Raw genomic sequence first — 57,671 nt, forward strand, 5'->3', positions numbered from 1 at the left:
GCTGCTACAAAGGGTGTCGCGGCTGAAATTGTTTAACTGACTGGCATTAGCCCGCGCACCTTCTTTTTTCTCTCTTATCTGGACTTCAAGACTTTCGGATTGGAGTTGCCCCAGATCGTGTACAGGTCCGCCAACAACGCGCCGTTGATGGTCTCAAGCTCCGCCTGGGTAATCTCTTCATCGCCTTGCTTGCCGTACAGCACGACCTCATCTCCCGCCTGCACGCCCTTGATACCACTGACGTCAACCATCAGGGTGTTCATGGTGACCTTGCCGATCACCGGCGCGCGTTGGCCGTGAATCAGCACTGAAGCCTTGTTGGAGAATGCTCGTCGATAACCGTCGGAGTAGCCGGCCGGGATGTTGGCAATCAGCGAGTCTTTGCTCAGGGTAAAGGTGCGGTCGTAGCTGATCGTACTGCCCGCCGGGTAGGCGTTGACCGCCGCGACCCGCGATTTGAACTGCATCACCCGTTGAAATTCATTATGGCCACCCACCGGGTAGCCATAGAGCGCAGCCCCCGGTCGAACCATGTCCAGCCAACCTTCCGGCACCTCAAGGGTGGTGAAGGTATTGGCGCAGTGCAGGGTGATCCGGCTGCGGTCCAGTTTGGCGTGTTCAATCAGCCATCCGGACTGCTCCTTGAATTTGGCCAGCCCCTGAAGGACATCCTCCCGTTCTTCGACCGGGAAGTGGGTCATGATTCCGACGATATTCAGATGATCCAGCCGGGTCAGATCCACCGCCTGTTGTTTTCCTTCAGCCGTGCTCATTTCCAGACCGTTACGGCTCATGCCCGCCGAATTCAGCGCCAGGTGAACCGGCAGCTTCACACCCTTGCGGGTGGCCAGCTCATTGAGCTGACGTGCAACCTCCAGGTTGCCGATCAGTTCTTCGATGTTGTAGCGCAGCGCATTCTCGACTTCTTCAACGGTAGCGCTGCGCAAACGCATCAGGCGTCCCTTGAAGCCTTTTTCTCGTGCAACACGCGCCTCCTCGTTGCTCGCCACGCCGATACAGGTGATGCCCATCCGGATGGCGGAAGGGATCAATAATCCAATGCCATTCCCATAAGCGTCGGCTTTCATCACGGCACACATCTGGCTTTTACCCGCCAGCCGTTGCTGAAGTTTGGTGATGTTTCCTTCGAAGGCGGCCTGATCAATCTCCAGCCAGGTATTGGCCTGGCCTGATTGATTGTCGGCGCGAGAATGTTCAGGTGTGGGATCGAGTAAAGGGGCGGCATTGACCACCGGCATCATTGCCGTCAAGGCCAGGGCGAGCGTCAGCGTACTGAGCATGAAACGTGGCATATCGAGTCTTCCATAGTGGATGAGGAATGGCCCCATACCGGCGTGGATTTGGCATCAGCCAGGTCCATCAGGCATTGAGCGAACAGCCATGGAATTTTTATGCAAAGGCGTCGTTTGTTTATGTGGTGTTCTGCCGCTCGCACAGCGGATGACGCTGTAAAAATTGATTAAACGACCGAGGGTTTATTTCATTTGCTCAGTGATTTTCGTTTGAAGGGTATCGGTGTTAAGCGTCAATTTTGAGCGTGAGCGGAATCGGCTGCGCAGGTAAATCTTTCAACATTCTGAGTCGAGCGCCAATGGGATAACAGCCGAGACGGCGGCGGGGGAGGAAGGAGAATGACCGTACTCACTTCCTTTTCTTGAAAGGCTCCCATGCAAACGACTAATACCGTGTTGATGATTCGACCTTCGCGCTTTTCCTTTAACGTTGATACCGCCGCGAACAATCGTTTTCAGAAGTGCTCATTACCGCCGGATCAGGCGCAAGCTCAGGCCCTCGAAGAGTTTGATGGCTATGTAGCGGCATTACGCGAACAAGGGGTCGAAGTGCTGGTGTCACAGGACAGTTCGTCCCCCCATACACCTGATTCGATTTTCCCTAACAACTGGTGGAGCAGCCATGCCGATGGCTCGCTGGTGCTGTATCCGATGCAGGGACAGAACCGTCGCCTGGAGCGTGACAAGGGTGTCCTGGAAGCGTTACTGCAGGACTATTCGATTGAACACGTGCTCGACCTTACCGAGTTGGAGCAGCAGGATTTTTTCCTGGAGGGCACCGGCAGTATGGTGCTCGATCGCGTTCAGCGTATCTGTTATGCAGGTTATTCGGCTCGCACTCATGTCGATGCACTGCGCAAGTTTGTCGAGAATCTCGGGTACCGTTTATGTGCCTTTAGTGCCGTTGACCGCGAAGGCGTTGCGATCTATCACACCAACGTGATGATGAGCGTCGGGACTGGACTCGCAGTGGTCTGCCTGGAGACTGTCAGCAATCTTCAGGAGCGCGCCGAACTTGAAACTCAGCTGCGAGCCAGTGGCAAGGAAATTCTGGCACTGACCTGGGAACAGCTTGAGTCGTTTGCGGGAAACATGCTGGAAGTTCACAACCAAAAAGGCGAGCCCATCCTGGTGATGTCGCGCACGGCCTGGTGCTCATTGACTACTGAGCAGCGCCAACTCATTGAGCAACATGCCAAGCCCTTGCCGGTGAACATCGATACGATCGAATTGATTGGCGGCGGCAGCGCCCGCTGTATGCTGGCCGAAGTGCATTTGCCAAAGCAAAAGAAGCTCGCGCTGTTGACCCGGACTGCAGATCAACCATGAGTAATAGCCTGAAGTTCAGCCACAAGATCCTGCTGGCCGCCTCTCTGATTGTCATTGCCGCATTCGGGTTATTCACGGTCTACAACGACTATCTGCAGCGCAACGCTATTCGTAAGGACCTGGACAGTTATCTGCACCAAATGGGTGGGATCACCGCGAGCAATATTGCCAACTGGCTTTACGGCAGGGTGTTGTTGATGGAGAACCTTTCACAGTCGGTGGCGATCAATCCGTCTGCGGAAAACATTACGCTTCTGCTGAAGCAACAAGCCCTGGCGTCGACCTTTATCGCCACCTACGTGGGAGATAAAGACGGTAAGTTCATCACCTATCCAGACGCCAGGATGCCGGAAGGCTACGACCCTCGTGCTCGCCCCTGGTACAAGGATGCGATCAACAGCAGCGGCCCGACCGTCACCGAGCCTTACATCGATGCCACGACCGGCAACCTGGTGATCACCGTCGTCAACGCGATCAGCAAGGCCGGGCAGACTCAGGGCGTCGCTGGCGGTGACCTGGGCCTGCAGGCCATTGCCGACAGTATCAATGCCCTGGATTTCAACGGCATGGGTTATGCCTTTCTTGTCAGCGCCGACGGCAAGATTCTGGTCCACCCGGACAAAACGCTGGTGATGAAGACGCTCACAGATGTCTATCCGCAAAATACCCCGCGCATCAGTGGAGATATCAGTGAAGTTCGCGTTGATGGCAAAACCCGCATCGTCACGTTTGCACCGATCAAAGGCTTGCCGTCACTGAACTGGTACATCGGTTTGTCCATTGACAAGGATAAGGCGTATTCGATGCTCAGCGAGTTTCGAACTTCAGCCCTGATCGCTACGGGCTTCGCCGTGCTGATTATTGTCGCGTTACTCAGTCTGCTGATCCGGCTCCTGATGCAACCATTGCAAGTGATGACCCGGGCGATGCAGGACATTGCCGAAGGAGAGGGCGATCTGACCAAACGACTGAGCATCCACACGCAAGACGAATTCGGCATGCTCGGCACGGCGTTCAACCGCTTTGTCGAACGGGTTCATGGTTCGATCCGCGAGGTGTCCTCGGCCACAGAACAGGTCAACGAAGTGGCCCAGCGGGTGGTCAGCGCTTCCAATTCGTCGATGCTCAACTCTGACGAGCAGTCCAGTCGGAGTAACAGCGTGGCGGCCGCCATCAACCAGCTCGGTGCCGCCGCCGAGGAAATTGCCTGCAACGCCGCCCAAGCCTCGCACCAAGCCAGCGATGCCCGTGGCCTGGCCGAAGAGGGTCAACAGGTCGTTGAAAGAACCATCCAGGCAATGAACACGTTATCCGGGATGCTCGGCACCTCAAGCGATAATATCGAGAGCCTCAACAGTAAAACAGTGAACATCGGGCAGATCCTGGAGGTGATCACCAGCATCTCCCAGCAAACCAACCTGCTGGCGCTCAACGCTGCCATTGAAGCTGCCCGTGCCGGTGAGGCAGGGCGCGGTTTTGCGGTGGTTGCCGATGAAGTGCGCAACCTGGCCCATCGCACCCAGGAATCGGCGCAACAGGTACAGACGATGATCGAAGAGCTGCAAGTCGGCGCCCGCGAGTCGGTCAGCACCATGAGTCAGAGTCAGCGTCACAGCCTGGAAAGCGTGGAGATCGCCAACCTGGCCGGCGAGCGCTTGAGTAGTGTGACCCTGCGAATCGGAGAGATCGATGGCATGAACCAATCGGTTGCCACGGCCACGGAAGAACAAACCGCCGTAGTCGAATCGATCAATAGGGACATTAGAGAAATCAACACCCTGAATCAGGATGGCGTGGAAAACCTTCATGCAACCCTGCGAGCCTGTTCCGATCTGGAACAGCAGGCGGCTCGCTTGAAACAGTTGGTGGGCAGTTTTCGGATCTGAACTATCAGCGCCGTAACGAAAGCTGGTGTGGTGCAAGAAAGGCACCGTGGAAATAATCACGCATGGCCGCAGGCTGCAACAGTTTGAGGTGCGTCATTTGAAGCGGGTGCTTCAGATCCATTGTTCAGGGTTTCACCTGGCGGCCGAATAGGCCGCCAGGTGAACACGTTGAAGTGCGAGTGGTATTAAGCACGAAGCCTTGCATCGGCTGTTACTGAAGGCTGCAGCAGCGAGAACAGGTTCTTGGGATCCTGCAGCTCTGGCACCAACTGAATGTCGCTGCCAATGTTGAGCGTTTTTGCAACATCCAGCACATAGCGCAAGGCGGAATAGTCCTCGATGGCGAAGCCGACCGAGTCGAACAAGGTGACTTCCTCGGCATGCTGGCGACCTTGAGTCTGACCAGTGATGACTTTCCAGAATTCGATAACCGGAGAGTCGGCGGGCATCTGCTGAATTTCGCCTTCAATGCGGCTTTGCGGTTCGTACTCAACCATGACCCGCGCACGTTCCACGATATCCCGGTGCAGTTCGGTCTTGCCGGGACAGTCGCCGCCCACTGCGTTGAGGTGCATCCCGGGCTCGATCATCTCAGGCGTTAAAATGGTTGCGTAAGCCTTGTCGGCCGTGACCGTGGTCACGATATCGGCACCACGTACCGCTTGCGCGACGCTATTGGCAACGGTCACCTGTAAGGCTGGGTAGGCCCGCAGGTTGGCTACCAGCTTCGCCGTTGCCGCTGGATCGATGTCGTAGAGACTGATTTCAGTAATGCCGAGCAAAGTATGGAATGCCAGGGCCTGGAATTCGCTCTGTGAGCCGTTGCCGATGAGTGCCATTCGGCGACTGTCCGGTCGGGCGAGGTAGCGGGCCGCGAGCGCAGAGGTGGCAGCGGTGCGAATGGCGGTCGTCAGCGTCATTTCACTCAGTAAAACAGGCTTGCCGGTATCGACGTCTCCCAGTGCACCAAACGCCATGACCGTCAGCATGCCATTGTGGGTGTTCTTTGGATGTCCATTGACATACTTGAAGGCGTAGAGCGAGGCATCAGACACGGGCATCAGCTCGATGACACCCTCCGACGAGTGGTTCGCCAGACGCGCGCATTTTTCGAAATCCGGCCAGCGTACGTAGTCTTGACGGATGTACTCGGCCATTTCGATCAGGCAACTGGGTAAGCCTTTTTCCAGGACGAGACGGCTCAGATCATTGACGTCAATGTAACGGGTCATAATGGGTTCCTTTGGGCGTTTTTTTTGTGTGCCGGTCTGGACGACCTTTCGCTTTGGCGGCTGAGACTCAGGAGGCGGTCCATGTGTTTGCAACGGACCTATTGTCGAGGCAATGGCGAGAAGATTTCGGCCAATACTGTCCCTGGGCGCAGCGAGAGAAGTCGAAAAACAGAGGGCGCACAGCGGAATCGGTCGAGTGACACTTATCACTCGCACCTCGCTCGCGCGGCTCAAGCGCGATGTGCTTCACGACGCATCGTTATGCAGATGAAGTCGAAGTCCAAAAGACAATCACACTTCCTGTGCCGCTCTCTTCAAGTGGAGAAACAGTGACTTACGGCAGACGACAGAATCGGCTGTGAAACCCATTCGTTCAGCACAGGCACGCTGTTTGAACATGGGGTTACGACACCCGCAACCTCCCGGCAATTGGCATTCTGGCGGTCCGTTTCAAGCGTTTGTTGATCGCCGCTTGAGATGGAGTGCAACTCCGACGACTGGCTGCTTCCAGTCGATAACAACAACAAAAACGGCTGCGGTGAAGGCCGCATCGACTCTCTGCCCCTGTCAAAAAGTGTGGTCCGACGCAGGCGCCGGATCGCGATAAATCCAAATAATCCGGGACTCAAGAACATGAACATCAAATGGCTGACTTTGCCGGCACTCGCATTGCTTTGCTGCACCACGGGCGCCAGTGCCAAGGAATGGAAGGAGCTGCGATTTGGCGTCAACCCAAGCTACCCACCCTTTGAATCCACCACGGCCGATGGCGGGGTTCAGGGCTTCGGCGTGGATCTGGGCAATGCAATATGTGCCGAACTGAAGCTGACCTGCGTGTGGGTCAGCAATGATTTCGACGGGCTGATTCCGGGGCTCAAGGCCGGCAAGTTCGATGCCATCGAATCTTCGATGACCGTTACCGACGCGCGTAAAAAACAGATCGACTTTACCGATCGCCTGTACGCCGGACCGACCGCCATCGTTACCCGAAAAGACTCCGGACTGCTGCCTACCGCCGAGTCGCTGCGCGGCAAAACCATCGGTTACATGCAGGGCACGATTCAGGAAACCTACGCCAAGGCCAAACTGGCGCCGGGCGGGGTGAAACTGCGGGCCTACCAGAATCAGGATCAGGTCTATGCCGACCTGGTATTTGGCCGTCTCGATGCGTCGATCCAGGACAAGCTGCAAGCGCAGATGAGTTTCCTGACCTCGCCACAAGGGGCGGACTTCCACAACAGTGAAGGCATCAGCGACCCGTTGGTGCCTTCAGAAATCGCCATTGGTGTGCGCAAGGACAACGATGAGCTCAAAGGCATGCTCAATGCCGCCATCAAGGCCCTGCACGACAAGGGCATCTACGCGCAGATCCAGCAGAAACACTTCGGTGACCTGGACCTCTACAACAACTGATCCTCGCGCTCCGGTCGCTGTGTTGCAGCGACCGGGCCGCATCAAGACAGGTGACTGGCGTGAACTCCTTCCTGAATATTCCGGGGCTCGATCTTTCGGCCCTGCAAGGCTATGGCCCTTTGTTGCTGCATGGCACCTGGGTCACTCTCAAACTGTCGGCGCTCGCGCTTGTGGTGAGCATGGCGCTGGGGCTGCTCGGCGCGGCGGCCAAGCTGTCGCCGATGAAGCTGTTGAATCTGCCGGCGACCTTTTACACGACGCTGATCCGTGGCGTGCCCGACCTGGTGTTGATGCTGCTGATTTTCTACAGTCTGCAAGGCTGGCTCAGCGCCCTGACCGAGTCCATGGGCTGGCCCTACATGGAAATCGACCCATTCGTGGCCGGCATCATCACCCTGGGTTTTATCTATGGTGCGTATTTCACCGAGACCTTTCGCGGGGCGATTCTCAGTGTGCCACGCGGTCAACAGGAAGCCGCGGCGTGTTTCGGCCTGAACCGTTGGCAGCGCTTTCGTTTCGTGGTGTTCCCGCAAATGATGCGTTTCGCCCTGCCAAGCCTTGGCAACAACTGGCTGGTGCTGCTCAAGGCCACGGCGCTGGTATCGATCATCGGTTTGTCGGACCTGGTCAAAGTCGCGCAGGAGGCCGGCAAAAGCACGTTCAATATGCTTGATTTTCTGCTGTTGGCCGCAGCGCTTTACCTGCTGATCACCAGCGCTTCGAACTATGTCTTGCGCGTGCTGGAACGGCGCTACAACCAGGGTGTACGGGGGATGGCGCGATGATCGAGTTGATTGCCGAATACTGGAAACCCTTTTTGTTCAGCGATGGCGAGACCCTCACCGGGCTGGCAATGACCCTGTGGTTGCTGGTGGCGAGTATTGCCATGGGCTTTTTCCTGTCGTTGCCCCTGGCGATCTTGCGCGTCTCGCGCTGGGGCGTTTTGCGTTGGCCGGTTCAGCTGTTTACCTACATTTTTCGCGGCACGCCGTTGTATATCCAGTTGCTGATTTGCTATAGCGGGATCTACGGCATTGCAGTGGTCCGTTCGCAGCCATTGCTCGAAGCGTTTTTCCGCGATGCCATGAATTGCACCTTGCTGGCGTTCACCCTCAACACCTGCGCCTACACCGTGGAAATCTTTGCCGGAGCGATCCGCAGCATTCCCTACGGTGAAATCGAAGCGGCACATGCCTATGGCCTCAGTGGCTGGCGCCTGTATCTGCAACTGATCCTGCCTTCGGCGCTGCGCCGTGCGCTGCCGTACTACAGCAACGAAGTGATCCTGATGTTGCACGCGACTTCGGTGGCGTTCACCGCAACGATTCCGGACATCCTGAAAATTGCCAGGGACGCCAACGCCGCGACATTCATGACCTTTCAGGCTTTCGGTATTGCCGGTCTGCTGTACCTCGTGCTGTCGTTCGGGCTGGTCGGTGCGTTCCGCCTGGCTGAGAAACGCTGGTTGAGCTTCCTCGGTCCGACCCACTGACTTCCATTCTTTATCCAGAGCGGCGCCGACAGGTGTGCCGCTCCAGGAGTATTCGCATGTACAAACTCACCGTTGAAAATCTGTATAAACGTTTTGGTGACAACGAAGTACTCAAGGGCGTCTCGTTAAACGCGCGGGCAGGGGACGTGGTGAGCATGATCGGCGCCAGCGGTTCGGGTAAAAGCACCATGCTGCGCTGCATCAACTTTCTGGAGCGGGCGGACGAAGGCGCCATTGCTCTGGATGGCGAGCGAGTCCTCACCCGCCAGGGTGTCGGTGGCATGCGTGTCGCCAACCCGAAGCAGTTGCAGCGCTTGCGCACGCGACTGGCGATGGTGTTCCAGCATTTCAACCTGTGGAGTCACCTGACCGTGCTGGAGAACATCGTGCTGGCGCCGTGTCGCGTCCTGGGCATGAGTCGCAAGGCAGCGGAGGAGAGCGCACGGGCGTATCTGGACAAAGTCGGCTTGCCGCAACGGGTGGCCGATCAGTACCCGGCGTTTCTGTCGGGCGGGCAGCAACAACGGGTGGCGATTGCCCGGGCCCTGGCGGTGGAACCGGAAATCCTGTTGTTCGACGAGCCAACCTCGGCGCTCGATCCGGAACTGGTGGGTGAAGTACTGAAGGTGATTCAGGCACTGGCCGAAGAGGGCCGAACCATGTTGATGGTGACCCACGAAATGGGCTTTGCCCGGCAGGTCTCAAGCCAGGTGCTGTTCTTGCATCAGGGGCGGGTCGAGGAGCAGGGTGATGCTACGATACTCGACCGGCCAAACAGTGAACGTTTGCAGCAATTTCTATCGGGTCGTTTGAAGTGAGGCAAGGCGTACATGGCGGATATCCGCGATCTGTCGATCGTGCTTGATCGTATCGATCAGGCAATCATTGAAGTGTTGCGCCACGAAGGGCGCATCACTTATCAAAAGCTGTCCGAGCGCGTGCACCTGACCCCCAGGCCTTGCCTGGAACGAGTGCGCAAACTGGAACAGCTTGGGGTCATTCGCGGCTATGGTGCGATTCTCGATGAGAAGAAACTGACGCCGGGCTTGTCGCTGCTGGTGCTGGTGGCGTTGTCGAACCAGAGCGGACGCGCGGCGCAAAAGGCCTTCGAAGCCAAAGTCCGCGCCTGCCCACAGGTGCTGGAATGTCGCCTGATCAGTGGCGCGTTCGACTACAGCCTGCGCATGCGCTGCCGTGACATGGAACATTACCGGGTGTTGACCGAAGTCTGGTTTGACGACCCGGATTTGCACATCGACAAACTGGTCAGCCACCCGGAACTGGCGATGGTCAAGACCACCATGGAATAGGTACCGAACTAAGTACAACCTGTGGGAGCAGGCTTGCTCCGGGCGGCGTTCCGACGAAAGCGGTGTGTCATTCAACATCAATGTCGACTGACACACCGCTTTCGCGAGCGAGCCCGCTTCCACATTTGATTTGTGTTGTTCACCGAATCGGCTGAAGGGGTCAGTATCTTCAGCCGTTTTGATCACCGAAAAAGCCGTTATCAACCGGGTTTTTCCCTCTTTGAAACAGACAATGAGCCTCTCTCGCCCCTCATTGAGTCTGTGCCCATGCAAACCACCAATACGGTTTTAATGATTCGTCCGACACGTTTCTCCTTCAATCAGGACACGGCGGCGAACAACCGCTTCCAGCGTCCGGCAACAGTCGCTGAAGACGTACAACTCAAAGCTCTTGCCGAGTTCGATGGCTATGTCGACGTGTTGCGTCGGCACGGCGTCGAAGTCCTGGTGCATAACGATCGCGAAGCACCGCATACCCCGGATTCGATCTTCCCCAACAACTGGTGGAGCAGCCACCCGGATGGCACCCTGGTGCTGTATCCGATGCAGGGCCACAATCGACGTCTGGAGCGGGACAAGGGTGTACTCGACGGGTTGCTGGGCGAATACCGGGTCGAACAGGTGCTGGATCTGTCCAGCCTTGAAGAGCAGGAGGTTTTCCTGGAAGGCACCGGCAGCATGGTCCTGGATCGGCAACAGCGGATCTGCTACGCAGGGTATTCCACACGCACCCACGCCCGGGCACTGGATCAGTTGGTCACCCAATTGGGCTACGAACTGTGCGCGTTCAACGCGGTGGATCGTCAAGGCGTGGCGATTTATCACACCAATGTGATGATGAGCGTGGGCACGCACCTGGCCGTGGTGTGCCTGTCATCGGTTGCTGATCCCAACGAACGCCAGGCATTGCGTACGCGCCTGGAAGACAGCGGCAAGCAGGTGATCACTCTGGATTGGGCGCAATTGGAGTCTTTCGCCGGCAACATGCTGGAGGTGCACAGCGCCGCGGGCGAGCCGCTGCTGGTGATGTCGCGCACCGCCTGGCAATCACTGGACGCCGATCAGCGTCGCTTGATCGAAACTCACACCACGCCGTTGCCGGTGAACATCGACACCATCGAGCGCATCGGTGGCGGCAGCGCGCGCTGCATGCTGGCCGAGGTGTTCCTGCCCAGGCAATTGTCCACCCGGCAACAGGTGCGATGATCGCCCGCCCGGCAACGACTGCCGGGCGAGATGGTAAGGCGCGTTAGACGGGGAACCGGCGGGGCCAGCCGGACTCGGTGCAAGCGAGGCCGCCGTGGTCCACGAAAGCTGGAGCGTTGGCCGCTGCGGCTCGAACCGTGGCGACCTCTGCTGAGGCCGCCATTTTTCAGCTGAATTGATCAGTTACCGTTTGGCAACGACAGGTTGATGCCTTCCTTCTTCAGGGCATCACGCACATATTGGAATTTCTGGTACTGCGACAGCTCCATCGGTCCGTCATAGCCCATGCTTTGCAGTTTGCGAGGCGGGTAATCGACGTAGGTTTTCATCAGTTTCATGATCGCTGCCGAGATCGGCACCATTGTCCAGGTGCGCTCGGTAAAGTTGTTCATGAAAAGGTCATAGCGCTCTTGCGGGTCTTGCCACAAGTCAAAGACCTGCGGCACGGTGGCCACATATTTTTGTGCGCCTTTCCATCCCAGGTTTGAGTCTACGGCGAGGCCGCCCGTCTGGGCGCCATCATCGCCCCGCAGGTTGAATACAGCTTTGTAGTTCCCTACACGGGCCGCACCCGGGGACAATTCATTCTCGGTAAAGTAGAACCACTCCTTGCGCGGTGAAGGGGCGCTACCGGTGAGTACTGGCGTCATATCGTAGCTGTCGAAGATGATCGGCTGACCTTCACGGTCTTTCTCGGGCAGCTTCACGCCAGCCACAGAGGCGAACGTTGCCATCAAGTCCAGGCCACCGAGAATCTCGTGGTTTTTCGTGTCCGGCTTGATCTTGTCTGGCCAGACGGCAATGGCCGGTACCCGGTTACCGCCCTCACGCACCGTGCCCTTGGTGCCGCGGAACGGGGTATAGCCGGCGTCCGGATAAACGTCCTGCCAGGCCCCGTTGTCAGTGGTGTAAACCACCAACGTGTTCTTATCCAGCCCCAGCGCCTTGAGCTTGTCCATGATGCGGCCGATGTGGGTATCGAGTTCGACGATGGAGTCGGCGTATTTGGATTTGGACATGGACTTATGAATGAACTCCGGAGCCGGCATATTCGGCTGGTGGACTTTCATGAAGTTGACGTTGATGAAAAACGGCTTGTCGGATTTGGCCGCCGTGTCGAGAAACTCAAGGGCAGCTTTTTCGACATAGTTATCAAAGAACGGAATGCCGACCACGCCGGGTTTACCATCCACGACGGGCGTGTCCACGTACTGGCCATTGACCTTGAACTCTTCAACCGGTTTTTCGCCGGCCTTGCCGGACAACGCGCCTTTGGTCACCTTCTGGAACATCGCGCGGGTTTCCGGATCCATGTCGGGGAACCACGTTGGGTCCGCGTAGGTATAGGCATTGAGGTGATACAGGCCGACGTACTTCATCACGTCATAACCCTGGGCATTGGGCAGCGCATAGTCGGCTTCGCCCAAATGCCATTTGCCGGTGAAGTAGGTGTCATAGCCGCCGGTCTTCAACACGGATGCCAGCGTCCATTCGGCGGCTGGCAAACCACCGCCCTGGCCTTGAAACGCCACGGTGGTCATACCGCTGCGATTGGGGATGCGCCCGGTTTGCATGGCCGCCCGGCCAGGCGTACAGCTCGGCTGTGCATAGAAGGAGTAGAAAGTGACACCTTCTGCCGCCAATTCATCGATCTTGGGCGTTGGCATGCCGCGCCCGATCCCACCGCCGTACGGCCCCAGATCGCCGTAGCCAGTGTCATCGGAAACGATGAACAGGATATTGGTTTTTTCTGTTTGAGCGGCGTGGGCAAGCCCGTTCAATGACAACAGTGCAGCAAACACGACAGACAACTTGAAACGATCCGATAGCTTATCCATGGCAGCAACCTCGTTGTTTCATAATGTTGGCCGGTGATGAGTGCACAACTGCATTGACCCACGTGCTTTGACCACCTAGCAATTAGCCCAAGTACTGCATACAGACCACGATTTCTGTTGTTGCATGACCCAGTAAGGAGTAAGGCGCACGAAGGAGTCTAGTGCGGCTTTTACAGCTCAGCGGGGTATTTGCTCATACGTTAAATTCACCGGCAGCTGTGTTTCACTCGAATGCAAATACCTTCTTCCAATCCTTTTTCATGCTGATGACCGTCCAGCCATCTCGCTTTGCCTGGTCATAAAGGGGTTGCGTGAAGGTGCCTACCTTGGTCTCCGGCAATGCTTGAGCCGGGCCATAGGCGTATTCGCGCTCGGCGTCGTCGTGCAGCACCAGCATCACCAGTCGCGCGCCTTGGCCGGCCTTGGTGTACTCCAGCATCTGCTTGTCACCGGTGGAGTTGCCAAAGGCCGCGTTTGGCTGACGGCCCGTCATCAGGTAAATGTTCTCTGGCTTGCCGGCATCGTTGTCGTTGAGCACTACTTTGGGTTGTTTGATCAACTGCGGTTTACCGTTCTTGTCGTAGACATACTCGGTTGCGCCAGCACTCCCGACGACTTGTTCCGCAGGCACGCCATAGATCTCCTCGGAATAGGCGCGAACGAAGTCCTGACCACCCCCGGTGACAATGTAGGTCTTGTAGCCATTGTCACGCAGGTACTGCATGACTTCTTTCATTGGCTGATACGTCAGTTCGGTGAAAGGACGCTTCCAGCGAGGGTCGCGGGCTTCGGCCAGCCAGGCACGAACTTGCTGCTTGAACTCATCCGTAGGCATGCCGCTGAGGGTCACCATGGCGATTTTCAGGTAGTCATCGAGGGTCAGTTTTGCCATGGCGGCGCGGTCGCCCGACAGTACCGTCTTGAAGGGTTCGGCGCTGGCCAACTCCGGTTTCGCCTTGACCACCGCAGGAACGCGGCTCAGGCAATAAAACAGTTGGCTATACGCAGGATGCTCGACCCATAGCGTGCCGTCCTGGTCGAAGGTCGCGATGCGTTCGGCTGGCGAAACGAACTGGCTACCCCCTTCCTGGGTGGTCGCCTTGACGAACTCCACGATGGCTTGCTTGGCCGGCCCGTCATTCCAGGATGCCAAAGGGTCAGCCGCGAACACCGCCGTCGAAGCGATCAGGCTCAGCCCGAGTACGGCGAGGGGCGCGCCATAGCGGCATTCAACGTGCGAGCAAAGGCGCGTCCTAGTGACTGCGGAGTTCCAGGTACGCTGCACCAGAATCATGAGATTCATGAAGTTCACCTACGGTGGATGGATTAATCATTGGCGGTTACACGGCTGCTCACTCTGGAAAGGACTACAGCAGTTAGTTGGGAATCCAGTGTAGTGGGTTTGGGAATAGTTGCTGTTTCTGCACTCGGATCGAGACATTGCTCAATGCAGGAGCGGCACGGGGTGGGGCATGTCTGAGAAGTACATTCGCGAAAGGTGCAACATGAGCTAATCAGCTATACACAATATTCCACCCGGCACTTCTTCAACCGATCGAGGTTGTCAATGAATTACACCATCCCACTGACAGTGCTACTGGTCACAGTAAGTCTCTCGGGCTGCACCCGTTCATCCACCCAGTCGGTGACACTTCCCCTGAAAGCCACCCAGCAGAATGCCGGCCAGATCGCCAATACGACGCTGACTGCCGTGGACAACGAAAGCAATTTCAACTTCTACATCTCTGGCGTCCCGACAGGTACCACCATGCCGTTGCGCATTTACACGTTCGTCAACAGAGGCAACTGCCAACAGCCAGGCCCGGTTGTTTACGAGATGAATGACAGGATTACCACTCAGCGTACTGCTCAAGCAGGTTGGACGTTTGAGCGCGTTGCCCCGGTCTCTGTGTCGGATCTGTTGTCCGGTAAATATTCCGTTGTCGTGCGCACGACACCTGAGGATGGCAGCGTCGATCTTTTTTGCGGGGATATCGCACAAGCGGCTCGGTGAACGTTTTCGTTGATCGGTAAGCCAAGCGTCGCCAACGTGATTGCCGCGTACGCAAGTGCCGTTGATGTTCAGCGGCACTTGCTCGGGCTTATGCAAGCAGCTGTCGCTTCAGAACCTTACCCACCGAACTGCGGGGCAAGGTGTCAATCATCTGCACCGACTTCACGCACTTGAAACCAGCCAGACGCAGGCGGCATGCCTCGATGATCGCGGCCTCACTGGTAGCGCCTGGCGACGCGGCAACGACGAAGGCTACTGGCACCTCGCCCCATCGCTCATCAGGGTGGCCGACGACGGCGACCTCGGCGACACCTGGCAACGAGGCAATAACCGCCTCCAGTTCTGCCGGGTAGATGTTCTCGCCACCGCTGATGATCATGTCCTTCAGGCGATCCACCACGTGGAGAAATCCATGCTCGTCGATACGGCCGATGTCACCGGTTCTGTACCAACCTTGGTGAATAGCTGCCTGGGAGGCTTGCGGATTACGCCAGTAGCCGGAAAACATCATCGGCCCACGACACCAGACTTCGCCGTCCAGGCCGGGAGCTAGTGGCTCCAGGCTGGACGGATCGACGATTCTGACCTCACCAAACATCAGCACCTTGCCGTGGGAGTGGGCATGGGCGAGGCCCATTTCCTGGGTCCAAAAGGTCACCGCGCCACAAAACTCGGTAATGCCGTACACCTGCTGCACCTTCACGCCGATGGCCAGACAGTCTTCGATCAGCCTGTAGGGAACTGCCGAGGCGCCGCAGGTCACGGAAACCAGGCTGCTGCTATCAACTTCCTGTTTTTTTGCCAGGGCCAACAATGCCTGAAGCATCACCGGCACAGTCATCAAGCTGGTGATGCGCTCGCGGGCGATCACCTCCCAGACCTGTGTCGGGTCGAAGTCAGGCAGCAGCACCGTGGTGCAACCTTTGAACACGTTGGTCAGCATGGGTGAAAGACCGCCGATATGGAACATCGGGGCGATCAGTAGAAAACGGTGGTCCTGATTCCATTCCAGCGTGGCGCTGTTGCTTTGCGCGGTCCAGATCAACGCTGCGTGGGAGAGCAGCGCACCCTTGGGTTTTCCGGTAGTGCCCGAGGTGTACATGATCACTGCCGGAGCATCGCCGCCGCGGCCCAGCAACAGCGGCGCGTCCAGGCCGGTATCGGCAGTGATGCGCTCGTAGGAGCCTGGCGCTTGTTCGGTACCCTTGTTGATCAGGATCAGACCTGGACGGTCAGCTACCAATTGGCAGACGGTGGACGCGAACACGTCCTCGAACAGCAGCGCTGCCGGTTCGCTGTCGGCCAGGATATGGCTCAGCTCGGACGCCTGAAGGCGCCAGTTGAGTACCACCAATGTGGCGCCGGCCTTCGCTACGGCAAACAGCGCGCAGGCGAGAAATTCGCTGTTCTTTGAATAGACCGCTACGCGATCGTCTTCGGCTACGCCCTGTGCAACCAGGTAATTGGCCAGGCGATTACAGCGTGCGTCGAGCTGGGCGAAGGTCCATCTTCCCGCGGGTGAAACCAGTGCTTCTCGGACTGGCGTCAAGTCGGCGCGCTGTGCCAGCAACCGTCCTAAATGTACGCTCATGGCGTTCTCCTTTTTTATTGTTATGGCTAGGGGGCCAATTCAGAGACGGGGCATGGCGCGCTCGATCAAGGTGCTCAGCGGTGCATTGGAATCGAGGCTGCCAAAGGCGAATCCACACTCGCTGCCCAGGCGTGCCCGGCAGAAGATGTCGGCAATCTCGTTATTGCCTGACTTGAGCAGCAGCCCGGCCTGTATTGCCAGCGCGGTGCGCTCCACCACCAGACGGCTTCGGGCCTCGAGGTTGCCAATGTCCTGGAGTGCGTTGTGCAGCCACTGCAGGTGGCTGTCATACAGCGGGTGCAGGCCTGCGGCGCTCTGCAGTTCGGCAAACAAGGCCTCACTTATCGCCGGGTCTTTGTGCAACGAGCGCAGCACATCCAGGCATTGCACGTTACCGCTGCCTTCCCAGATGGAATTCAAAGGTGCCTGACGATACAGGCGCGGCAGGATGTTTTCTTCGACAAAGCCAATCCCGCCCAGACATTCCTGGGCCTCGTTGACGAACGCCGGGGTGCGTTTGCAAATCCAGTACTTGCCGATGGCCGTGGCGATACGAGCGAAGGCCGCTTCCTGCGGATCGTTCGGCGAGGCATCCACGGCGCGGGCGATGCGCATCGTGAAGGCCACGGCAGCTTCACTTTCCAGTGCCAGATCGGCCAGCACGTTACGCATCAGCGGTTGTTCGATCAGTACATGGCCGAAGGCATGTCGTTGGCTGACGTGGTTCAGCGCCTGAACCAGGGCCTGGCGCATCAATGCCGAAGAAGCGATCACGCAGTCCAGTCGGGTCAGAGCGACCATCTCCAGAATGGTCGCCACCCCGCGACCTTCAGCGCCGACCAGATAGGCAGTGGCGCCCTGGAACTCCACTTCGGAGGAGGCATTGCTCCAGTCGCCCAACTTGTCTTTGAGGCGCTGGATGCGCACGGCATTGAGTGAGCCATCGGGCAGGATTCGCGGCATCAGAAAACAGCTCACTCGCCCATTGAGCTGGGCAAGTACCAGGTGCGCATCGCACATGGGGGCAGAGAAGAAGAACTTGTGACCGACCAGTTTGAAGCTGCCATCGGCCTGAGGGTGAGCCTGGGTGGTATTGCTGCGTACATCCGAGCCACCCTGTTTTTCGGTCATGCCCATGCCCATGGTGCAGGCGCGTTTTTGCTCGACGGGTAGAGGACGTGGATCGTAGTCCCGGGCGGTCAGTTTGGGTATCCAGATTTTTGCCAGCTCCGGGGTGTTCAACAGCGCCGGAATGGCGGCGTGGGTCATGGTCAGCGGGCAGCAGGTGCCTGCATCTGCCTGGCCATTGAGATACAACAAGGCAGCGCGCACCACATGGGCTCCGGGTTGCCCCAAGTGGTTCCACGAAAAACTGTGTACCTCGCCGCGCATCGCGTTGAGCATCAGCTGGTGGTAGGCGGGATGGAACTGCACTTCGTCAATGCGCCAGCCATAACGATCGAAGGCGTGGAGCACGGGTTTGTTGCGATTGGCCAACTCGCCCAGCTCCATTTGCTCGCCGCCACTCATGGCACCATGGGCCGATAACTGCGCCTGCGCCCAGTCGCCGCCGTTCGCTCGCACCGCCTCGCGCAGTGGGACATCACTGTCCCAGGCGTTGTAAGCTGGCAACGGCTGCGGCTGATTGAAAACTTCGTGGGTTGAAAACGGGGTGTCGATCTTTGGCTGGATTGCGGCAGACATGGGCGGGTTTCTCCGTGATAGGTCTGGAGAAAATTACACGCAATGTATTTTTTATGTCAATCACTGTAATTTACGATAATTCATCAGGTGCGTGCCGAATCGTGCCTGGAGGGGAGGACTGTTTCTTGTTGGAACCCGCTTCAGACGAGCTCGAAAACCCGACGCCAACGCCGCGTCAGTTGATCCTCAAATTGCTCCTGGTTGTCGAAGGTGGTGAGCTGGATGTCACCAGCGCCGTGCGCGCCTGTGCTTTGTTTGGTCTGTCTGCGAACAACACACGCGTTGCCCTTGCCCGGTTGCAGAGCGCCGAACTGATCGAAACTGTCGTGCGCGGCGCCTACCGTCTTGGCCAGGCCGGCAGAGCGCTGGGCGAAGAGATAGGCGCCTGGCGTCAGGCCGAAACGCGTCTGCGGGAGTGGGATGGCAGCTGGGTGGTGGCGCTTACGGCGGCCCTGGGCCGCAGCGATCGCAAAGCATTGCGTGCCCGAGAGCGCGCATTCGGATTGGTGGGCTTGCGCGAACTGGATGACGGGCTGTTTATCCGCCCTGATAACCTGGACGGCGGAGTGGCGCACACACGCGAACGTCTGCTGTCACTTGGCGTGGAAAACTCGACGGCGGTGTTCCAGGCGCAGCAGTTCGATCCGCAGCGAGACGCCCGGGCCCGGTTGCTGTGGGACGCCAGTGAGTTGCAGAAAACCTACAGGGACGGCCAACGCACGCTGCAGGCGTCGATGGCGCGCTTGGCCGGTATGCCGATTGAGGATGCTGCCCGTGAGGCGTATGTGCTGGGGGACCAGGCCATGCGCCAGATCGTGTTCGACCCGATGCTTCCTGAGCCTTTGGTGGACTCCGCGCACCGTCGTTCCTTCCGCGAGCTGGTCAAGCGATATGACGATGTCGGCCACCAGGTCTGGCGCGACTTTCTCGCCCGGGGCAGATGAAACCCAGGCGATAGTTTCGCCTGCCGGCTGCCGTTATGCACGGCTGTAAAAGGCCCCAAAGCTGCCGATGACAACACACGGAAATCGGACAATGGCACTGACTTGAGTTGAGTTGTTCCTGATCAGCTAAGGTAATTCCTACACCACACGCCTGGGCAGATCATTCATGAACTCATACGTCACCCTGTTCTTCGGCATGTTCGCAACCCTCCTGGCGATCATCAATCCACTTGAGGCCATTCCGGTTTTCCTGGGGCTGGTGCAAGACAGGGACGCTGCCGAACAGCGCCGGGTGGCTCGCAAGGCCTGTCTTTATGCGCTGCTGTTGATGTTTTTCTTTTTGATTTTCGGCAACCTGCTGCTGCGTTTGTTTGAAGTTCCGCTGAGTATGATTCGGGTGGTCGGCGGGGTGATCCTGATGCGGATCGGGTTCGAGCTTTTTGCTCCCTCGCCCAACAGCAGCCTGATTCCAAGCGGTGGCAAAGGCGACGAGGACATATCCTTCATACCCATGGCCATGCCGATCATGTTCGGCCCCGGCGCCATCGCCACGGTGATAGGCCTGACCAGCACGATCAAGGACTCCGACCGCGCCATATTGTCCTTCGCCGTCGTGGCGCTGGCGATCTGCGCCACCATGCTGGTCACTTACCTCTCTTTGGCCTACGCCAACAACATCCTCAAGAAGATTGGCCCGCAAGGCATCGATGCCGCGACCCGCATCGTCGGTTTCTTCGTCTCGGCGATGGGCGTGGGGCTGATCTTTCACGGGACGGTGGAGTTCCTTCAGTCGTATGGGGTGTTACTCAACGGTGTAGCAAAGTAGAACTGCAAAGCTCTCATGCAAAAAAACGGGCGCCTGTTTGGGGCGCCCGCGCGGCTGATCAGTCACGGCGTCAATCGTGTCCGTTATGACCGTTCTGCTTCATGGCTTTGAGGATGCCGTCCAGGTTGTAGGTTTCAGGCGCCTGCATGGGAGGGAAATCCCTGTACGACATCAGCTCCTTCTCCCAGAGCAACTGTCCGACCGGCAGCATGTTCCAGTTGTAGATATAGGCGTTACCCGGTGAGCCCAAGGCACCGCCATAGCCCGTGATGGACTTCGCGTCGGCACCGACCGTTGTTTCAAAAGGGTCGCGCTTGAGGTTGAGCAGTTGGGTCCAGTGGAAAGTGGTAGCGCCATACAACCCGCCCGTCGCGGTATCCGGCACCATGGTGTAGTACATCTTCCAGTTCTTGTAGCGCACTGCCGAAGGTTGCGAGCCGGTGTAGTAAAAGAAGGTGTCGCGCGCCGACTTGTCGGACTTGCCGGTCAGGTAATCGGTCTGATCCACACCATCGAGCTTGGTCTTGACGATGCCGGGATAATTGCCCGCCATGATCTGCTCATTGAGCTCATTACCCTTCTTGCCGCCAGCGATACTGACCAGTGTCGGCACCCAGTCGAGCGAGGCAAAGATGTCGGTCAGGACCGTGCCTGGCTTGATCACCCCAGGCCAGCGGATGACCAGCGGAGCACGCATGCCACCTTCCCAGGTGGTCAGCTTGCCGCCCTTGAACGGGGTCGTGCCGCCGTCGGGGAAGGTAATGGTTTCCGCGCCGTTGTCGGTGGTGAAGACGACAATGGTGTTGTCCAGTTGGCCCATGTCCTGGAGTTTCTTCAGGACATAACCAATGTTGTCATCCAGTTGTTTCATGCCTGCTTCGTTGGTGCCCCAGTCTTTTCCGCCGGGCTCACCGACCATGGCGTCATACTTGGGTGGCAGTACCGTGGTGATGTGCATGCGTGCCGGGTTGTACCAGACGAAGAAAGGTTTGTTGGTCTTCTTCGGATCGTTGCGGTCGAGGAAGTCGATGACCTTGGCGGAGATTTCTTCATCCACGGACTTCGAACGCTCCAGTGTCAGCGGCCCTTCGTCCTTGCACGTGGTGTTCTTCTGCGTACCGTCGCTGGAGACGCAGGACATGACCGGACGAGGTGGCGTCAGGCAGGTACCTTCACGCGGATCTATGGCGCCAGGCACGTCCGGCAGCCCGTTGATCGGTGTGGCCTTGCAGGGTGGGGCGATGCCCTGCACCTGCGGCGTCTTGTTGATATCGACAAAACTCACGCCCTGCATCGCATCAAGGTGATAGAGGTAACCCCAGAATTCCTGGAAGCCGTGGGATGTCGGCAGCGCTTCAAAGTTGTCGCCCAGGTGGTTCTTGCCGAACTCACCGGTGGTATAGCCCAGGTCCAGCAAGAACTTGGACAGTGCAGGGGTGCCAGGGCGCAGCCATGACGGGCTGCCGGGCAATTGCGGTGGGATCATGCCGGTTCGCAGCGGGTGCATCCCGGTAAAAAAAGCATTGCGCCCCGCCGTACAACTCTGCTCGGCGTAGTAGGTCATGAATTTCGCACCTTCCTGGGCGATGCGATCGATATTCGGCGTTTCACCCACCGCCAGGCCCTGGTGATAGATGCTCGGCTGCATCCAGCCGATGTCATCGGCCATGATGAACACGATGTTGGGTTTCTGATTGGCCGCTTGAGTCACTGTCGACAGGCTGGCGCCAATTGCCAGACTGCTCAGCGCCAATCCCGTCAGTACAAGTTTTCGCAGTTTCATGAACTTGATCCTCGTCCAGTTGATTCACATAACTACCCGTCTCGGATACGTCGTGCTCTCATCTCTCAAGGCTCAAAAACTGCAACTGCGCCTTCCTTATACTGACGCTCAATCCGTCATTCGGTGTGGCACCCTTAATATTGAGCTTTGACCGCAATGGCTTGTGGCCCTTGTCGCGTACATCCCAATCGGGCCTATACCATTAACAGAAGGTGAGTGTAGACGCGCATTTACAAAGTGCGGGCCGCAAAGGCGCGTCCTATTGACGTCACATCGTGTCAGCGCTTTGCCTGGGCGACATCGCCACAAAAGATATCGACGCTGCCGTCTTCAGGTGATGTCCGCACGACGATGGAATATTTTCCGGAAAGCAACTCTGACGTTGCGATAGGCGCATTACGGTAAAAACTCCAACCATTGGCTCCGGCTTCATTTTTTGTATTGACCTTATCGTTCATTGCAAAGGCGACAGGTCCGGGTTGCTGACAGCTGCCTTTGTTGATGAAGGTGTAAATGCGCGGGGGGAGGAGGGTACCGGTCGGAACGCCAGTGATATAGAAATCAAAATTGGTCTGGTTGCCTTCGGCTGTCAGTGTGGCGTTGCCCGTCTGGCCCGCATTGCGGTGGGTGGCAGCCAGAGGCAGATTCATTGAATGGTTTGAAGCGGTACTGCAACCGAACAGACTTGCCATGAGTAGCGCGAACGGGACGATGCGGGTATTCATAAACAACCTCCAAAAGTGGAAGAAGTGCATGGGGGAATACTGGGTATAGCTCATAAATAAATGTGCTGTTCTCAATAAATTCGCGTTGAGAAACTTCGTACCTGATAGTCATCGCCCAGGCAAAAAATGGAAGAATCGATGGCAGCGTCCGCCGCACTCAAGCGGCAGCTCTGAGTCGCGGCCTTCGCACGTTCTGGCTTTACGCCCCCATGATCTTGACCAACAGACTTTCACGCTGGCAAACGTCGGCCTCCACGGCTTTCACTTCTTTCATGAACACCTCTACCGCAGGCGGCAGCGAACGCTCCTTGAGATAAATGAAGCCATAGCGGGTACGCAGGGCGAGGTCCTGAACGGGTAACGGCACGATTTCACCCGCCGACAATTCGCGCTCGAACGTTGACAGGTTCCCCAGCGCCAAAGCATTGCTGTTCTCGACGAACTTCACGATTTGCATGGGGACATCAATTTCGATGGCCGGTACGAAGTCTCCGGTCAGCGCATCATAGGCACCGGCGCAGCCCAGCGTTGCCGGAAGCAAGTGGGTCGCCAACCGCAAGGGGATGCGCGAAGCCACCCAGGGGTAATCGAGTGTTTGTGCCAGGGTGAGGGAACGGTTTTGCGCAAGCAGCGGATGGTCCGGGCGGCAGAACAGGCGGCCTTCATGCTCCCCCAACAGCTCGCAAGTGAGTTCTTCCCGGCCTTGTAAGGTGCTGATTTCAGCGATGCCCAGATCCACCACGCCGATTGTGACCTGATGAGCCACCTCCCGCCACCCGGCCACATGTGCCGTCACCCTGATTTGCGGATGCCGGGCATGCATCCGCGCGATGCTGGCATAGCCGCTGATGATGCTGGGGTAAGGGCCTAGAGCGACTTTCAGTGCACCGATATCCCCGCCCGCGAGCAAGGCAATGTCACGCCGCAGATCCTGTTCTGCCACCAGCAGGCGCTGACTTTTCTCCCTGAGCAAATGACCAAATGCAGTCAGTACAACGCCGTCGGTGCGTCGATCGAACAGCGTGACCCCGAGTTCGCGCTCCAGCAACTGGATGCTTTTACTCAGCGCCGGCTGGGAAACACCCAGTGCCTTTGCGGCCCGGCCAAAGTGTGCGTGCTCGATCAATGCCAAAAACTGACGTAGACGGTTTGGCGTCATCACATAACCTTTATGTTATCGAAAGCCTTTGAAACGGAATTTTTCGGAATTAATTCAATATGCTATTCATGGTTCGACGGGTCAAGCCGAGAACGCAGAACACTTGCGTTGACTTGACGCCCTTGGACATTCATCTGGCGCAGGAACCTTTTCATGTACAACAAGACCCTCCATCTGGCACTGGCGATCACGCTTGGCGGTGGCATCAGCCCTTGCGTTTTCGCTGCCGATGCAAACGGCGCAACTTCCGATCCGGCTCCATCGCAAAACGTGCATTTCGACAGCAAGGGCAAGGCGCCTTCGTCCTACACGGTCGACATGCAGAACACTGTGCGCAAGACACTCCCCTTTGCAGACAAGCGCGACCTTGAAGAAGCGAAAAAAGGCTTCATCGCCGCACCGCCCTACAAGAAGATCATGGCCGACGCCGGGAACGTCGCGTGGAACATGGGGAGCTACAACTTCCTGAATGAAGGCAAGGATTACGACAGCATCAATCCGTCGCTGCAGCGTCAGGCGGTGCTCAATACGGCCTATGGCCTCTATGAAGTCGTTCCGGAAAAGATTTACCAGGTGCGCGGTTTTGACCTGGCCAATATCACGTTCATCAAGGGCGACACCGGCTGGATTGTCTTCGATACGCTGCTGTCGAAGGAGACTGCCAGGGCCGCCCTGGACTTCATCAACGAAAAACTGGGCAAGCGCCCGGTCGTGGCAGTGGTTATCTCCCACTCCCATGCCGATCACTTCGGCGGAATCCGCGGCGTGGTCGACGAGGCCGATGTCCGCAGCGGCAAGATCCCGCTGATTGCGCCGAAAGGCTTCATGGAGCATGCCGTGGCTGAAAACGTCTACGCCGGCAACGCCATGAACCGGCGGGCGTTCTTGCAATATGGTGTGCTGTTGCCGCACAGCCCGTACGGTCACGTCGACATGGCCATTGGTAAAAATGCTTCGATTGGCAACATGGGGCTGATCGAGCCCAACCGTTACATTGCCAAAGATTTCGAAACCCTGACCATCGACGGTATCGAAATGGAGTTCCAGAGCACGCCCGGCACTGAAGCGCCTGCGGAGATGAATACCTGGTTCCCACAGTTCAAGGCGTTCTGGGCCGCCGAAAACATCACCGGCACCATCCATAACATCTATACCCTGCGCGGCGCCCTGGTCCGCGACCCGCTGGTCTGGTCGAAGAACATCAATAATGCCCTGTATCGCTACGGTCAAACGGCAGACGTCATGTTCGCCTCCCACAGTTGGCCACGCTGGGGCAATGAGCGGATACAGGATGTGATGCGCGCGCAACGCGATGCCTACGCCAACCTGAACAATGCCGTGCTGCATGCCGCCAACCAGGGCGTCACCATCAACGAGATTCAAAACGTCTACAAGTTGCCCGAAAGCCTGAAAAACAATTGGGCGACCCATAGCTACCACGGTTCGGAAGAGCACAACAGTCGCGCCGTGATCAACCGTTACCTGGGTTACTGGGACGCCAATCCGGCGACGCTGATGCCGTTGTCTCCAAAGGATTCGGCACCCTTGTATGTGGAAATGATGGGAGGCGCCGACAAGATCATGGCCAGAGGTCAATCCTTGTTCGATCAGGGCAAGTACCGCGAAGCCTATGAAATCCTCAACAAGCTGGTGTATGCCGAACCGCAGAACACCAAGGCCAAGGATTTGCTGGCGGATGTCTATGAGCAAGTCGGTTATCAGAAGGAAAGCGCCGGCGTGCGCAATAGTTTCCTCTCGGCCGCGTATGAACTGCGCCATGGCATGCCCAAGGGCCTGCCGCCAAAAACCGGCGGCCCCGACATGATTCGCGGCATGAGCACAGAGTTATGGCTCGAATACCTAGGCATCGCCCTCGATGGCAGCAAAGTCGCCGATCAACACTTCATCTTCAATCTCAAGACGCCCGATAACGGCGAGCAGTTCGTGGTGGAGTTGAGCAACTCGACATTGACCAGTATCAAGGGGCAGCAAGCTAGCAATGCCGACCTTACCATCACCCTTGACCGTGCTGATCTGGAAGGCGTGATGGCCCGCAAGACCGGATTTGAGCAACTCGTCGCAACCGGCAAGGCAACCTTCGAAGGCAACCGCAAACCGTTCGAAGTGTTAATGGCGGCGATCACCCCGTTTACCCCGAGCTTTGAACTACTGCCAGGCACCCATCAGTAATCAACTAGGGCTGCGCTTCATCCTGCCCCGGGGTGAAGCGCTTTGGCGTTCTGCTTCGCGCCCCTGAATAAACAATAACGAGCATGGATGGCGCTATTCATAAGTTGTTCCTTCCAATATCGAGAATATGAACTACCACTTATGTGTGGCCCTAACAGGCCGTTTGAACGTGATTCAGGTTTTTCGACGTTGGTTAATTCACCCTTATTAGAAAATGCACATTTGCCGGGATCTAATCCATGCAAACCAAAATAGGTGCACTGCCTGCCTTTACGCTGCTTGCCTTGTGCAGCCAGCAAGCACACGCCGGCGGCCTCATGCTCTACGAAATCGGCACCGATAACGCCGGCCTGGCCAACGCCGGCGCCGCCGCTCGGGCCCAGGGGCCTTCGACCATTGCCAGCAATCCGGCGGGCCTGAGTTACCTGCCGGGAACACAGATCACCGCGGGCTTGCAGGTGCTTTACGGCAACCTCAAGTTCGATCGCGACGAAGACACCAACGTGCCGGGCAGCGGCAGTGGCAATGCCCTCGATCCGATTCCCGGCGGCAGCTTTTTCATCAGCCATGAACTGGACGACCACTGGAGCGTCGGCTTCGGCCAATACGCCGATTTCGGCCTGGCGGTCAATTACGACAACGACTGGTCCGGTCGTTACTTCGCCCAAAACGCCAGCCTTGGTGGTTTGTCGTTGGTGCCCAGCGTGGCTTACCGCTTCAATGAGCAATGGTCGGTTGGCCTCGGCGTCAAGGCCATGTACGGCATGCTGCAAGCCCAGACCGCGATTGACCGCTCGCCGTTCGGCTTTACCGACCGCACCGACGGCCAATTCAAGTACAAGGACCAGGATTGGGGCTTCGGTGCGAACGTCGGCGTCATCTACGCTCCGCAAGCCGGCACGCGGATTGGCCTGACCTACACCAGCCAGGTCGATCTGGACTTCGAGGACCGACTGGATGTGAAAGGCGATGGCCGACTGCTCGATCGCGTCAACAACACCAAGACCGAACTCGACATGAAGGTGCCGCAAACCGTCACCCTGAGCCTGTTCCAGCAACTGGACCGGCAATGGGCCTTGCTCGCTTCGGTCAACTGGCAGGACTGGTCAGAGTTCGGCGACATCGCGGTGCAGGTCGACACCACGGCGCTCGGCGCCCAATCAACCACTGTCGACGCACATTTCAAGGACACCTGGCACCTGTCGCTCGGGGCCCAATACCAGGCTGCCCCGCAATGGTTGTGGAACTTCGGCGTGGCATACGACAGCAGCGCCGTGTCCGACGGTAATCGCACCGTGACCGTACCGATGGCCGAGTCCTGGCGCCTTGCGACAGGAGCTACCTATGCGCTGGACAAGGACACCGACGTCAACCTCAGTTGGGCCATGATCTGGATTGGCGACATGCCGGTGGACCAGACCAGAAACGTTTCGGGCAATCGAATTTCCGGTCAATTCGACAGCGCCTGGATTCAAGCCGTGACCGGAAACATGACCTGGCGCTATTGAGTGTCTTGCCGCACCAGAACGACTTCATCCAAGGAGCACACAGCATTATGAATCTTTCCCGAAACTTGCTCATCGGTGCCACTGTGGCCGGGCTTCTGCTCGGCGGTTGCACCTCCAAAGTCACTGATCAGACGCAATACTCCGGCTACCTGTCCAACTACAACAACCTGCAGGAAGTTGAAACGCCGAGCGGTGGTACCGCAATGCGCTGGGTGAGCCCGTCATGGAACCCCAATGCCTATGACACGATTGCGTTCGAGCGACTGGAACTGTATCCGGCGCCCAAGCCCAATGAGCGGGTCAACCAGCAGACACTCGATGACATCCGGGACTACATGAGCAGCAAGGTGAGGGCGACGCTGGGGCAGAAATACCGGATGGTCTCGCGTTCGAGTGCTGCGCCAAAAGGTTCGAAAACCTTGATCATGCGCGCGGCCATCACCGGGGTAAGCGCTTCGAATGAAGGCATGAAATGGTATGAAGTGGTGCCCATCGCAGCCGTCGTCGGGGCGACACAGGCTGCGACCGGTCACCGCGATCAGGACACCGAACTGTATATCGAGGCCGAACTCATCGACGAGAAAGACAACCAGACCGTGGTCAGGGTCGTGCGCAAGGTGTTCGGCAAGCAGCTGTCGAATGAAAGCCAGAAGATCACCGCGCAGGATTTCAAGGCCGCGATCGACAAGTTGAACGCCGATCTCTGGGCATTCATCCGCAGTTGAACCTTGACCCGATCGCCAACAGGCGTTGGCGGTTGAATCGCTCCCGGAAGAGGAATGGCTGACATGGCTTCCCATGCATTGCTTCGACTCACAAATTTGCACAGACCTTTATTCATCGCAGCGCTCATCGCCAGCGCACTTGCGTTAAACGCCTGTACCTCAGTGGATGCGCAGACAACCGCCTATGTCGGAGTCGAGCATCCAGCGCCGACCCTGCCCAGCGAAGTGCAGATATTACGCACGGAACCAACGCGCCCCAATGTGCGCCTGGGTGAAATCCTGATCGATGCCAGCGTCGACCCGGCGCCCCCCATCACCCAGGTCGAACAGAAGCTGCGTGAAGAAGGCGCCAAACTGGGTGCAGACGCGGTGGTGGTGGTTTATGACCAGATCCAGCCCGTCGCCGCTTACGTGACCGGTCCTCTGTGGAACCGCGACATCGATACGATTCAGGGCCGCAAGCTCAAAGGCATTGCCATCAAATACCAATGACGAGGTGTACAGCAATGAAAGCAATCATGTCCTGGCTGATGGTCGCGTTGGCGACTGTCTTGATCAGTGCCTGTTCCGCCGTGGGGTCGAACGATGGCGGCGCCGGTGAAATGGAGATTCGCTCGGGCAAGATCGAGCAGATATCGCTGACGCAGATGCAGACCAATCACGACAGTGGCGTCGGCGCCGTCCTCGGAGGCCTCGGCGGTCTCGGCATCGGCAGCCTGATCGGCAGTGGCACCGGGCGCGACGTCGCGATGGTTGCCGGCGCACTCGCCGGTGCGGTGGGCGGTAACTATGCAGAGAAGAAAAAGTACGATCAGCCGGTCGCAGCGCAACAGGTCATCGTTCGGGTGAAAAGCGGAGTGCTGGTATCGGTGACCCAGCCGATCAATCCGGCCCTGAGTAAAGGCATGAATGTCTACATCGAAGGCGCGGGGAACAATGCCCGGGTGCTGCCGCAGGGTGGTTGAGGCGAGATTCATTCATTGCACGAGGGCTATCTCATTTTTTTGCATCGCAGTGTTTGCGGGCAAGGCACCGGAATCGGTGTGAGAAGTACCTGCCAGGGACGGCAGGGCTTCACTACTGTCGATCCAGGGTTTGTCACCTGGCCGTGACTCGTGAGTTCGTCAAACTGTCCCACCATCTACAGCGATCGATAATGCCCCGAAATATTCGGCATCCGGCTCGGCTGGGCATTCATCGCAAGCGGCAAAAAAAACTCCAACATGGCCATACAACATGCACCCGTTACGACAAAGCCTGCACAACGAACTACACGCGCGCCCGTCACTGTACTTCGATGAGCCGGCCCATGTGTTTCATCTGGCTTTCCTCGGCAGCGATCAGGAGTGCAATGCATTCCTTGAACAATGCTGCCTTGGCACCCTCGACCTGAATGCCGCCCAAGGCATTACCCAACTCGAAGGCCATGCACTGAAATGGGAGCGCCATGCCGAGTTTTTCACCCTGACACTGGTGGTCACTTCATCCAGTGATGACTTGTCCTGGACAACGCTGCCCGAGGTGCTGGCGTCAAAGGTTGAAGTGCATTTGCCGGCCCTGATCAACTCGGTGCAGATTGTAGTGCGTGGTGAAACCAGCCTGGATCTGTCCCGGTACGGCTTCAAGGATCCGAGCGGTTCGTGCGTGGGCGGTGGCGATGCCATGGTCTGGAGTGATTTTCGCCTGAGCGAGGAGGGCAACAACCACATGTTGTTCGTCAACCGGCGCCTGAATGCCTACCGCCAGGGCCGGATGATACGCCGCCTGCTGGAAATCGAGACCTACAGGATGATGGCCTCGTTATCGTTGACCATGGCCAAAGACTTGAGCGCGCAGCTCGATGTTTTCGACAAGACCCTGGTCACCCTTTCCGAACGGAACGCCGACCCGGACGGCAGTAATGCGAAAGCCCTGCTAGCGGACATTTCCAACCTTTCTGCTCAAGTGGTGAGCAGCGCTGCGAAAACCCGGCACCGCTTCAGTGCCACGCAAGCCTATGCGCAATTGGTGTTCGAACGTTTGGGTGAGCTGCGCGAAAGTCACGTAGGTGATTGCCAACGCCTGGGCGTATTTATCGAGCGCCGTTTCAAACCTACCGTCAGGTACTGCACCGCCACCGAACAGCGCCTGGAGCACCTGGCCGAAAGCGTGGCCAATCTGGGCGATCTGTTACAAGCACGGGTTCAGGTCGAAATGGAAGAACAGAACTCGGAAATCCTGAAAAGCCTGAATGCCCGCGCCGATGCCCAGATCAAGATCCAGCGCGCAGTGGAGGGACTGTCGATTATTGCCATTACCTACTACCTGCTCAGTTTGCTCAAGCTGGGTTACTCAGGGGTGCACCTGCTTGGAGTTGAGGTGTCCCCGCGAGAGGCCATGCTGGTAATGGCGCCGCTCGCGATCGGTATTCTTGCGTTGATCGTGCTGCGTATCAGGAAAGTCAAAGAGCATTGAGGTGATGGCCTGCAATGTCGTTGCAGCGCCTTATCCACCTGCACATGGCGGCGGTCAGCAAAGGGGTGAAACTTCTTGCATGTGTAGCAGGCATGGACGGGATTGTAGGGGCAGTGCGTATGAACCGGGGAGGGTGCATGCACCAATGTCCCCTATGTACTGGGTATCAATGACACCGCGGATGGCTCGTTCTGTTTTTGTTTCGTGGCGCTGGAAGATTTGCCCAGTTAGTAAATTGCGCATACGGCGACATCTGCAATTAGCCCCGGTGGTTGAGTTTGACGGGCACGCGGAATGTAACGGGTAACGCACCAGGACAGGTATTGCGTCAGCAACCGCAGGTACTGGTCACGAGTACAAGGATCGTTCTGCGGAAAAGTCGCCGTGTCAGCTGTGCCAATTCGGCCGACCAGGTTGTCAGCCTGACGGCAGTTTTGGAGCCAGATGGCGTAACCGTCCAATGAACCAGAATCGACTCGAAGTGGCAGGCCAAGATGGCGTCATCAATATTAAGGTCTCGGCTTTTGGCATAGATATGGAAAGCCTGGATCGCACGCAGGTGCTCCGCCGCAGGAGTTGGACGTAGATGAACGGAACGACTATGGGCAACGGCGCCGCATCACCAGATTGCACAAGCAGTGGGACACGCTGACCAGAAGAGACGCGGCACTGAACCAGCTTCATCGAACACGAAGGATATGGCCCGTCGAGAGAGCAGACGTCAGAAACGGTTTTGTCGAATCAGTGATTCAAGCTGCTCATGAACACATCTCACATAACATGCCATTTAACATAATAAACATTATGCGTACTCATAGGTATTCCACACAGGACGTCTCCCAGGTGTCGAGAACAGCTAAAAATGCGAAATCTGTCATTTAAAAATGCCATTTCGAATTCAAGGGCCTACGAGCAATCTGCTTTGTCCAAACCGATCCATGCATTTAATTAATGCGACACCTCAGCGATCTGGGATCGCGCATTGGTCAGCGCTGTTCGTTCTTGGCCACGCGGATTATTTAGCTGATGAGTATGTAAGTGTAAAAGAGCCAGCCAATTCCAAATGCTGTGTGCTGTTTAAGTCATTGAATTTTCTAAACGTACCAGAAGCAAGCTGGTTTGTTGTTGCCGCGCTAACCGTTCTGTTGAATTTCTTAAGACAGGTAAAAAAGCGATTTTTTGAAAAAAATACCGCATTGCAAATTTCTGTCAGTTAAAAATGATACGTGGACCTCAGGGTGATTTTATGAATTTAGCCTTCAGCCTCACGTGCATGGACTTTTACAGACTTCCTTTTCGAGAGTCATCTGAGCGGCCAAAGCCATAGCGCGGTCTTTGCAGCTTTCGTCGCAACGACACAATATTGGCACTCAAAGCTCCTTTCCAATCTCGATGCTGTGTAAAATTCACAGCTTTGAACATGGTGTCTGTTCACGAATTTCAAGGTCCCTCCTTCGTGACAATATCAATTCCAGCTTATTTACAGCCTGATGCGGAGGTTTGGAGATAGACACTCTGTGCTGCTTCCTCCCAAAAAACTGGTAGCTGCTTCGTTAGCCGCGCTGTTTAACAAGGGAAAACTGGTGGGCGAATAGGTACTTTATCTGCTTTTCCGCTTTGATTTTCTTAGCATTTCTAGAATCTCAATACCGTGATTTCTAGTTGAAATTGTCAGTCTAGTTACCACCTGCGTTCTTTCATCAACCATATGAGAATATGGCTAGGCACTATTAGTCGCCTATGTCACCCTGGTAATTACTCTCAGCTTTACGTCAAAATGTATTGTTAGTGTTTTTTTGTAAAAAGATGTGAGGTTTTTTGCGTAACTCAACTAAACGGCTATTTAGTTGAGTTAAGAGACGATGAGCAATCTCTCCTCACGTACTTACTATATGGCCCGGGGATCTGTCGCTTGTGTTAGAGACGACTACGTCGAGCGCTATCTCGTGTATCACCACTTCCTAGAGCTCTCTCCCCTTCCCTCACCACAGTGATCAGTCGCGCATGAAGGTTTAGCTCAATTTATCTGACCCTATCGCGGACTCCACTCGAGATATTGCCCCATCAGTGGATCAGTCATTTCAATTTTACCCAGTTTATCCCGGATCAGGATTGATCAATTATGGCTCTATCACTACTGAGGAGCCCCGCAATGAATTCTCTCTTTTCCCAAGTCCAGCTCAGTCGCTACACCCTCTCCAACCGCATGATCATGGCCCCGATGACGCGCTCACGTGCCGACGATGCCGGCGTGCCAAGTGAACTGGTTGCAACTTACTACGCACAGCGTGCCAGTGCCGGCCTGATCATCAGTGAAGGCGTGTTCCCTACTGCAATGGGCCAGGGTTATGTTCGTACCCCTGGTATCGAAACCGCCGAGCAGGTCGCTGCTTGGAAGCACGTCACTGAGGCCGTGCATGCACGTGGCGGACGGATTTTCATGCAGTTGATGCACAGTGGTCGCATTTCGCACCCTTCGTTGCTTCCGAATGGCGCCCTGCCACAGGCACCTTCCGCGATCAAACCCGCTGGCCAGACCTGGACCGCGACGGGCCTTCAGGATTTCGTTATCCCCCATGCACTGGGCGTGGTTGAGATTGCCGCGGTCATTGAAGGCTATCGCCAAGCGGCGCGCCTGGCCATGGAAGCTGGCTTCGACGGTGTCGAGTTGCATGCCGCGTCGGGCTACCTGCCTGAACAGTTTCTCTCGACTGGCAGCAATCAGCGCACGGATGAATACGGTGGATCGGTTGAAAACCGTGTGCGTTTTGTATTGGACGTGCTGTCCGCTATCGCGACGGAAATCGGTGGTGACCGGGTGGGTCTCAAAATCTCCCCTGAAATGAATTTCAACGACATCGTCGATGCCAACCCGCAAGAAACCTACACCTATCTGGTCGAACACCTGCATGGGCTAAATCTCGCCTATCTACATGTCGCCCTGTTCGGCGCCAATGTCGACTACCACGCCTTGTTACGTCCACTGTTTGACGGCAGCTACCTGATCGGTGGCGGACTCGATCAACACTCCGCCGAATCCCTGATCGCTGACGGCCGCGCCGATGCTGCCGTATTTGGCAGCGCATTCCTCGCTAACCCGGATCTGCCCGACCGTTTTCGCACAGGCGCTGAGCTCAATGTTCCGGACAAGAATTCGTTCTACGCACCGGGTGCGCAAGGGTACATCGACTACCCGACTTTGCCCGCAGCGCAAGGCGTCTGAGGAGCACAGTCATGTCACCCATTGCACGTCTGCAGCGCATGAATCACGGCAGTCAGTTCCGGGCTTTCAGTCTGCGTGGAAATCAGTTCGCCAAGCCTATCGACCCCTTCCTTGCTGTCGATCATGCCTGGATCAGCGGGCCAACTTTTCCACCACACCCACATGCCGGGTTCTCGGCTGTGTCCTATCTGTTTCTTGATTCCGAGACCGGGATTGAAAACCGGGACGCGCTGGGTAACCGCAACTTGATTAAACCCGGTGGGCTGCACTGGACGGCGGCGGGTAAAGGTGTGGTGCATGAGGAGGTACCGGCCGAACCGGGTAAGACGGTACATATGCTGCAAATTTTTATCAATTTGCCGCAAGAGCGCCAAGCAGACGCGCCGTTTGCGCTGACTCTCGAAGCGCAGGATGTGCCCGTGGTGCGGTTGCCAGGGGTCAAGGTGCGCGTGCCGCTGGGCAGTTTCGCCCAAGTGTCGTCGCCATTATCGGTGCCCACCGAAGTGACCGTGCTGGACATCTCGCTCGAGGACGGCGCTGAAGTCAGCGTCCCGATTCCCGAGGGTCATGTGGCGTTCGTGATGCCGATTGACGGCGAAGTGTGGGTCGACGACCTCCCCTTCAATCTCATCGAACTCACGCTGCCGGTGAATCTGCCGCTGCATGACGATCGCGCAGTCAGGTTGAGCGCCCCCAAGGGCAACGCCAAGGCTGTGCTGTTTTCAGGTGTCCCGTTGAATCAACCCGTGTATTGGCAAGGTCCGCTGGCGCTTGCCTCTCAGCTCGCGCTGGCCGAAGCCATTGATGGCTACCAGCGCGGTGCGTTCGGAACGCTGCAACCTCGTTAACTCAATGTTGACCGAACAACGCGCCCTCCCTGGCAGGTAAATGACGCTATGACGACAACTACGCCCTCCCCAGCCGCTACCACTCAACAGCGAACATCGCACCGCCCCACATTGCTGCTGATTCTGGCCATCGTCCTTATGGTCGTTGCCTTGTACGTTGCCTACCTGCTGAAACTGGATAGCGAATCCACCGACGATGCCTATGTCGACGGCAATGTGGTTCAGGTGACCTCCCAAGTCAGCGGTACCGTAACGGCAATCAACGGCGACAACACCGATCATGTCGATAGCAACGCGCCATTGGTCACATTGAACGCCGTGGACGCCGAAATTCAGTACGAGCGCGCCCAGTCGAACCTGGCTCGCGCAGTACGCCTGGCACGCACTGAGTACTACCAGGTCCAGCAACTCCTGGCCGAAGTCGAGCAGCGTCGAAACGACGTGCGCAAGGCTCGGGATGATTTGCGTCGGCGCAACCAACTCGCCGACAGTGGTGCCGTTTCTCGTGAAGAGATCAGCCACACTGCCGACGTACTCAAAAACGCAATAGCAGGGCTTGATGGCACCCAACACGCGCTCTCCATTCGACGCGCGATGGTCGACGACACCACGCTTCGCACTCACCCGGATGTGCTGGTCGCGGCAAGCAACCTGCGTGATGCCTACATCGCCTTGCATCGCACCCAGATCTATTCACCGGTTGCCGGCGTGATCACCAAACGCAGTGTGCAGGTCGGACAAAAAATCAGTCCGGGCGTCGCACTTATGTCGGTGGTGCCGGTTGATCAAGTCTGGGTCAATGCCAATTTCAAGGAATCACAGATTGAAGATCTGCGTATTGGCCAACCCGTTGAACTGCGTGCGGATGCCTACAGCCGCAGCGTCATCTTCCACGGGACCATCATCGGCCTGGATGCCGGTACCGGCAGCGCTTTCTCCTTGATGCCGGCCCAGAACGCTACGGGCAACTGGATCAAGGTGACTCAACGGGTGCCGGTAAGGATCGCCTTGCGGCCGCAGGAAATAGCACAAAACCCCTTGCGCCTCGGTTTATCCATGCGGGTTTCAGTCGATACCTCCGATCGCAATGGCCCCGTCCTGAACAAGACCGGTGCACAGCAACCGGTTTACAGCACCGAGATTTTCAAGAACGAACTTAAGGACGCCAATGACGTTGTGGAACGCGTGATCAGTGCCAATGAGGGCAGTGACCATGCCCCCAAAAACCTGAAGCTTTGACGGGGCGGATCATGTACAGAAAACACGCTGCCTTGTTGTTCACTGTGGGCTTGCTTTGTGCGCTGGAATATTTACAGGCGGGCATGATCGCTTTTGCCAATGCACCGATTCGCGGCGAAATCGAGGCCAGCCCTGAAGAATTCAGCCTGGTGGCCGCCCTGTATGCCTGTATCGCAGTGGTGGTGATTTCGAAACAGCATTGGCTGACGGAACGCCTGGGCTGGTGCAATTTCATGCTCGGCTCAATCAGCGTTTTCGTGCTGGGCGCTTTGGTGTGTGGTGTGAGTGCTGATTTGACCAGTTTCACCGTAGGCCGAGTCATCATGGCCCTGGGTGGGGCCTCGTTCATGACGTCGGCACGCCTCATGATCAACCTGATTCCCCCAGGCCCGGGCCGGTTCACGGGAATCAAAGTATTTGCCACCGGGCTCGCTGGCGGGACGGCTGCGGCGCCTTTTATCTCGTCGTGGGTGGTGGCTGAAAATACCTGGCACGCCATCTTCTGGATACTGATCGTCGGCGCCCTGGTTGCAGCAGCACTTTGCGTGCGTTTTCTGCCGACGAGCCCTATCCCCGAGGAGGACCGAACCCCCTCGAGCCTGGCAAGCATTCTCTTGTTGTCGGTCAGCAGTTTCTTTCTGCTCTACATTTTGCAGCGGTCCTACTACGACTTTTATAACGACACCTTCATCATCGTCGGTTGCGCACTCTTGGCAGCACTGGGGATGTACACCTTCTTCCACGCCGAACACAACAAGGCCACACCTTTCCTGAAAGTCAGAGACTTGATGCAGCCTCGTTACCTCCAGGGTGTGGCGCTGTTTTGCTACGCCTACGTTGTACTGGGCGCCAATAACTACATCTTGCCGTACTTCCTGCAAACGGGACTGGGCTACTCCTGGGACACCATCGGTACATTCCAGGCCATCGGACTGACCGGCACTCTGGCCACTTGGGTCATCATGGCCACTCTCCTTCCAAAGCACCCTGCCCCGAAGAAGTTTTTCATTCTGGGATTTATTGCGCTGGGTGGCTTTGGCTGGCTGCTGTCCTCGCTGACGCCCAGCGCCAATCTGTGGTCGAACATTCTGCCGGCATTGATTCTCAACGGTTGCTTTGTGATGTTGGTCATGTCGACTGCCGCCATGCAGACCTTTCGGGACGTGATGCAAGAAGAGAAGCTGTTCGCGCATGCCTATCAAATCAAAAACATGATGGGACAGATCGCCATGGCAATTGGCACCACGGCCGCCACACTGTTTCTGCAATGGCGTATGACCCTGCAATACAACAACCTCAACGTGCATTTCAGCGCCAGCGACCCTCTCTATGTGGAGCAGACTCAACAGCTGGCGCAAGCACTGTCATCCGAAGTGGGCGCCACGACAGCGAATCAAATCTCGGTGGCGATGCACGCGCAAATGCTGCAACAGCAATCGACCCTGGTCGCCAGCATGGAATATTTCTGGGTGGTGATCGGCGTGGCGGTGATCGCGCTGATCATTTCAGTCGCGCAGAAGACCTTCAGATGATCTGGAATATTTTCAGGAATGTTGACGTTAGGAGTGCTTACACGCGATGAACACCACGCCCCCTGAAATCACTATTGTCGGCGGATCCCTTGTCGGCCTCACGCTGGCGCTCGCTTGCGCGACCAGGGGCGTGCCCGTTCGTGTCGTTGAGCGTTCTGTCGGGCGCGTGCACGGTGGCGATAGCTTGAGTATCGATCTTGACGTGGTCGCGGCGACGGTTGGCCATGATCCGCGTGCTGCGCCCATTTTGCCCGTGGTCCCCGCCTATCGCGAACTGACGACCTGGCCGGCGCTTTACAGCTGGCTACGGGACCGGGCTGTCGCAACGCCAGGCATCGTCCTCGAAGAAGGCAACGCCGTCACCTCGGTCACAGACCTTGGCGATCGGGCACAACTCTCCTTTGCCGACGGAACCCAGAGGGTTGCCGCCGCGGTGATCGGTGCGGACGGATATCGCAGCATCGTTCGCCAGGCGGTCACGCCCGACGCACCGCTTGCCCGCTACGCAGGTTATCTCGTGTGGCGTGGACTGGTCGAGGAGCGAACGCTGACGCGTCCCGTCCCCTGGCCATCGGACGGCGGCCTATGGATTGAGTTCGTGGGCGGGTATCGTCTGGTTGCTGCAGTACTTCCTGGTCGCGACGGTTCGATGGAGTCGGGTCAGCGTCAAATCACATTCGCATGGTTCGATGTGCATCAGGAAACATTGCTCCGTCGCACCGGCTGTCTGACTGCCGATGGCCACATCGTGGGCACACTCGGACGCGGGACGATCGATGAAAACGTGAGGTCTGGCTTGGTCGCCCAGGTCCCTCAGGTCTGGCCTGAGATGTGGGCGGAGGCAGTGACTGTCGGCGTGCGCTCAGCGATTGTATTGAGCGGCGCTCCGATTGCCGAGTACAAGCCGCAGCGGTTGGCACGTGGCGCACTGGCAATCATCGGGGACGCCGCCCACGTCGTTTCGCCGATGACCGGGCGCGGTTTTTTGACCGGGGTGGAAGATGCGGCGTTGCTGGCCCGAATGCTCGCAGACCGAGGCGCAGACGAACCCTTTGCCGCCACGCTGGCCCGCTATGAAGAAGCACGATTGCCCTTCGTCCGCGGGTTGGTCGCCCATTCAAACCGGATCAGCGCCGAATATCGTCGCTATGCGGCAGCCAACTGATCGGTGAACTGTCGCGTTGCCCGAAGTGTCATGCGCTTCGAGCAGCGCGACAGGGCCGCAGTTTTACTGGATACCAGCACCCAAGGCCGGGAATACATCGCTGAACAACAAGCCAATCAACTGCTGTCCGTTAGGGGTTGACCAATCCTGTCCGATCTCTGCCATGAGCGTATTGGTGGCGGTGAGCACCACGCCGGCGTCGTGCATTCGTTGACGAGCGAATTCTTCGGAAAGATCGCTGGGCGAACCCGAAGCATCCAGTACGGCCTGCACGGCAAAGCCTTCGAGCGCCGCATCGATTGCTGGAAAGATAAGGCAAACGTCGGTGGTCACACCGGCCATGATCAGATGCTTGCGCCCAGTGGCGAGCACTGCATCGCGGAAGTCGGCGTATTCCCAGGCGTTGACCACACCGGGACGCTTGATCCGTGCCGCGTGCGCCTCTGGGAGCACCGCGGCGATTTCCGGAAGAATCGGGCCCTGGGCTTGATCTTCCTGACTGGACGTAATCACGACCGGCATGTTGAGGATCTTCGCCATTTTCGCCAGCGCAATCGACTGCTTGGCGGCAAACTCACGGTCTATGTTTTTGATCAGTTGCATCGTGCCGACCTGATGGTCGATCAGCAACAACGCGGCGTTCTCTGCAGTGAATCGTACGGCAGCCATAGTACAAATCCTCGTTTCGTTGGGTTCAAACAAAGGGTAGCGGAGGTCCGCTGAACAGCACGACGTTGGCACTGCCCTGCGGGGCGCTTAACTTGACCTCGCGTGGAGCATCTTGCGCCGGGAACACCGGAAGCTTGAGGTCCTCGCGATCGAAGCGCTGGGCCGCTACTTCCACCGTGCCTTCGATTGGCATGATGAACATGCAGTGGCCTGCGGCAATCAGCACACTCAGCTCGGCCCCCTCCTCCAGAGAGATGTCGAGCATCGTCACCTCAGTCGGTGGACTCAGCGGGGAGCGCATCTCACGATAGCTCCCCAACGGTACCCGCACCGTGGCACCTGGCTCCTGCATAACTGGCACATCCTGCGCTTCGAGTATCAGCGGGAACGGAGCGATGTCCCTGTTCGACGGAGCGAGAGCGACGAAGATCTGCAGTCCGTGAACCTTTTTGCCGGTTTCGACCGGAACCTCTTCGTGCACCACGCCACGGCCGGCGGTAGTCCAGTGCAGGCCGCCCGGTTGAATCACGTTCTGGGTACCGATCGAGTCACGGTTGGCCATCCCTGTCTCTGAATCGGGAAGCAGGTAGGACACCGCCGAAATGCCGGCATGCTGGTGTGGCCCAAAGGTCGGCGCGTCCATCCAGTAGTGGTCGACCCCGATGAAGGGGGAGATCAATTCTGCCTCGGTGCGCAGACCAAAACCGTGGAAATGGCCGCCGAGGTTGGCGCGACTAAGCGGGGCGATAACGACAGACATGACAGCAGCCTCTGGTACTGGTGGTGTCGTTCAATGCGCAATAATGAGTGTAGCCCCACCATCTCTCACCGAACGGCAATTGGTCATCGTGTATAGGGCGCGAAAAAAGCCACAAACGCAGCCAGCAATGCCTCCGGGCGTTCCTCCGCCGGATAGTGACCGCAATCCGGAATGACCACGGATTCGACATTCGAAGCGACCGTACGCAACTCGGCCTCGACACTGTCGCCACAGGCAAGCGCACCCGAAAACGCCAGCACCGGTAAGGTCAGGCGAGTTGCTTTGCGCGCTTGGTTCTGTGGAATCGACTGATCGATTGCGCGGTAATAGTCGAAGCTGGCCCGCAGGGCTTGTGGATCGCGCTTGAGTTGTTCGATGTAGAAGTCGATCGCGTAACGAGGTACCGCCTCTGGCGACCCTGCTTTCGTCGCGAACTGGTGACCGAAGTAGAGCTCTTCGCGACCACTGACCAGTTGCTCGTTGATGCCCAGTGCCCGATTGAAGTTGAAATGCCAGAGAAAATCACTGAGCCAGCGGTGCTCAGGCAGCAATGGCGGAGAATCCGAAACGCCAGGAATAAGCGCCTCGCCCAGCGCAATGCGCTCGATTCGGGCGGGTTGATCGTGTGCCATGGCATAACCGGTCCACATGCCGATGTCATGGCCGGCCATGGCGAATGACTCATGCCCCAAGGCGTCCATCAGCGCAAACATGTCTTGGGCCAAGGTCCTTGAGTCATAACCCTCCTGCGCTTTTTCCGAGAGCCCGACACCCCGCGGATCGACAGCGATCACGGTGAACGTGCGAGCCAGCGGCTGCATGAGGTAACGCCACGCAAACCAGTTTTGCGGCCACCCTCCAAGCAGTAGCAACGGCTTGCCCTGCCCGCCAATGACGGCGTGCAGTTTCACGCCGTTGGCCGCGATCTCGTAGCTTTCGAAGACGTCAGTAAAACCGGTTGGCAGCTTGGGTACGTCGTGCACGGAGCCGAAGCCGCTCAGCGTTTTGAAGTGTTCCTTTTGCAGCATCCCAAAGCCCGCCTGATTGATCTAATCACCAGACCATAAATGAGGCACCAGAGACTGACTAGGCAGGAAAATCACCAAGGACTGTTGTGCTGATGCACCAATCACGACGCAATGGAATGCGAGCGCCATGACTGGCGCCCCTGCTCGGCAAATGAAGCTATAGACCAGGCTTAAAATCGCATGACCGCCTGGAGCCAGAGCCGTTCGCCGCGCGCCCGGTTTTCGACAAGTGTTTCATGTTGCCACTTCATCAGTACGCCAAATTCTGGGGTTTGATATTTCACGACAGGGCCATAGGCCGCGACTTGGCCTCGATTGCCGTCCTCCCATACAGACTCACCGTGACGTTCATCATCGCTCACCTGCTTGTACAAATACCCACTGACTCCAACCTGCCAATTTTTGTTCAAGCTGTAGCCAAGATGGTAGTCAGCATTAAGCTCGCGCCCCGACCGGTAATCAGTCGCATGATTCTTGTCGTTTATCATGTAGAGAATCTTGGCGCTGATCTCCACCTCATCTATCGGGTTTGCCGTGAAGGAGTACCACGGCGAGTAGGACCACACATTGGTTCCCACATTGAACAGCCGATCCTTGTCATACGAAGCGGTGGGCGCATAAAAATCCACACCCAGCATCTGATGGAAACGTGGAGAGCTCCAGCCCAGAAACAGTGGCGTAAACGCCAGATCGGCGAAGCCTTCATCCTTGCCACTGTTGCGGACACGCCCTTGGGGCGTTTCGGTATAAAAACTCACCTGCCCTTTTATGTAGGGTAAGGCGGCACGACTGGCCAGTGTTGCGCCCCATAACGTGTAGTCGGAATAAACGTAGTCCAGACATACCGCGAGTGACTGGTAACTGAGATTGAAGTCTTCAATCCCGGCCATGCTGCGCCCATAGGCACCTTTTAGTTCAGTCGACTCGTAAGCTGAGCTGTAAAAAAAGGTGGTTAACCCTGGCGGCGGCATTCGCCCAGCCAATACGGTGTCAAGACCGAGTGGGTAAGCGGTTCCGTTATTTTCGGTGGCGTGAGTTTGCGTACAAGTCAGCAGTATGGCTGCCGTGCAGAGCAAGGGAGAGCGTTTGCTGAGCCGCAATGTTTTTACGCGCAACATAAGGATGATCTCGTATGGATTATTATTTTGATTACGAAGATTCATGCGAACAAACAGAACAACAGGGCCTGTCTTTAAGGGGTGTTTATTATTTGCAAGGCAATAGAGTCCCTCCTTGTTTCAGGCAGGACTAATTGAATAATCAAGTTTGGTGTCAGGCAGAGTTACCAGGCAGTGGTACCACCATCGACCCGAATATCAGTCCCCGTAATGAAAGAGCTTTCATCAGAGGCCAGGAATAAAGCAGTGGCCGCAACTTCTTCGGGCTTACCCAAACGCCCCAGCATCACTTTGCCCACCATCGTTTCAGCCCACTCAGGATCTTGCAGCAACGGGATTGTTTGCTTGGACTCAATCAACCCAGGGGAAATGCTGTTGGCGCGCAAGCCATGGACCCGGCCTTCCAGCGCCAGTTGGCGAGTCATGGAAAGCACGGCTCCTTTGGCCGCGCTGTGCGCGATTCCGGGGAGCATGCGGTAGGTCGACCATGCCGAAACCGACGCTGTGTTAATGATGGAAGCACCCGGGGACTTGATTAACTCCGGCCAGGCTGCACGCACGAGATGGAAAACCAGATTCAGTTCCTGATCGATTGTTCGATGCCAGTCCTCGTTTGATATCTGATCAATCCAACCAAAATAGGCCATCGCCGCATTATTGAATAACACATCGACGCGCCCAAACTCCGACACCGCCAATTCAACTAGCCGGGTGCAGTTGGCAGGGGCCGTCAAGTCACAATTGTTTAATGAGACCATCTCCCCACCCATGGACTTCACGGCATCAACTGTTTCCTGAGCCGCCTCATGATAGATGTCACACCCCACTACTTTGGCGCCTTGTTGCGCGAACATTAACGCAGCCGCACGCCCCATTGACCCGCCAGTGCCTGTAATAATGCAAACTTTACCCTGCAGACGATGACTCATAAGCACTCCGTTATTCTTGCTTGTTTTTATAAGAACAGATCTTGCAATAACACACCCGATCAGTCGCGGTGGTTAATGAGTTGCCGAACTGTAGGTAGACCACTACTTATTGACTAGGCACGGAAATCACCAAGGACTGTTGCTCTCAAGCAACAATCGCGGTGAAGGGGTCTAAAAGGGAGATAACAGTCAGGGGCAGAAATTCAAGTTGCGGTTACATTCCGGTCCTAACCACACCGGTTTTCCAGGCACGTCACCCATTGAATACCGACATGATCAAACGCCTTAGCCAGACACTTCTAGGGGCTTCGTGAAAACGCGCATGCCAGTACTGCTTGAGGTCGTAGCGCGGAATGTCCACGGGAGGCTCGACCATTCGCACGTTCAGATTGTGCGTGTACATGTTGGCGACGGTGCGTGGCAACACCACGATCAAATCGGAGCGTTCGATGATCGATGGCACACTCATGTAGTGAGAAGTCTGCAGCACGATGTTGCGGTGGATACCTGCTTTGGTCAGGTGGGCTTCGAACATTTCCTGGCGTCGGCTGCCATCACGTACCTGCAGATGCTCCAGCCTGATGAAGTCCTCCAGGGACAGTTGCTCCCCCGCCAGCGGGTGATCGAGGCGGATCAGACAGACCAGGTCATGAGAGAACAACCGCTGCTGATAGATGTTGGGGGTTGTGAGGTCAGGAAAATAGCCAAGCACCGCATCGACCCGGCCTTCATGCAGGTTCTCCACAAGCTCATCAGGTGCCAGACTGACAGTTCGAATGCGGGTATTCGGTGCCGCGCTGCGCAGGCTCTGGAATAGCGCAGGTAGAAAGACCACTTCACCCACTTCGCTCAGGCAAAAGACGAACTCCTGGTCGCTGGTAGCAGGGTCGAAGGTCGGGCCGCTGAGGATGTCCCGGTCGATTATTTCGATCACTTCGCGGGTGCGCTCAATGATGCCTTGCGCCCGTGGCGTCGCCTCCATCACGTTACCCGAGCGAATGAACAGTGGGTCCCCCAGTGAGTGACGCAGGCGAGCCAGTGCCGCACTGGTTGCGGGCTGGCTCATGCCTAGCCGCTTCGCCGCCGCGGTGACATTGCCGGTTTCATAAACGGCTAGCAGGACGCGGAGCAGGTTGAGGTCGGTGCGCATAGATATAACAAAACCAGATAGTTTGAATAATTAGAATTGGCTTCCTTTATTTAAAGCGCGTGGCGACGATCACGTCCAGATAAAAAAAATAAAAGGTAGCCGCATGAACCCTGACAACGCCCGAATTGGCCAGATCATCGACAGCGCGAAGATCTCGCCATACCAGATCGTCATCCTTGCCTTGTGCTTCCTCATCGTCCTGGTGGATGGTTTCGATACCGCAGCCATTGGTTACATCGCCCCGTCGCTGCGCGAAGAATGGGGTCTGATGCCTGCCCAGTTGTCACCGGTTTTCGGGACGGGGCTGTTCGGCCTGATGGTCGGCAGCCTGATACTGGGGCCGGTCGCCGATGCTATCGGACGCAAAAGCGTGTTACTGATTTCAGTGCTGGTGTTTGGTCTCGCCACCCTGGCCAGCGCCTATACCCAATCGATCGAGTCGCTGACGGTTCTGCGTTTCATCACCGGCATTGGCCTGGGGGGTGCGATGCCGGCGTGCATTGCCTTGAGCGCCGAATACTCCCCCGCCCGCCGGCGCATGATCATGGTGACCTTGAGCTGGAGTGGCTTCACGGCGGGCCTTGCCTTGGGCGGCATGCTCGCCGCACACATGATTCCGGCATTCGGCTGGCGTTCGGTGCTGGTGCTCGGTGGCGTCATGCCGCTGGCGCTACTGCCACTGTTGGCTTGGCTAATGCCTGAGTCGGTTCGGTTTATGGCGTCTTCGGGCAAGCACGCCGACGCCTTGCGTCGGGTGGTCGAACGCATCACCCGAAAGAGCTGGAGCGGTGTAACGATCCTCGATGACGAGTGCCCGGCCCAGGTCAGGTCGCCGATCTCGCACCTGTTCATCGACGGCCGATTGGTCCGAACATTGCTGCTGTGGGTGACCTTCTTCTGCTCGCTCTTTGTGTTTTATCTGCTGACCAGCTGGCTGCCTACCCTGCTCAAAGAGGCCGGCTACGATATCGCTTACGCTTCGCGTATTGGCGCCATGGTGCCACTGGGCGGTGCCGTCGGCGCCATTCTCATGGCCCTGCTGATGGATCGCGTCGGCCCCTACCCTGTACTGACGTTCTCGTACTCGGTGACGGCTGTGGTCATTGCCGTCACGGGCTATATGATGGGTGATCCCTTTCAATTGGCCGCCATGGTATTTCTCATCGGCTTCGGTGTAGCCGGTGCTCAAAACGGACTCAACCTGGTGTCGGCCACCTTGTACCCCACCGCCTCCCGGGTGACCGGGGTGAGTTGGGCAATGGCCGTCGGCCGCTGCGGTTCAATTGTCGGCTCGACGCTGGGCGCCTGGTTTATCTCCACCGCGGGCACATCACAGGTCTTCTTCCATTGGCTGGCAGTTCCTGTGTTGATCGGAGCAACATCCATTGGTGGTCTTTATTGGCTCAGCACTCGACGGAACCCGACAGTCAAGCCTGCTCAAGTTGCTCACGCAGAAACTCAATGAAACGTTGAGTTTTTGCGGGCAAAAGACGGGTTTCAGTGAGGGCATACACCGGGATCGAATTGGCGTGCCATTGGGGCAGTACCGGTTGCAGCAAGCCAGTGCGCAGATCGTCCGCGGCAATGCCTTCAGGCAGCAGGACGATCCCCAGATCCAGTGTCGCCAATCGCCGAAGCATCCCGACGCTATTGAGTTGAAACCTTCCACCCACCTCGATCTCAATCACTTCGCCCGAATGGGAGAGCTGCCACTTGCCAGCCTTTCGCAGTCGCAGGCATTCGTGGTTGATCAACTCGGACGGATCGCTGGGTTCTCCATTGAGTTCCAGATAACGAGGCGAGGCGTACAAACGACGAGAGAGGCTCGCCAGCTTGCGTGCAATCAGATTGGAATCTGCCGGTTCGCCCATGCGGATAACCACATCGACGGGTTCGCTGACCAGGTCGACCTGGCGTGGCGTGAGGTCGAATTCAAAGCTGATGCCAGGGTACCGTCGGGCGAACTCGGCGATGAGAGGTGCCAGGTAAGTGTTGGCGAAATCCACCGGCAGTGACGCGCGCAAAAGGCCGCTTGGATGCGCAAGCATTTCCCCCAGCTGCTCGTGTGCCAGCCGCGCCTCGTCAACGATTCGCTTGCACCGGTCAAAGTACAACTGCCCCGCTTCGGTCAATTCGATCTTGCGCGTGGTGCGATTTAACAGTCTCAAGCCAATGGCCTTTTCAAGCCCGCTGATGCGTCGCGACAAGGTCGAATTGGGCATCGCCATCGCTTCTGCGGCTTTGCGAAAACTGTGGGCTTTGACGACTTCGACAAACAACGCCATGTCGTTCAGAAGTTCCATATTGATTGCTCCATCAGTGGATCAGTCATTTCAATTGTAGCCAGTTTATCCCCCATCCAGTTCGATCAATGATGGCTACATCAGCCTTCGCCGTTAACGGTTACTCAACGGCCCCCCGCAGGAGAGCGTCACTGCATGAAAGACCTTAATGACCTTTATTACTTTGTACTGGTGGTCAAACATGGAGGGTTCTCGGCAGCGGCACGGGCAACGGGCATTGAAAAAACGTTGCTCAGTCGTCATATCGCGGATCTTGAATTGCGGATGGGGGCCAGGCTGCTACATCGCACAACGCGCCAGGTTTCGCTGACCGAAGCCGGCCATCATTTCTTTACGCTCAGCCAACCCGTTGTCGAGGGTGCGCATACCGCCTATGAAAGCGTGGAGCACCTTCGACGAGAACCCGTCGGGTTGGTACGGTTGAGCTGTCCTCAGGTGATGGCGCAGAGTTATTTAGCCCCCCTGCTGCCTGGGTACATGGAAAAACATCCGAAGGTACGGCTTGAGTTGAATGCCGTAGATCGAGAGGTCGATCTCTTTGAAGAGCGCTTCGACGTGGCCTTGCGATCGCGTGCCCGGATTGAAGAAACAGCCGGGTTGGTCGCAAAGGAATTAGGGGCAACCAGGCAGATTCTGGTCGCAAGCCCCCGCTTTCTCGATCGTGTCGGTCGGCCTGCCACGATCAAGGCCATTTCAGGTATCGAGACGCTTTCGCGCCCTGGTGACATCCATGATGGCGTCGGTCGCTGGTTCCTGCGCAGTTCATCAGGTGAAGAACTGCTGGTCAGCCATCAGCCACGTCTCATCTGCGATGACCTGCGTATGCAGTTGGAGGCTGCTGTTAATGGCCTGGGCGTCGCGTTGTTGCCGGAACCCATAGCCGCCGCTTCGGTACGCGCGAAGGCTCTGGAAGTCGTCATCCCCTCCTGGACCGGTGCAACGCATATCATCCATCTGCTCTACCCCAAACCGAAGGGTATGTTGCCCTCCGTTCGCAGCCTGATCGACTACCTGAGCCTCCATTTACCCCAGAGCATCCAGGAACGAAGCATCACCGTTGAGAGTGTCGCTTGATACCGCGCCGGTTGATGTTTTGAGCGTGGGGAACACAACGCCTTGATGGCCGCGGTTCCCTTTGAAAGCGACTATTGCCAGGCTGATTGCTGGCTGCGCAGTACCTGGCCAACCATTTCTCTCAACCACTTGTTCTGAGGGTCTCGGTGAAATCGGTCATGCCAGTACAGATCAATCTCGAACGAGGGTATTTGCAGGGGCAGAGGGTGTATGACGAGAGGATAAAAGCGCGCCAGGGTTTTACCCAGGGAAATGGGCAGCGTCCATATCATGTCGGTATCCAACAGCAAGTGCGGAGCGGACAAGAACTGAGGGGTGCGCATTTTAATGCAGTCTCTGCCGCCCGCATCGACCAAAGCACGCTCCAGTGCCTGGTGACCGCCACCACCTGACTCCACCAACAAATGCTCACTGGCGACAAAGGCTTCGAGGCTCAAGCCGCGATGTGCCAAAGGGTGGTCTTTGCGCATGGCGCAGACGTAATACTGAGAAATAACAGGCGTACGGTGAATGTCAGTCTGAAGGGTCGGCAAAAAGCCGAGCGCCAGGTCGATTCTGCCAGTGGACAGGCCATTGAGCGTCTCATCCATCCCACCCACGACGGTGTGTATTCGAGCTTGAGGTGCAACCCTGGACAATTCGCTCAAGATGGGCGGCAAACAAACGACCTCGCCAATGTCGCGCATTCTAAAGACGAATGATTTTTCACAATTTTTCGGATCGAACACCGGCATTTGGCTTCCTGCCTCCCTGACCATCGCAAGGGAGGCCAACAGTCGCGGCGCGATATGGACACAAAACGGCGTCGGCTCCATTCGGCGACCGACCAGCGTAAACAACCTGTCTCCATAATCGTTTCGCAACCGCTTGAGCGAACCGCTGACGGCAGCCTGCGTAACACCCAGATTCTGCGCCGCAATGGAGGCTGAGTGGTCTCGCCACAACGCCTCAAAGGTATAGAGCAGATTCAAATCCTTCATCGAAATGCCTTGACTGAAATTCGCAAACCAAAACACTGCACTCGCCAGCAAAGCGGCGTGGGCTTCGACCGGCGAGTGCAGCTCAACTGGCACTCATGTGTGGTTATGCAGACGCTTGGATAACATTACCAGCAGATGCGCTGCTGAACAGGGGCGAAATATCAATGTGAATTCGATAATCATTGATCAATCGGGAAGCATTGAAGTGAACAACGACACAACAAGGAACATTGATAACCGTGCCGTCATGCTGGGTGTAATAGGTATCAAAACGCATGATTGTCGTGTTGCCCTCGCTCCACACGCCTTGAAGAATGTGTTCCAGAGAGGCTATTTGGGTAAAAAATGACTCAATCGCCGCCCTGACACCCTCTTTCCCCACTACTTCCGGGGAATTGCCAAACCGAAACACGACGTCATCGGTCAGATAACTCAAAAAACCTTCGACCGACATCCGATCGACACTTTCAAACATACCTGTCAATTCATGGTTCATTGCACGCCTCATTTCTTGTTTTTGTTTTTTCATTTCTGGTCGCTGCGGTGAATCTTATGCCGCTTTGCTGACCTTGTTACGGATGGCTTGCAGGGTGGATCGTACGGCGCTCAGGTAGGACGTCTGCATGCCGGTTGAGAACTCGACTTCCTTCTCGCTGCCCGCCGGTACGCCCGGCAGGGAGAAATCGAAGGAGAAGCGCAGGAACAGTTCGCCATCCTCTTCCTCGATGACGTTCTTGATCAGACCACGGGCATTACCGGAGAGGCGCACGAACTCGACTTGCTGCTCTTCAGTAAGAAGGACCATTTCCTGAAGGCGCTCACCGTAAAGCACCACTTCGCGGATAAAGGTATTGCCCTGGTCCTCAACGACATTACATTCGGTAATGGCATCAACGAACGGCACCGCATTGCGAGCCTTGCTCACCAACCCTTCCCATACCTGGCTGCGGTTCAGGTTCACACCGCCCGACTCCTCAGGGGCATTGACTTTCAAGCGACGACTTACATTGATCATGGGGGTACTCCGGGGTTTCAGGTTCAAAAGTGACCGACTCCCTGTCGAGCGTCAGGGACAGTCTGTCAGGGGGTCTCAAACGGTGAGATAACCACCGTCTACGGCCATTGCCGTACCGGTCACAAAACTGGCGTCATCGGACAGCAGCCATAGCGCAGCCTTGGCGATTTCTTCCGGTTTTCCGAAACGACCGATAGGGTGTCGTTCGCGCAATGCAGCGAACTGTTTGGCAAAATTGGGCTCTTCGCTCGCACGCACGATCATTGGCGTTTCGATGATCCCTGGCATGATTGCGTTAACCCGGATGTTGAGGGTGCCATAGTCGACGGCCGCAGCCTTGGTCAAACCGACCACTCCATGCTTGGCAGCGATATAGTCCGAGGCAGCGGCAATCGCTACCGAGCCCAGGGACGAAGCGGTGTTCACGATGGCGCCACCGCCACTGTTCAACATGGCCCGGATCTGATGCTTCATGCAGTAGAAAACACCGGTCAGGTCGATGCGGATAATGCGATCCCACGCCGCAGACGAAATTTCATGCAGAGGCAAATTGCTTTGCTCGACCCCTGCATTGTTGAACGCGCCATGCAGACGGCCAAATCGAGTGACGACATCATCGACTGCTGCGGCCACAGCGTCTTCGTCGGTAACGTCGCAGATGATTGAATAAGCCTTGCCACCGGCAGCCGTGACAGCGCTGGCGGTTTCTTCGGTGCCTAGGGCATCGCGATCAAGCAGCACAACTCTGGCGCCCGCTTTGGCAAAAGCCAGTGCGGAAGCACGGCCAATACCGCCTGAGGCGCCAGTGACAATGATGTTCCGGTCGTCAAGGTTGCTCATATCCACACTCTCGTTTTGTAATGCCACTTACTGTATTTACCGGGGCAACGATCGGGAATCCCGTAAAACCACCAAAGACTGTTGCGCTGTTGCACCAATTAGCGGCGGGTCAAATCCAGCGCCACATCGACGATCATGTCCTCTTGCCCACCGACCATTTTTCGCCGACCCAATTCGACCAGGATGTCGACGGTACGCAACCCGTAGCGCTGGGCAGCCGCTTCGGCATGGCGAAGAAAGCTGGAGTAAACGCCTGCATAACCCAGCGCCAGCGTCTCGCGATCAACACCCACTGGACGGTCCTGAAGGGGGGCGATGTCATCGGCGACATCCATCAGGGTGTAAAGATCGGTGCCATGGTTCCAGCCCAGTTGCTCGGCAGCGGCGATGAACACCTCCAATGGTGTGTTGCCTGCACCGGCCCCCATTCCAGCCAGACTGGCGTCAACGCGATCACAACCCTGACCACCCCGACGATGGAGTTGGCAACGCCCAAGCTCAGGTTGTGGTGGGCATGGATACCCGTCTTCGCATGGGGGGCGTGGTTCAAGGATTAAGTGGCGGGGAAGCAACGGCGGCAGCATGCGATGATCGACTGCCACAGCGTTCCCGGCCACAAAGAATAGGTCCGTTTGAAGCGGCGCAAAGGGACAGCGCTCTCGTGCCCTTTGCGCTTGAAGCAATGCTCTTGCGAGGTTAGATGCCCAGGCAGAGGTATTTGATTTCCAGGTAATCTTCGATGCCGTACTTGGAGCCTTCACGGCCCAGGCCCGAGGCCTTGATGCCGCCGAACGGCGCGACTTCGTTGGAGATCAACCCCGTGTTGACGCCGACCATGCCGTATTCCAGGGCTTCCGCCACGCGGAATACACGGCCCAGGTCGCGAGCATAGAAGTACGAAGCCAGACCGAACTCGGTGTCGTTGGACATCGCGATCACCTCGGCTTCGTCTTTGAAGCGGAACAGTGGAGCCAGTGGGCCAAAGGTTTCTTCCTTGGCTACGGCCGCGTTGTTCGGCACGTTGGTCAGGATGGTCGGCTCGAAGAAGTTGCCTTCCATCGGCTTGCCACCGGCCAGTACAGTCGCACCTTTGCTCAGGGCGTCGGCGATGTGCTCTTGCACCTTGGCAACGGCTTTTTCGTCGATCAGCGGGCCAGTGGTGGTGCCTGCTTCCAGACCGTTGCCAATCTTCAGCTTGGCGACGGCGGCCTTCAGTTTCTCGGCGAAGGCGTCGTAGACACCGTCCTGAATGTACAGACGGTTGGCGCAGACACAGGTCTGACCGTTGTTGCGGTATTTGGAAATGATCGCGCCTTCAACGGCCTTATCCAGGTCCGCGTCGTCGAACACGATGAACGGCGCGTTGCCGCCCAGTTCCAGGGAGACTTTCTTGATGTCCTTGGCGCATTCCGACATCAGTTGACGACCGATTTCGGTCGAACCGGTGAAGGACAGCTTGCGCACGATCGGGTTGCTGGTCAGCTCGCTGCCGATGTCGCCGGCGCTGCCGGAAACAACGCTGAACACGCCAGCCGGGATGCCGGCACGCTGGGCCAGTTCGGCCAGGGCGAAGGCGGAGAAAGGGGTTTGCGAAGCAGGCTTGAGCACCATGGTGCAACCGGCGGCCAGGGCCGGGCCGGCTTTGCGGGTGATCATTGCAGCCGGGAAGTTCCACGGGGTGATTGCAGCGGTCACGCCGATTGGCTGCTTGATCACGATCAGGCGCTTGTCTGGCTGGTGACCCGGAATCACGTCACCGTAGATGCGCTTGGCTTCTTCGGCGAACCATTCGATGAAGGAAGCCGCGTAAACGATCTCGCCCTTGGCTTCGGCCAATGGCTTGCCTTGCTCCAGGGTCATCAGGTGGGCCAGGTCGTCCTGGTTCTCGATGATCAGCTCGAACCAGCGACGCAGCTTGGTCGCACGTTCTTTGGCGGTCAGTGCACGCCAGGCCGGCAGCGCCTTGTCAGCGGCTTCGATCGCACGGCGGGTTTCGGCAGCGCCCATTTTCGGCACGGTGCCCAGAATTTCGCCCGTTGCCGGGTTGTTGACCTTGATCGTCTGACCATTGTCCGCATCAACCCACGCGCCATCGATGAAGGCTTGCTGGCGGAACAACTGGGTGTCTTTAAGCTGCATGTCGGCTTTCCTTAACAGCACCGCGCACGCGCGGAGCAAATTATGATTGTAGAAAGGCGCCTCGATAGGCTGCCGTCAGGGAAATCATTCACCGGGCTGAAGCACATAAATAGCGCACTGATTCAAATCGTGCGGTTCAGCACCCAGACAAGAGCGTTTGAAATCTCAAACGAATCCTAGGATCAAAGGGGGTAAAGGACAATAGGCTGTTCGAAAAAAAGAACGAAAACGACGCTTTTGCCTATTTTTTCTGATCAACGTAGCAAACGCGCGTTACAGCTTTAAAAAAACGCAGGCGATTCAGCAGCATGGACGCCCGCAGTGCATATGAGTATCATGGCGCCCGCTGCACCAGTAGCTCAGCTGGATAGAGTACTGCCCTCCGAAGGCAGGGGTCGTGGGTTCGAATCCCGCCTGGTGCACCATACGTTGTAACGAGAAAGCCTCAGGCCTTATGGGTCTGGGGCTTTTTTGTGGGTGTTGTTTTTATGAAATCAAACTGACTCCATTGGAGTCGGGTGAGAGGTAGCAGACCATTGGAAAAACATCGGCGCGAGCTCCATGGCGGAGCCGACGGCACGCGGGCTGAAGGGTCAGTTGTAAACTTAAAGTTGACAACTCCAGCACTCGGCGAGTGATTGGGGGGAAATCCAGACAATCCCCCCAGAGTTCTACTAGCACCCCTGGTTATCTACCGAACGGAGCCTGTTGCTGGTGATCGCATGGGGTGAAGGTACGAAGCAACCGTCAAGGACAACTTGACAGTTCGATTTGATTACATGCGCCAGCGTCAGTCGTGTGCAGTGTTTCGTAGTTTCTTGGGTAGTCAGCGGCAGCTCACGTCCCCAACAGATGTAATCCCTTTCCCACCCTAGCTTCCAAGGTTGCAGGAGATCAGCCTGCACGATACCCTTCCGCCGTCGCTGCCAATTCAGCGACCGGGCTTGGTAACCCGAGAGTTAAGCGCAACAGCGCCCCCATTCGAATTGCAGGCGTTTTTTTTTCGCCCGTAATTTTGAGTTATGGCGGCTGTGCGTGGGACGTTTTCGGACGTGCCGGATTCCTTGACTCCCGGTTTACCAACCTGCGCACAGCTGCCACCCATTCGCTTGGTAACGAAAAAGTGGCAGTTCCTCGTCAAGGAGCTAGACCATGCGCAATACAAATCCGTACGAAATTCCGCTTTCCCTCAACGCGATTTCAAGTCGCGCCCTCAAAGCATCTCCGTCAATGGAGGTGGCAAATGACTGAACAACCAGAAGCAAAAACCATCGGTTTGACTCCCTGCATCTATTGCCCGGACGAACCGTTGTTCCATGTCAGCGGTGGCGTGCCTATTAGCAAAGCGCTGGCACAGGCATCCGACCTGCTGTTCCTGGCCAAGTCCTTCGCCGAGGATGCGGCTTACGCAAAAGACACCGACCGGCACGCGTGGGCCGCACACTATCTGACTGCGATGAGTAAGGCTGTGATCGATGATGTGGTGAAAGTGCTGACGCGACCGACACAGGCTCGCTAGCAACAAGCTGCAGAATAGTGGCGACTCACCCTTAAAATGCGCCCCGAATTTTCGGGGCCTCAAAAGCTGCCAGAATTAAATTGAAAGTGCTTGATCGATTCGTACGTACATCAGAGGCACTGCAAATCTCTACATTTATGCGTAGAGCCTTATGGCAAGAAATGAAAGCCGGCCGTTTCCCGAAATCAGTACACATCAGCGCTGGTCGCAAGGCTTGGCGGGCATCAGTGCTGGCAATATGGCGAGAGGCCCCCGAAAGCTGGAAAAAGTAGCCGTGACTCAGTTTCCCGCCTCACATTGTGTAACGGCGTTCTACTGGACCGATTGCTCCTGGCACGAGCGGTTGCCCCCGCCATACCTGCGGCCAAAAGGGGTGACTTTTCTGCATCCCTACATAACGGTTCCGACAGCCATTACCCTGGGCCTGCTCGAAATTAGCAACAAAAAAAGCCTGCATATCTCTGCACGCATGGGCAGGTTGAGCCACGAAAAGTTTCCGTTGTGTCGCGGTCGTTATGACAGTATTTGCTCTGGTATTCCCCAAAGTTCTAGGGAGTCTTCGCCAGTCTTGGCGACTACAAATCTCGGGACGAGGATTGGGCGATCTGTCAGAATCACGGCATTCGACTAGCCTGCCATTGAAGGCCATACGGAAGCACCTTAAATCCTGCGGAAATAGAGATTCGACCTTATGAGTTTGCACACGAAAGTTCTCGATGGAAGTCAGCAGTCAGCGGTCGCCAGACTGTTCTCTGCCGCTGTCATTCGAGAGCTTGCTCAAAAAGGCAAGTCACCCTTATTTTCTAGGCTTATCAAAGAATCTCTAGCAATTAATGAAGCCAGTCTTGCAGCCCCTATTAGTGCAGTATTTGAAAGTGCCTTTAATCTTCTGAGAAAAAAAGACTACAGACACGAGTATGCATACAAAGCAGCCATCACAAAAAAACTACTTCTCGGAAGACACTCGCTCAACACCGCCTCTTTAGTTACAGAATTTCGTGTCGATAACTGCAAGGCCGACGTAGCCATATTCAACGGCACGTCTACTGCATATGAAATAAAATCTGAACGCGACAACTTAGGCAGACTACAAGTTCAAGTAGACACTTACAAAAAATTCTTCGCGAAGGTTTATGTAATTACTGGCGAAAATCACTTAGACGAAATACTAAAAACCACCCCCGCAGATATCGGAGTCCTCCTTCTAAACAACAGATTTGGAATTTCCACAATAAGGGAGATTCAAGACTCTCCGGAAAGAGTTTCTCCGGAAGTCATATTCGAAGCAATCCAAATTCGAGAATCGTTGGAGATCTTAAAGTCTTTTGGGATCACTCCGCCACAAGTGGCCAATACGGAGATCAGATCAGCAGTTCGCGAAATTTTCAGATCACTGGACCCTGTAACCACACATGGCTATATGGTTAAAACTCTCCGAAAGTCGCGAAGCTCTTTACCTCTCGCAGAAATATTGCCTAAACTTCCAGATTCATTGCAGGCGGCAGTTTTCTCTACCCCATTGAAGTTACGAGAACAAACAACGCTGTTGGAAGCTGTAAACACATCAATCAGGGAGGCCCTTAACTGGGCGAGATAAAATGTATTATCCATATTTTCGCGGCAAACAGTTCGACTTACTTACAATAAAAGAGTCTGCAGAGGTTTTAGCTAAAAACAATATCATTTCGATAATTGAGCCGGTCCGAGAGTCGCTAAGCGGCCTAAAAAGATCAATTGAAGCTCTATCAGCAGCTGGCGCCGAAGCAGTTTTGATTGTTAATCCATATTACGGCGACCATACAGAAAACTCCGACGCGATCCAATCATTCGTAACAGAAGAAATTAAGGCACACCGAAATGTGTCGGTTGGCGTTCTACTTACAAGTGAGACTAGTACTGCTGACGCGCTGGACATCTGTGCCACATACCCGAATCACTCCCTGTACTTTATTCACTTTGGATTTACTGAACCAAAAGCCCTAGTTGAAGCTACGCAGAACTGGCAACGGAAAGTCAGTCATATATTCGCAGAGGAATACTGCGGAAAGCTTTATCAGAAACACTTCAGTGATGACACTCGCATACTCCTGCGCAACGGTTTCAAACGCCAAGCCAATAGTAAATATCCTGATGTAGAGCCTTTCTCAGACCTGCATGCGACATTCAAAGATGAGGGTGTTGATGGCTTTGGAGACTTTTTGATCGTAGGAGATGAGTACTCTGAATCTGGTGGCCCAGCTTATGCAGTTGCGATCCACCTGACATTCATTGATCCTGAAATGGACAATGCAATGTATATCTACCACTTCAAATCGGATAGACAAGACACCCCAACTGACCCGGCAGGCAAATTCTACGAAGCATTGACTAAGTTGATCGCAAAGCTAGAAGAACCCAATACGAAAATCCTACGAACCTCGGCTGTCGAAGAATTCGTCGAGCTTTATAACAAAAAACACTTCCCTGGGCTTGGGTATATAAAAAAGCTTTCTATGAAACACCACATTGAAGTTTTAGCAAACTACCTTGGGTAACCATCATGAGAAAGTGCTGCCCAAATTGCTTTAGCGATAATCACTTAGGCTCAGTAATCCAAGAAATAGCTCAAGAGCATGGGGATTGTTCATTCTGTAAATCTAAAAACCTACCTTTGGTCGAACCAGTTCAGCTTAGAGAATATTTTGAGTTATTGACGGGCATTTATACAAAGGCAGACACAGGAGCGACGCTAGGGGAGTGGTTTAAAAACGATTGGAATATGTTCTACAGTCTGGACTTGGCGAATACAAAAGATTTACTTGCCGACGTATTCCAGGACGGCAATTTTCCGCGAGTCATTTTTGCGCCTTCAAGCAAATGCTTTTCTAAAAACCTAGACAACTGGGAAAACCTTCGCAAAGAGTTGATGGAAGAAAACAGATTTTTCCCAAAAGAGACAATCAGCCTAGAAAGATTCTCTTATCTTCTCTCTCAACTGATTTATAAAGATCCGCTCCCTGAAAAATGGTACAGGGCAAGAATCCAGGAATCTGAAGAACCATACCCACTCGAAAAAATGGGACCGCCCCCTAAAGATAAGGCAACCCATGGTCGAGCAAACCCTGTGGGGATACCCTATCTGTATGTCGCGTCGGATGTTTTAACGTCGATCTCGGAAATCCGACCTCATACTGGGGAATTTGTAACGGTCGCAGAGTTTAAAGTTATAGAAGAAGTTAGACTCGCAGACTTACGAAATCCGCGAAGTTTAATAACGCCATTTATCTGTGCTGATGATGAGGAAATTGCGGCGCTTCGGGGAGATATTGAGTTTTTGGTTCGTCTGGGCGAGGAGCTAACTCGACCTGTACTACCAAAATCCGCTGCGATTGACTATATACCAAGCCAGTATTTGTGCGAGCTCATAAAGAAAAATGGATTCGATGGCGTTATTTATAAAAGCTCAGTTGGCGAGGAAATCAATCTCGCACTTTTCTATCCCGCCAAGGCAAAGGGGGT

51 protein-coding genes, 1 tRNA gene and 2 pseudogenes (1 of these 54 running past the window's edge) are annotated in these 57,671 nt (G+C 56.3%); 32 read left to right on the top strand and 22 right to left on the bottom strand.

Translation table 11 applies throughout. From position 1 onward, the window contains the following. Positions 1-74 precede the first annotated feature (74 nt). A complete protein-coding gene (gene alr, locus PMI34_RS14730; RefSeq protein WP_008049845.1) occupies positions 75-1,313 on the bottom strand; it encodes an alanine racemase in 1,239 nt (412 codons plus the stop codon). Positions 1,314-1,688: 375 nt separating this feature from the next. On the opposite strand from alr, the gene ctlX (PMI34_RS14725) reads away from it, so the two are divergent. The 3 genes and pseudogenes from ctlX (PMI34_RS14725) to PMI34_RS29750 all read left to right on the top strand — a co-directional run bounded on the left by ctlX (PMI34_RS14725) (position 1,689) and on the right by PMI34_RS29750 (position 4,528). Then, positions 1,689-2,642: a citrulline utilization hydrolase CtlX gene (ctlX, locus tag PMI34_RS14725; protein ID WP_008049846.1), complete on the top strand. Its 954-nt coding sequence runs from the start codon at positions 1,689-1,691 to the stop codon at positions 2,640-2,642. Next, a pseudogene (locus PMI34_RS29745) lies at positions 2,639-3,670 on the top strand (HAMP domain-containing protein); the annotation flags it as partial. The gene ctlX (PMI34_RS14725) and the pseudogene PMI34_RS29745, both read left to right, overlap by 4 nt. Before the next feature lie 93 nt (positions 3,671-3,763). Continuing rightward, positions 3,764-4,528 carry a methyl-accepting chemotaxis protein gene (locus tag PMI34_RS29750; RefSeq protein ID WP_443216126.1) on the top strand — a complete coding sequence of 255 codons (765 nt, stop codon included), beginning with the start codon at positions 3,764-3,766 and terminating at the stop codon, positions 4,526-4,528. A 185-nt stretch (positions 4,529-4,713) separates the two neighbouring features. Here PMI34_RS29750 and PMI34_RS14715 read toward each other — a convergent pair whose 3' ends face one another. Continuing rightward, positions 4,714-5,760, bottom strand: a complete 1,047-nt coding sequence (locus PMI34_RS14715) for an ornithine cyclodeaminase (RefSeq protein WP_008049850.1) — start codon at positions 5,758-5,760, stop codon at positions 4,714-4,716. A gap of 633 nt (positions 5,761-6,393) precedes the next feature. Between PMI34_RS14715 and PMI34_RS14710 the strand changes: the two genes are divergently transcribed. From PMI34_RS14710 to ctlX (PMI34_RS14685), 6 genes are all read left to right on the top strand, one after another. Beyond that, positions 6,394-7,173 (top strand): transporter substrate-binding domain-containing protein, encoded by a 780-nt coding sequence (locus PMI34_RS14710; protein ID WP_032829648.1) that lies wholly within the window; start codon positions 6,394-6,396, stop codon positions 7,171-7,173. Positions 7,174-7,232: 59 nt separating this feature from the next. Then, positions 7,233-7,958, top strand: a complete 726-nt coding sequence (locus PMI34_RS14705; RefSeq protein WP_008049855.1) for an ABC transporter permease — start codon at positions 7,233-7,235, stop codon at positions 7,956-7,958. Continuing rightward, positions 7,955-8,665, top strand: coding sequence for an ABC transporter permease (locus PMI34_RS14700; RefSeq protein WP_008049856.1), 711 nt, complete (start codon positions 7,955-7,957; stop codon positions 8,663-8,665). Before PMI34_RS14705 ends, PMI34_RS14700 begins: the two co-directional genes overlap by 4 nt. 56 nt (positions 8,666-8,721) lie before the next feature. Continuing rightward, positions 8,722-9,483, top strand: coding sequence for an ABC transporter ATP-binding protein (locus PMI34_RS14695; protein WP_007986657.1), 762 nt, complete (start codon positions 8,722-8,724; stop codon positions 9,481-9,483). A gap of 12 nt (positions 9,484-9,495) precedes the next feature. Beyond that, positions 9,496-9,975 carry an Lrp/AsnC family transcriptional regulator gene (locus tag PMI34_RS14690; RefSeq protein WP_007974731.1) on the top strand — a complete coding sequence of 160 codons (480 nt, stop codon included), beginning with the start codon at positions 9,496-9,498 and terminating at the stop codon, positions 9,973-9,975. Positions 9,976-10,242: 267 nt separating this feature from the next. Next, positions 10,243-11,181, top strand: coding sequence for a citrulline utilization hydrolase CtlX (gene ctlX, locus PMI34_RS14685; protein ID WP_008049858.1), 939 nt, complete (start codon positions 10,243-10,245; stop codon positions 11,179-11,181). Between the two features lie 179 nt (positions 11,182-11,360). Here ctlX (PMI34_RS14685) and PMI34_RS14680 read toward each other — a convergent pair whose 3' ends face one another. Then, positions 11,361-13,019, bottom strand: coding sequence for an arylsulfatase (locus PMI34_RS14680; protein WP_008049859.1), 1,659 nt, complete (start codon positions 13,017-13,019; stop codon positions 11,361-11,363). A 223-nt stretch (positions 13,020-13,242) separates the two neighbouring features. Then, positions 13,243-14,322 (bottom strand): HAD family hydrolase, encoded by a 1,080-nt coding sequence (locus PMI34_RS14675; RefSeq protein WP_008049860.1) that lies wholly within the window; start codon positions 14,320-14,322, stop codon positions 13,243-13,245. A 264-nt stretch (positions 14,323-14,586) separates the two neighbouring features. Here PMI34_RS14675 and PMI34_RS14670 point away from each other — a divergent pair, with 264 nt between their 5' ends. Then, entirely contained in the window at positions 14,587-15,033 is a 447-nt protein-coding gene (locus tag PMI34_RS14670) for a hypothetical protein (protein ID WP_008049861.1), read from the top strand. Between the two features lie 88 nt (positions 15,034-15,121). On the opposite strand, the gene menE is transcribed toward PMI34_RS14670, so the two are convergent. After that, positions 15,122-16,624, bottom strand: coding sequence for an o-succinylbenzoate--CoA ligase (gene menE / locus PMI34_RS14665; protein ID WP_008049862.1), 1,503 nt, complete (start codon positions 16,622-16,624; stop codon positions 15,122-15,124). Between the two features lie 39 nt (positions 16,625-16,663). Then, positions 16,664-18,328 (bottom strand): isovaleryl-CoA dehydrogenase, encoded by a 1,665-nt coding sequence (locus tag PMI34_RS14660; RefSeq protein WP_008049864.1) that lies wholly within the window; start codon positions 18,326-18,328, stop codon positions 16,664-16,666. Between the two features lie 128 nt (positions 18,329-18,456). On the opposite strand from PMI34_RS14660, the gene PMI34_RS14655 reads away from it, so the two are divergent. Together PMI34_RS14655 and PMI34_RS14650 are read left to right on the top strand one after the other, a co-directional pair. Then, positions 18,457-19,272 (top strand): PaaX family transcriptional regulator C-terminal domain-containing protein, encoded by an 816-nt coding sequence (locus tag PMI34_RS14655; protein ID WP_238538782.1) that lies wholly within the window; start codon positions 18,457-18,459, stop codon positions 19,270-19,272. A gap of 166 nt (positions 19,273-19,438) precedes the next feature. After that, positions 19,439-20,098 (top strand): MarC family protein, encoded by a 660-nt coding sequence (locus PMI34_RS14650; RefSeq protein WP_008049868.1) that lies wholly within the window; start codon positions 19,439-19,441, stop codon positions 20,096-20,098. Positions 20,099-20,168: 70 nt separating this feature from the next. Here PMI34_RS14650 and PMI34_RS14645 read toward each other — a convergent pair whose 3' ends face one another. From PMI34_RS14645 to PMI34_RS14635, 3 genes are all read right to left on the bottom strand, one after another. After that, positions 20,169-21,881 carry an arylsulfatase gene (locus PMI34_RS14645; RefSeq protein WP_008049869.1) on the bottom strand — a complete coding sequence of 571 codons (1,713 nt, stop codon included), beginning with the start codon at positions 21,879-21,881 and terminating at the stop codon, positions 20,169-20,171. A 278-nt stretch (positions 21,882-22,159) separates the two neighbouring features. Further along, positions 22,160-22,606: a hypothetical protein gene (locus tag PMI34_RS14640; RefSeq protein ID WP_008049872.1), complete on the bottom strand. Its 447-nt coding sequence runs from the start codon at positions 22,604-22,606 to the stop codon at positions 22,160-22,162. A 199-nt stretch (positions 22,607-22,805) separates the two neighbouring features. Then, positions 22,806-23,765, bottom strand: a complete 960-nt coding sequence (locus PMI34_RS14635) for a LysR family transcriptional regulator (protein WP_008049876.1) — start codon at positions 23,763-23,765, stop codon at positions 22,806-22,808. Positions 23,766-23,918: 153 nt separating this feature from the next. Here PMI34_RS14635 and PMI34_RS14630 point away from each other — a divergent pair, with 153 nt between their 5' ends. From PMI34_RS14630 to PMI34_RS14580, 12 genes are all read left to right on the top strand, one after another. After that, positions 23,919-25,955 carry an alkyl/aryl-sulfatase gene (locus tag PMI34_RS14630; RefSeq protein ID WP_008049877.1) on the top strand — a complete coding sequence of 679 codons (2,037 nt, stop codon included), beginning with the start codon at positions 23,919-23,921 and terminating at the stop codon, positions 25,953-25,955. Positions 25,956-26,194: 239 nt separating this feature from the next. Then, entirely contained in the window at positions 26,195-27,463 is a 1,269-nt protein-coding gene (locus tag PMI34_RS14625) for an OmpP1/FadL family transporter (protein ID WP_008049878.1), read from the top strand. A 47-nt stretch (positions 27,464-27,510) separates the two neighbouring features. Continuing rightward, a complete protein-coding gene (locus PMI34_RS14620; RefSeq protein WP_008049879.1) occupies positions 27,511-28,188 on the top strand; it encodes a DUF3313 domain-containing protein in 678 nt (225 codons plus the stop codon). A gap of 63 nt (positions 28,189-28,251) precedes the next feature. Next, positions 28,252-28,680, top strand: coding sequence for a hypothetical protein (locus PMI34_RS14615; RefSeq protein WP_008049880.1), 429 nt, complete (start codon positions 28,252-28,254; stop codon positions 28,678-28,680). Positions 28,681-28,694: 14 nt separating this feature from the next. Further along, on the top strand, positions 28,695-29,153 hold the full coding sequence (locus PMI34_RS14610; RefSeq protein WP_008049881.1) for a glycine zipper 2TM domain-containing protein: 459 nt from the start codon (positions 28,695-28,697) through the stop codon (positions 29,151-29,153). A 271-nt stretch (positions 29,154-29,424) separates the two neighbouring features. Then, positions 29,425-30,642, top strand: a complete 1,218-nt coding sequence (locus tag PMI34_RS14605; RefSeq protein ID WP_008049882.1) for a DUF3422 domain-containing protein — start codon at positions 29,425-29,427, stop codon at positions 30,640-30,642. A 938-nt stretch (positions 30,643-31,580) separates the two neighbouring features. Beyond that, entirely contained in the window at positions 31,581-31,859 is a 279-nt protein-coding gene (locus tag PMI34_RS28780; RefSeq protein WP_157222721.1) for a hypothetical protein, read from the top strand. A gap of 935 nt (positions 31,860-32,794) precedes the next feature. Next, positions 32,795-33,865: an alkene reductase gene (locus tag PMI34_RS14600; protein ID WP_008049883.1), complete on the top strand. Its 1,071-nt coding sequence runs from the start codon at positions 32,795-32,797 to the stop codon at positions 33,863-33,865. Between the two features lie 11 nt (positions 33,866-33,876). Beyond that, positions 33,877-34,713, top strand: coding sequence for a pirin family protein (locus PMI34_RS14595; RefSeq protein ID WP_008049884.1), 837 nt, complete (start codon positions 33,877-33,879; stop codon positions 34,711-34,713). 48 nt (positions 34,714-34,761) lie between these two features. Continuing rightward, positions 34,762-35,952, top strand: coding sequence for an HlyD family secretion protein (locus tag PMI34_RS14590; RefSeq protein WP_008049885.1), 1,191 nt, complete (start codon positions 34,762-34,764; stop codon positions 35,950-35,952). A gap of 11 nt (positions 35,953-35,963) precedes the next feature. Next, complete coding sequence (locus PMI34_RS14585; protein ID WP_008049886.1) at positions 35,964-37,484, top strand: MFS transporter; 1,521 nt, start codon at positions 35,964-35,966, stop codon at positions 37,482-37,484. Positions 37,485-37,530: 46 nt separating this feature from the next. Further along, positions 37,531-38,649 carry an FAD-dependent monooxygenase gene (locus tag PMI34_RS14580; protein ID WP_008049887.1) on the top strand — a complete coding sequence of 373 codons (1,119 nt, stop codon included), beginning with the start codon at positions 37,531-37,533 and terminating at the stop codon, positions 38,647-38,649. Positions 38,650-38,712: 63 nt separating this feature from the next. Here PMI34_RS14580 and PMI34_RS14575 read toward each other — a convergent pair whose 3' ends face one another. From PMI34_RS14575 to PMI34_RS14550, 6 genes are all read right to left on the bottom strand, one after another. Further along, positions 38,713-39,318 (bottom strand): isochorismatase family protein, encoded by a 606-nt coding sequence (locus PMI34_RS14575; protein ID WP_008049889.1) that lies wholly within the window; start codon positions 39,316-39,318, stop codon positions 38,713-38,715. Positions 39,319-39,343: 25 nt separating this feature from the next. Further along, positions 39,344-40,078 carry a pirin family protein gene (locus PMI34_RS14570; protein WP_008049891.1) on the bottom strand — a complete coding sequence of 245 codons (735 nt, stop codon included), beginning with the start codon at positions 40,076-40,078 and terminating at the stop codon, positions 39,344-39,346. Between the two features lie 83 nt (positions 40,079-40,161). Beyond that, a complete protein-coding gene (locus PMI34_RS14565) occupies positions 40,162-41,106 on the bottom strand; it encodes an alpha/beta fold hydrolase (RefSeq protein ID WP_008049892.1) in 945 nt (314 codons plus the stop codon). Positions 41,107-41,276: 170 nt separating this feature from the next. After that, the gene (locus tag PMI34_RS14560; RefSeq protein ID WP_008049893.1) at positions 41,277-42,224 is read right to left on the bottom strand and encodes a SphA family protein; all 948 of its coding nucleotides are present in this window, start codon (positions 42,222-42,224) and stop codon (positions 41,277-41,279) included. A 164-nt stretch (positions 42,225-42,388) separates the two neighbouring features. Continuing rightward, positions 42,389-43,153 (bottom strand): SDR family NAD(P)-dependent oxidoreductase, encoded by a 765-nt coding sequence (locus tag PMI34_RS14555; protein ID WP_008049894.1) that lies wholly within the window; start codon positions 43,151-43,153, stop codon positions 42,389-42,391. 253 nt (positions 43,154-43,406) lie between these two features. Then, positions 43,407-44,303 (bottom strand): LysR family transcriptional regulator, encoded by an 897-nt coding sequence (locus PMI34_RS14550; protein ID WP_008049895.1) that lies wholly within the window; start codon positions 44,301-44,303, stop codon positions 43,407-43,409. 103 nt (positions 44,304-44,406) lie between these two features. On the opposite strand from PMI34_RS14550, the gene PMI34_RS14545 reads away from it, so the two are divergent. Then, positions 44,407-45,768, top strand: coding sequence for an MFS transporter (locus tag PMI34_RS14545; RefSeq protein ID WP_008049896.1), 1,362 nt, complete (start codon positions 44,407-44,409; stop codon positions 45,766-45,768). On the opposite strand, the gene PMI34_RS14540 is transcribed toward PMI34_RS14545, so the two are convergent. Continuing rightward, positions 45,731-46,606 (bottom strand): LysR family transcriptional regulator, encoded by an 876-nt coding sequence (locus tag PMI34_RS14540; protein ID WP_008049897.1) that lies wholly within the window; start codon positions 46,604-46,606, stop codon positions 45,731-45,733. The genes PMI34_RS14545 and PMI34_RS14540 overlap by 38 nt on opposite strands. A gap of 135 nt (positions 46,607-46,741) precedes the next feature. Between PMI34_RS14540 and PMI34_RS14535 the strand changes: the two genes are divergently transcribed. Further along, positions 46,742-47,680, top strand: coding sequence for a LysR family transcriptional regulator (locus PMI34_RS14535; RefSeq protein ID WP_008049898.1), 939 nt, complete (start codon positions 46,742-46,744; stop codon positions 47,678-47,680). A 71-nt stretch (positions 47,681-47,751) separates the two neighbouring features. Here the strand turns inward: PMI34_RS14535 and PMI34_RS14530 are convergent, their stop codons facing one another. The 6 genes and pseudogenes from PMI34_RS14530 to gabD form a co-directional block, all read right to left on the bottom strand. Next, positions 47,752-48,660 carry a LysR family transcriptional regulator gene (locus tag PMI34_RS14530; protein ID WP_007970773.1) on the bottom strand — a complete coding sequence of 303 codons (909 nt, stop codon included), beginning with the start codon at positions 48,658-48,660 and terminating at the stop codon, positions 47,752-47,754. Between the two features lie 103 nt (positions 48,661-48,763). Continuing rightward, positions 48,764-49,156 carry a nuclear transport factor 2 family protein gene (locus PMI34_RS14525; RefSeq protein ID WP_008049900.1) on the bottom strand — a complete coding sequence of 131 codons (393 nt, stop codon included), beginning with the start codon at positions 49,154-49,156 and terminating at the stop codon, positions 48,764-48,766. A gap of 54 nt (positions 49,157-49,210) precedes the next feature. After that, positions 49,211-49,675: an SRPBCC family protein gene (locus PMI34_RS14520; RefSeq protein WP_008049901.1), complete on the bottom strand. Its 465-nt coding sequence runs from the start codon at positions 49,673-49,675 to the stop codon at positions 49,211-49,213. 75 nt (positions 49,676-49,750) lie between these two features. Then, positions 49,751-50,515, bottom strand: a complete 765-nt coding sequence (locus PMI34_RS14515; protein WP_008049902.1) for an SDR family oxidoreductase — start codon at positions 50,513-50,515, stop codon at positions 49,751-49,753. 98 nt (positions 50,516-50,613) lie between these two features. Further along, positions 50,614-51,053 (bottom strand): annotated as a pseudogene (locus PMI34_RS0127270) (4-hydroxy-2-oxovalerate aldolase); the annotation flags it as partial. A gap of 158 nt (positions 51,054-51,211) precedes the next feature. Then, positions 51,212-52,654, bottom strand: a complete 1,443-nt coding sequence (gene gabD, locus PMI34_RS14510; protein ID WP_008049905.1) for an NADP-dependent succinate-semialdehyde dehydrogenase — start codon at positions 52,652-52,654, stop codon at positions 51,212-51,214. Positions 52,655-53,002: 348 nt separating this feature from the next. Here gabD and PMI34_RS14505 point away from each other — a divergent pair. The 6 genes from PMI34_RS14505 to PMI34_RS14485 form a co-directional block, all read left to right on the top strand. Then, positions 53,003-53,079 (top strand) — tRNA-Arg (locus PMI34_RS14505). Positions 53,080-53,897: 818 nt separating this feature from the next. Continuing rightward, positions 53,898-54,173 (top strand): DUF3077 domain-containing protein, encoded by a 276-nt coding sequence (locus PMI34_RS14500; RefSeq protein ID WP_008049909.1) that lies wholly within the window; start codon positions 53,898-53,900, stop codon positions 54,171-54,173. Positions 54,174-54,259: 86 nt separating this feature from the next. Next, positions 54,260-54,445, top strand: a complete 186-nt coding sequence (locus PMI34_RS28110; RefSeq protein ID WP_274517713.1) for a helix-turn-helix transcriptional regulator — start codon at positions 54,260-54,262, stop codon at positions 54,443-54,445. 419 nt (positions 54,446-54,864) lie between these two features. After that, on the top strand, positions 54,865-55,770 hold the full coding sequence (locus tag PMI34_RS14495) for a sce7726 family protein (RefSeq protein WP_008049912.1): 906 nt from the start codon (positions 54,865-54,867) through the stop codon (positions 55,768-55,770). A gap of 1 nt (position 55,771) precedes the next feature. Next, positions 55,772-56,707, top strand: a complete 936-nt coding sequence (locus tag PMI34_RS14490) for a sce7725 family protein (RefSeq protein WP_008049913.1) — start codon at positions 55,772-55,774, stop codon at positions 56,705-56,707. Positions 56,708-56,712: 5 nt separating this feature from the next. Beyond that, positions 56,713-57,671 carry the 5' portion of an RES family NAD+ phosphorylase gene (locus tag PMI34_RS14485; protein ID WP_008049914.1) on the top strand. The gene runs 61 nt beyond the window's last position, so 959 of the gene's 1,020 nt are visible here — the first part of the coding sequence; the start codon lies at positions 56,713-56,715; the stop codon falls past the right edge of the window.

This window comes from Pseudomonas sp. GM74 (assembly GCF_000282455.1).
GTDB lineage: Bacteria > Pseudomonadota > Gammaproteobacteria > Pseudomonadales > Pseudomonadaceae > Aquipseudomonas.

Excerpts from the sequence above, each read along its gene's own strand:
- alr (WP_008049845.1), bottom strand. The coding sequence starts at position 1,313 with ATGCCACGTTTCATGCTCAGTACGCTGACGCTCGCCCTGGCCTTGACG.
- ctlX (WP_008049846.1), top strand. The coding sequence starts at position 1,689 with ATGCAAACGACTAATACCGTGTTGATGATTCGACCTTCGCGCTTTTCC.
- PMI34_RS29750 (WP_443216126.1), top strand. The coding sequence starts at position 3,764 with ATGCTCAACTCTGACGAGCAGTCCAGTCGGAGTAACAGCGTGGCGGCC.
- PMI34_RS14715 (WP_008049850.1), bottom strand. The coding sequence starts at position 5,760 with ATGACCCGTTACATTGACGTCAATGATCTGAGCCGTCTCGTCCTGGAA.
- PMI34_RS14710 (WP_032829648.1), top strand. The coding sequence starts at position 6,394 with ATGAACATCAAATGGCTGACTTTGCCGGCACTCGCATTGCTTTGCTGC.
- PMI34_RS14700 (WP_008049856.1), top strand. The coding sequence starts at position 7,955 with ATGATCGAGTTGATTGCCGAATACTGGAAACCCTTTTTGTTCAGCGAT.
- PMI34_RS14695 (WP_007986657.1), top strand. The coding sequence starts at position 8,722 with ATGTACAAACTCACCGTTGAAAATCTGTATAAACGTTTTGGTGACAAC.
- PMI34_RS14690 (WP_007974731.1), top strand. The coding sequence starts at position 9,496 with ATGGCGGATATCCGCGATCTGTCGATCGTGCTTGATCGTATCGATCAG.
- ctlX (WP_008049858.1), top strand. The coding sequence starts at position 10,243 with ATGCAAACCACCAATACGGTTTTAATGATTCGTCCGACACGTTTCTCC.
- PMI34_RS14680 (WP_008049859.1), bottom strand. The coding sequence starts at position 13,019 with ATGGATAAGCTATCGGATCGTTTCAAGTTGTCTGTCGTGTTTGCTGCA.
- PMI34_RS14675 (WP_008049860.1), bottom strand. The coding sequence starts at position 14,322 with ATGAATCTCATGATTCTGGTGCAGCGTACCTGGAACTCCGCAGTCACT.
- PMI34_RS14670 (WP_008049861.1), top strand. The coding sequence starts at position 14,587 with ATGAATTACACCATCCCACTGACAGTGCTACTGGTCACAGTAAGTCTC.
- menE (WP_008049862.1), bottom strand. The coding sequence starts at position 16,624 with ATGAGCGTACATTTAGGACGGTTGCTGGCACAGCGCGCCGACTTGACG.
- PMI34_RS14660 (WP_008049864.1), bottom strand. The coding sequence starts at position 18,328 with ATGTCTGCCGCAATCCAGCCAAAGATCGACACCCCGTTTTCAACCCAC.
- PMI34_RS14650 (WP_008049868.1), top strand. The coding sequence starts at position 19,439 with ATGAACTCATACGTCACCCTGTTCTTCGGCATGTTCGCAACCCTCCTG.
- PMI34_RS14645 (WP_008049869.1), bottom strand. The coding sequence starts at position 21,881 with ATGAAACTGCGAAAACTTGTACTGACGGGATTGGCGCTGAGCAGTCTG.
- PMI34_RS14640 (WP_008049872.1), bottom strand. The coding sequence starts at position 22,606 with ATGAATACCCGCATCGTCCCGTTCGCGCTACTCATGGCAAGTCTGTTC.
- PMI34_RS14635 (WP_008049876.1), bottom strand. The coding sequence starts at position 23,765 with ATGACGCCAAACCGTCTACGTCAGTTTTTGGCATTGATCGAGCACGCA.
- PMI34_RS14630 (WP_008049877.1), top strand. The coding sequence starts at position 23,919 with ATGTACAACAAGACCCTCCATCTGGCACTGGCGATCACGCTTGGCGGT.
- PMI34_RS14625 (WP_008049878.1), top strand. The coding sequence starts at position 26,195 with ATGCAAACCAAAATAGGTGCACTGCCTGCCTTTACGCTGCTTGCCTTG.
- PMI34_RS14620 (WP_008049879.1), top strand. The coding sequence starts at position 27,511 with ATGAATCTTTCCCGAAACTTGCTCATCGGTGCCACTGTGGCCGGGCTT.
- PMI34_RS14615 (WP_008049880.1), top strand. The coding sequence starts at position 28,252 with ATGGCTTCCCATGCATTGCTTCGACTCACAAATTTGCACAGACCTTTA.
- PMI34_RS14610 (WP_008049881.1), top strand. The coding sequence starts at position 28,695 with ATGAAAGCAATCATGTCCTGGCTGATGGTCGCGTTGGCGACTGTCTTG.
- PMI34_RS14605 (WP_008049882.1), top strand. The coding sequence starts at position 29,425 with ATGCACCCGTTACGACAAAGCCTGCACAACGAACTACACGCGCGCCCG.
- PMI34_RS28780 (WP_157222721.1), top strand. The coding sequence starts at position 31,581 with ATGCATTTAATTAATGCGACACCTCAGCGATCTGGGATCGCGCATTGG.
- PMI34_RS14600 (WP_008049883.1), top strand. The coding sequence starts at position 32,795 with ATGAATTCTCTCTTTTCCCAAGTCCAGCTCAGTCGCTACACCCTCTCC.
- PMI34_RS14595 (WP_008049884.1), top strand. The coding sequence starts at position 33,877 with ATGTCACCCATTGCACGTCTGCAGCGCATGAATCACGGCAGTCAGTTC.
- PMI34_RS14590 (WP_008049885.1), top strand. The coding sequence starts at position 34,762 with ATGACGACAACTACGCCCTCCCCAGCCGCTACCACTCAACAGCGAACA.
- PMI34_RS14585 (WP_008049886.1), top strand. The coding sequence starts at position 35,964 with ATGTACAGAAAACACGCTGCCTTGTTGTTCACTGTGGGCTTGCTTTGT.
- PMI34_RS14580 (WP_008049887.1), top strand. The coding sequence starts at position 37,531 with ATGAACACCACGCCCCCTGAAATCACTATTGTCGGCGGATCCCTTGTC.
- PMI34_RS14575 (WP_008049889.1), bottom strand. The coding sequence starts at position 39,318 with ATGGCTGCCGTACGATTCACTGCAGAGAACGCCGCGTTGTTGCTGATC.
- PMI34_RS14570 (WP_008049891.1), bottom strand. The coding sequence starts at position 40,078 with ATGTCTGTCGTTATCGCCCCGCTTAGTCGCGCCAACCTCGGCGGCCAT.
- PMI34_RS14565 (WP_008049892.1), bottom strand. The coding sequence starts at position 41,106 with ATGCTGCAAAAGGAACACTTCAAAACGCTGAGCGGCTTCGGCTCCGTG.
- PMI34_RS14560 (WP_008049893.1), bottom strand. The coding sequence starts at position 42,224 with ATGTTGCGCGTAAAAACATTGCGGCTCAGCAAACGCTCTCCCTTGCTC.
- PMI34_RS14555 (WP_008049894.1), bottom strand. The coding sequence starts at position 43,153 with ATGAGTCATCGTCTGCAGGGTAAAGTTTGCATTATTACAGGCACTGGC.
- PMI34_RS14550 (WP_008049895.1), bottom strand. The coding sequence starts at position 44,303 with ATGCGCACCGACCTCAACCTGCTCCGCGTCCTGCTAGCCGTTTATGAA.
- PMI34_RS14545 (WP_008049896.1), top strand. The coding sequence starts at position 44,407 with ATGAACCCTGACAACGCCCGAATTGGCCAGATCATCGACAGCGCGAAG.
- PMI34_RS14540 (WP_008049897.1), bottom strand. The coding sequence starts at position 46,606 with ATGGAACTTCTGAACGACATGGCGTTGTTTGTCGAAGTCGTCAAAGCC.
- PMI34_RS14535 (WP_008049898.1), top strand. The coding sequence starts at position 46,742 with ATGAAAGACCTTAATGACCTTTATTACTTTGTACTGGTGGTCAAACAT.
- PMI34_RS14530 (WP_007970773.1), bottom strand. The coding sequence starts at position 48,660 with ATGAAGGATTTGAATCTGCTCTATACCTTTGAGGCGTTGTGGCGAGAC.
- PMI34_RS14525 (WP_008049900.1), bottom strand. The coding sequence starts at position 49,156 with ATGAACCATGAATTGACAGGTATGTTTGAAAGTGTCGATCGGATGTCG.
- PMI34_RS14520 (WP_008049901.1), bottom strand. The coding sequence starts at position 49,675 with ATGATCAATGTAAGTCGTCGCTTGAAAGTCAATGCCCCTGAGGAGTCG.
- PMI34_RS14515 (WP_008049902.1), bottom strand. The coding sequence starts at position 50,515 with ATGAGCAACCTTGACGACCGGAACATCATTGTCACTGGCGCCTCAGGC.
- gabD (WP_008049905.1), bottom strand. The coding sequence starts at position 52,654 with ATGCAGCTTAAAGACACCCAGTTGTTCCGCCAGCAAGCCTTCATCGAT.
- PMI34_RS14500 (WP_008049909.1), top strand. The coding sequence starts at position 53,898 with ATGACTGAACAACCAGAAGCAAAAACCATCGGTTTGACTCCCTGCATC.
- PMI34_RS14495 (WP_008049912.1), top strand. The coding sequence starts at position 54,865 with ATGAGTTTGCACACGAAAGTTCTCGATGGAAGTCAGCAGTCAGCGGTC.
- PMI34_RS14490 (WP_008049913.1), top strand. The coding sequence starts at position 55,772 with ATGTATTATCCATATTTTCGCGGCAAACAGTTCGACTTACTTACAATA.